The following is a 57,268-nucleotide window of genomic DNA, read 5'->3' on the forward strand; positions in this document are numbered from 1 at the left end:
CCAAAATAATAATTATAAGAAAAAGTATAGAATGAGGTTGTTTTAGATGATGGAAGTTTTAGCTTCAATATTGTTAGCAGCATTTTTTTATGTTGTCATCTTAGTTTGCTATAAAATAATGGGTAAAAGAGAACTAAACCAACTAGGTGCGGTCGATGTTGTTATTAATATCTTAATTGCTAATATAGCAGCTTCGGGTATCGTTGAAGAATCTTTTTGGGTTGATGCCTTTGGCGGCGTTGTCATGATTGTAACACTCCAAGTTCTAATGTCAAAAATTCAGTTACATAAAACAAAGGTACGTGACATTGTAGATGGAGAACCCTCACTTATTATAAAAAACGGTAGAATCGATTACTCTGAGCTTGGGAAAATACGCATTGATTTAGATGACTTTATCATGCTACTTCGCACTCAAGGTGTAGTTAATCCAGAAGATGTTCAGTATGCCATTATTGAAAAGAATGGTAAACTCATTGTGTTTGAAAAAAAATTACCAACAAAAGTTTTCCCTCTTCCCCTTATTGTATCAGGCTCAATTAAAGAAAAAGCCCTTCAAAGTTTTGGACAATCAAAACAATGGTTAAAAGATACATTGCGTAAACATGAAGTAACCAATCTAAATGAAATTGATTATTTATTTTATGAAGAACATAAGTTTATCATTTATACTCGTCAGGGAATGAATAAAATAAAAATCAATGAGCTATAAAAAAAGTGCAGTGATATTCACTGCACTTTTAAGCTTCTTTATCAGAAATGTCATCAAATAATGAAACACGATCTCCATTTGATAAAGCATTTAACATATTTTGTTTTGCCATTGGATAATCACGATACAATTTCTTTAACAACTGTTTAACATCCTCGCGCTTCGTATGCTTATCCATAGGACAAGTACTCGGCACAATCGGAACATGACGATTTGCCGCAGAAATAATATCATCCTCATAACAATAAACTAATGGACGAATAAAAGTAACATCAGTACGATCTAAATACATTTTTGGCTTAAATGTTGCCATGTATCCATTATACATCGTATTCATCACTAATGTTTCAACTGCATCATCAGCATGATGCGCCATTGAAATCTTATTACATCCAAGTTCAACACCTTTCTTAATTAAAATAGCTTTCTTGAACTTAGAACATAAAGAACATGGAATTTTTCCATTTTCGTCTGCATTTAATTGTAATATCTCATAAACTTGTGTATCTACTAAATGATATTCAATACCGTGTTCTTTACAGAATTCGACAACAGGATTGAAATCCATTCCTGGAAATCCAAGCTTTAATGTAATTCCTACTAATTCAAACTTCACAGGAGCAAATTTTTGATATAAATGAAGAGCATATAATAATGCCATACTATCTTTTCCACCACTAACACCGACAGCGACTCTGTCACCTTCTTGTATTAATGAAAAGTCTTGATCTGCTTTACGAATGCATCCTAGTACTTTTTTCATACGGGCTCACCAACCTTTTTAGCATACTCGGATGTCATTATATCGAATAAAAAATAAAAATACAATCATTTAAGCTCTAACATTTACATGACAATCGTCCGTTATTGGTAATAATATGATAAAATAGAAATATTAACAATTAAAAAGGGAGAATAATAATGAATAAAAAAATAATTATGGGTATTATCATTTTCATTCTTTTATTAACCCCCGTTGGATACTTCATTACGAAAACGGGATGGTATGAAAACTATCGACAGGCTCAATTCTTAGCAGCTGTTATTAATAATACTAAGAATCTGGAAACGTATCATGTTAGTTTGAATGTTAATTACGATATATTAGGATATCAAATGGAATTAAGCAGTGAAGGAGATGTTTCACAATCTGATTCAACGGTGTCGCATCTTAATTATTTGATTAGAATGAATGGCTATGGGGTTTCACCAATGACGGTTGAATTAGAGCAATATGCACAATGGTCGGCCCAGAATAAAATTTTATATATGAATTTAAATAGAGGGCAATGGTTTAAAGAAATAGATCCAACTTCAGATAAATATTATCAATATTTTGTTGATTTTAATAATCTTGATTATTTAAATCAAATTTATAAAGAAACAGTGAAAAATGAAAATGCAAATGATTTTGTGATATTAGAAGATAATAATGAACAACAAGTTATTTCAGTTTATGTTGATTTTTTAAAGGCTGATCAAATGATTCAAATTCTAATTGGGGAATTATTAAATGTATCACCTGATATTGATATTAACGCTATTTATCAATTAGCACCAAAGGTAAATTATATTTTTACAATCGATAAAGAAACAGAACGAGTTTTAGAGTATGAGCTATCTTATAAAGATGGAATTCAAGAAATCATTAAGCAACTTCAAACAGCATATTCTTCTTTTTTTGCAACAATCAGTGAAGATCGATTAGCAACTATGTATTTTGATTTGAAAGTTAAAATTAGTGACGGAAATAAAGGAAATAAAATTGAAATTCCATCTAATGTAGTTAATTCAGCTATATCAGTTTCAGATATAAGATAATCAATTTAAACTGCCGACTTAATAATCGGTAGTTTTTTTTATAAAAAAAACGTAAATGAATGTATTAATTTGTCGAAACGACACATATTAAGATTGTCAGGAGGTGAATGACATGCCAAATCAAACAAATAAATTAGTAGTACCTGGAGCACAAGCTGCAATCGATAACATGAAAGCAGAGATTGCAAGTGAATTAGGTGTAACTCTTGGAGCAGATACATCTGCTCGTCAAAACGGTTCAGTTGGTGGAGAAATTACTAAACGATTAGTAAAAATGGCTCAACAACAATTAGGATCAACAAAATAAATGTAAAAAATTTGTCGGAATCTTAAGTATTAAATATTAATATTAGAAGGTGACTAAAATGGCAAATAAATCAAATAAATTAGTAGTACCTGGAGCACAAGCTGCAATTGATAACATGAAAGCAGAGATTGCAAGTGAATTAGGTGTAACTCTTGGAGCAGATACATCTGCTCGTCAAAACGGTTCAGTTGGTGGAGAAATTACTAAACGATTAGTAAAAATGGCTCAACAACAATTAGGATCAACAAAATAAGTGTAAAAAATTTGTCGGAATCTTAAGTATTAAATATTAATATTAGAAGGTGACTAAAATGGCAAATAAATCAAATAAATTAGTAGTACCTGGAGCGCAAGCTGCAATTGATAACATGAAAGCAGAGATTGCAAGTGAATTAGGTGTAACTCTTGGAGCAGATACATCTGCTCGTCAAAACGGTTCAGTTGGTGGAGAAATTACTAAACGATTAGTAAAAATGGCTCAACAACAATTAGGATCAACAAATCAAAAATAACATTTAAAACCTTAAAAATATCAACACGACTACAAACTACAAAAAAAACGATCACTAGTGATCGTTTTTTTTTGTTCTAAAAGTTTATACAACTGACATATAATCATATTTTGGGTATAATCATAAAAAAGGAGGAAAAAATATGAATATCTTAATTTATCCAAAGTGTAGTACCTGCAAAAAGGCAATTAAATGGTTAAACGATGAAGGTGTAAATCATACAGTTAGACATATTGTAGAGGAGCCCTTAAGTATAGAAGAAATTAAATCAATTCACGAGAAATCTGGTGAAAATATTAAAAAGTTTTTTAATACAAGCGGAATGAAGTATCGCGAGTTAAATTTAAAAGATAAATTATCGCAGATGACTTTAGAAGAATGTTATGCATTACTTGCTAGTGATGGCATGTTAGTGAAACGCCCATTAGCATATAATGAGAAGGATGTAACTTTAGGGTTTAAAGAAGATACATACAAAGATGTATGGAGTAAGTAATGAATTCTTTAAAGGAAGTTAATTACCCAGATTTAAAGGAATTATATAAAATTAATTCTGTTGTTGTGGCTTTAGCTCATACCCCAACTTGTGGAACCTGTGTTCTAGCAAAAAAAATGTTGTTCATAGTTAGTGAAATTTTAAAGTCATTACCTATTGTACAAATTAATTTGAATTATAATTCTGATTTAGCGATGAAAGAAGAAATTTTTTCTGTTCCATGTATCTTAATATTTAAAGATTGTAATTGTGTGGAAAAAATCTACGCTATAGAATCAGTTCCGAATTTATATAAAAAGATATCTTCTTATCTTTAATATCCAACTCATTATCATTGTATGGTAAAATAATACATGTATTAGGGAAATGTAATGATAGGGAAAGAAGGGATGAGAGGTGCATTCTCCAGAGATAGGGCAACATGTAGAAATTCATAGTTATAAGCATAATGGAAATATACATCGTATTTGGCACGAGACAACTATTTTAGACGCCTCTGATCAAGTATTAATTGGAGCTAACAATAAAACATTGGTCATGGAATCAGATGGAAGAACTTGGTACACAAGAGAACCGGCCGTTTGTTATTATTATACTGAATATTGGTTTAATGTTTTATGTATGCTAAGGAAGGATGGCGTATATTTTTACTGTAATATAAGCTCACCTTTTGTTTATGATCAGAAAGCTATTAAATATATTGATTATGATTTAGATGTAAAAGTATTCCCGGATTTTACCTATAAAATTTTGGATGAAGATGAATATAGAAAGCATAAGAGTGAAATGGATTATCCAGAGGAAATTCAATCAATTATTTATCAACAATTAGATATATTAATAGATATGATTGAAAATAGGCGTGGTCCTTTTGCACCTGGTTTTGCAGAGCATTGGTATTATGTATATAAAAATCGATTTATAAAAAGGTGAGTGAAAAAATGCGTGATCCAAGATTACAAAAGTTAGCAAAATCTTTATTGGAGTATTCAAATAAGATACAAGCAGGACAACATGTATTGATTAAGGGGAATTATTGTGCAAAGCCATTGATTAAAGAGCTTATTAAGGAGACATATCGACTTGGTGCTTTCCCACATACAGAAATTCTTGATGATGAAATTGGAAGAGAATTGTCACTGGGTAATACTGAAGAGCGTATGGAGAAGGTAACAGAGTGGCAGTTAGATAAATATAAAAATATTGATGCTTTTGTTTCAGTATTTGCAGATGAAAATGATTCTGAATATAGTGATGTGCCAACTGAGATTAAAGTCATGCAGGCACGCGTTGCGAAACCGGTTTCAAATTTAATTGTAAATGAAAAGCAATGGGTATTATTGAATTATCCAACTCCTGCATTGGCTCAAAAAGCGAAGATGAGTTTAGAGGCATTTGAGGACTTTTTATTAGATGTGTGTTTAGTGGATTATTCAAAAATGAATAAAGCAATGCAAAACTTGAAAAACTTAATGGAAAAAACAGATCAAGTTCATATTGTTGGACCAGGGACTGATTTGACATTCTCTATTAAAGGTATACCTGCGGTGCCATGCGCTGGAGAATGTAATATTCCTGATGGAGAGGTTTTTACTGCACCGGTTCGTGAAAGTGTAAACGGAACAATTCAATATAATACCCCTAGTCCCTATCAAGGAACTGTTTTTAATAATGTCAAACTAGAGTTTAAAGATGGAAAGATAGTTAATGCGACAGCGGATAATGATATCGAAAAACTCAATGAAATTTTTAATACTGATGAAGGGGCTAAATTTATTGGAGAGTTTGCCATAGGAGTTAATCCACTAATTAAACACCCAATGGGAGATATTTTATTTGATGAGAAAATTGATGGAAGTTTTCATTTCACACCAGGTCAAGCCTATGAAGGAGAAGCAGATAACGGAAATCGATCGGCAATTCATTGGGATTTAGTCTTGATTCAACGCCCTGAATACGGAGGAGGATCAATTTACTTTGATGATGTATTGATTCGTGAAAATGGACGTTTTGTTATTAAAGAGCTGGAATGTTTAAACCCTGAAAATTTAATATAGTAACAAAACACCCTTGGAGATATTATTTCAAAGGGTGTTTTCATTAGTAGGAGAATTTTTTTAAAAAAAATAAAAAAAATGATTGACAGTTTTCGACAGAATGAGTATTATATAAAGGTGTTGAAAAACAATACCGTTCAAAATATAGTTTCAAAAAAATATTCTAAAAAATATTGACAGAAATTATGGTGTGTGATAAGATAATCAAGTCGTCGAAAGAAGACAAAAAAAAGAAATCGAAAGATTTTAAAAAAACTTCAAAAAAGTGTTTGACAGAAAGAGTTAAACATGATAAGATAATCAAGTCGCTGAAACAAGTGACAAAGAAGTTCTTTGAAAACTAAACAGAACGTCAACAAACATTACTTTAAGAAAATAAGTTTCTTAAAAGAAGCTTAGGATATAAACAAACTATTATGGAGAGTTTGATCCTGGCTCAGGATGAACGCTGGCGGCGTGCCTAATACATGCAAGTCGAGCGAACCACTTCGGTGGTGAGCGGCGAACGGGTGAGTAACACGTAGGTTATCTGCCCATCAGACGGGGACAACGATTGGAAACGATCGCTAATACCGGATAGGACGAAAGTTTAAAGGTGCTTCGGCACCACTGATGGATGAGCCTGCGGCGCATTAGCTAGTTGGTAGGGTAAAGGCCTACCAAGGCGACGATGCGTAGCCGACCTGAGAGGGTGAACGGCCACACTGGGACTGAGACACGGCCCAGACTCCTACGGGAGGCAGCAGTAGGGAATCTTCGGCAATGGGCGAAAGCCTGACCGAGCAACGCCGCGTGAATGATGAAGGCCTTCGGGTTGTAAAATTCTGTTATAAGGGAAGAATGGCTCTAGTAGGAAATGGCTAGAGTGTGACGGTACCTTATGAGAAAGCCACGGCTAACTACGTGCCAGCAGCCGCGGTAATACGTAGGTGGCGAGCGTTATCCGGAATTATTGGGCGTAAAGAGCGCGCAGGTGGTTGATTAAGTCTGATGTGAAAGCCCACGGCTTAACCGTGGAGGGTCATTGGAAACTGGTCAACTTGAGTGCAGAAGAGGGAAGTGGAATTCCATGTGTAGCGGTGAAATGCGTAGAGATATGGAGGAACACCAGTGGCGAAGGCGGCTTCCTGGTCTGTAACTGACACTGAGGCGCGAAAGCGTGGGGAGCAAACAGGATTAGATACCCTGGTAGTCCACGCCGTAAACGATGAGTGCTAAGTGTTGGGGGTCGAACCTCAGTGCTGAAGTTAACGCATTAAGCACTCCGCCTGGGGAGTACGGTCGCAAGACTGAAACTCAAAGGAATTGACGGGGACCCGCACAAGCGGTGGAGCATGTGGTTTAATTCGAAGCAACGCGAAGAACCTTACCAGGTCTTGACATACCAGTGACCGTCCTAGAGATAGGATTTTCCCTTCGGGGACAATGGATACAGGTGGTGCATGGTTGTCGTCAGCTCGTGTCGTGAGATGTTGGGTTAAGTCCCGCAACGAGCGCAACCCCTGTCGTTAGTTGCCAGCATTCAGTTGGGGACTCTAACGAGACTGCCAGTGACAAACTGGAGGAAGGTGGGGATGACGTCAAATCATCATGCCCCTTATGACCTGGGCTACACACGTGCTACAATGGTTGGTACAAAGAGAAGCGAAGCGGTGACGTGGAGCAAACCTCATAAAGCCAATCTCAGTTCGGATTGTAGGCTGCAACTCGCCTACATGAAGTTGGAATCGCTAGTAATCGCGAATCAGCATGTCGCGGTGAATACGTTCCCGGGTCTTGTACACACCGCCCGTCACACCACGAGAGTTTACAACACCCGAAGTCAGTGGCCTAACCGCAAGGAGGGAGCTGCCTAAGGTGGGGTAGATGATTGGGGTGAAGTCGTAACAAGGTATCCCTACCGGAAGGTGGGGATGGATCACCTCCTTTCTATGGAGAAAGAGACGTTCTGTTTAGTTTTGGAAGAATTTCTTCCAAAAGTTGATCTTTGAAAACTAGATATCTTCAAACAGAAGAAAAAAATAAAGAATTATTTTTTATAGGTTAAGTGAATAAGGGCGCACGGAGGATGCCTTGGCACTAGGAGTCGAAGAAGGACGCGACAAACGGCGAAACGCCTCGGGGAGCTGTAAGTGAGCTTTGATCCGGGGATATCCGAATGGGGAAACCCGCTAGTGGTTATACGCTAGCACCATATGGTGAATACATAGCCATATAGGAGACAGACCCAGGGAACTGAAACATCTAAGTACCTGGAGGAAAAGAAAGAAAAATCGATTCCCGTAGTAGCGGCGAGCGAAGTGGGAAGAGCCCAAACCGGCACTAGCCGGGGTTGTAGGACCTTCATAATTGACAAATCATGATAGCCGAGTGGTCTGGGAAGGCCAACCGGAGAGGGTGAGAGTCCCGTAGGTGAAATTGTGAAATGCATGGAAGGAATCCTGAGTACGGCGGGACACGTGGAATCCCGTCGGAATCAACGAGGACCATCTCGTAAGGCTAAATACTACCTAGTGACCGATAGTGAACCAGTACCGTGAGGGAAAGGTGAAAAGAACCCCGGAAGGGGAGTGAAAGAGAACCTGAAACCGTGTGCCTACAAATAGTCAGAGCCCGTTAATGGGTGATGGCGTGCCTTTTGTAGAATGAACCGGCGAGTTACGATATCGTGCGAGGTTAAGCAGAAGATGCGGAGCCGTAGCGAAAGCGAGTCTGAATAGGGCGAAGAGTACGATGTTGTAGACCCGAAACCGTGTGAGCTAGCCATGAGCAGGCTGAAGGTCAGGTAACACTGACTGGAGGGCCGAACCAGGGCACGTTGAAAAGTGCTTGGATGACTTGTGGCTAGGGGTGAAATTCCAATCGAACACGGATATAGCTGGTTCTCTCCGAAATAGCTTTAGGGCTAGCCTCGATGGCAAGTCTACTGGAGGTAGAGCACTGAATGGGTGATGGCCCCACCTCGGGGTACTGATCTCAATCAAACTCCGAATGCCAGATAGATATCATCGGGAGTCAGACTGTGGGTGATAAGGTCCATGGTCAAAAGGGAAAGAGCCCAGACCGCCAGCTAAGGCCCCCAAGTGTCCGTTAAGTGGAAAAGGATGTGGAGATGCACAGACAACTAGGAGGTTGGCTTAGAAGCAGCCATCCTTTAAAGAGTGCGTAATAGCTCACTAGTCGAGTGACTCTGCGCCGAAAATGTACCGGGGCTAAACGGACCGCCGAAGCTGCGGATTGACACTTAGGTGTCAGTGGTAGGAGAGCGTTCTAACAGCGGAGAAGCAGTACCGGAAGGAGCTGTGGAGCGGTTAGAAGTGAGAATGCCGGTGTGAGTAGCGAAAGATAGGTGAGAATCCTATCCATCGAAAGCCTAAGGTTTCCAGGGGAAGGCTCGTCCGCCCTGGGTAAGTCGGGACCTAAGGTGAGGCCGAAAGGCGTAGCCGATGGACAACAGGTTGATATTCCTGTACCACTTATTAAACTGATGGAGTGACGGAGAAGGCTAAGTTGAGCGTGTTAATGGATTCACGTGTAAGCAGTGAGGTGGTCATGTAGGCAAATCCGCATGGCATAACATTGAGCTGTGATGCCGAAGCCGTATGGCGAAGTCAACTGATGTCACGCTTCCAAGAAAAGCTTCTAGGGTTAATTTAGTAAGTGCCCGTACCGATAACCGACACAGGTAGGCGAGGAGAGAATCCTAAGATGAGCGAGAGAACTCTTGTTAAGGAACTCGGCAAAATGACCCCGTAACTTCGGGAGAAGGGGTGCTTGTGAAAGCAAGCCGCAGTGAATAGGCCCAGGCGACTGTTTATCAAAAACACAGGTCTCTGCTAAACCGCAAGGTGATGTATAGGGGCTGACGCCTGCCCGGTGCTGGAAGGTTAAGAGGAGAGGTTAGCGCAAGCGAAGCTTTGAATTGAAGCCCCAGTAAACGGCGGCCGTAACTATAACGGTCCTAAGGTAGCGAAATTCCTTGTCGGGTAAGTTCCGACCCGCACGAAAGGCGTAACGATCTGGGCGCTGTCTCAACAAGAGACTCGGTGAAATCATAGTACCTGTGAAGATGCAGGTTACCCGCGACAGGACGGAAAGACCCCGTGGAGCTTTACTGTAGCTTGATATTGAGCACTGGTGACACATGTACAGGATAGGTAGGAGACGAAGAAGCCAGGACGCCAGTCTTGGTGGAGTCGCTGTTGGGATACTACCCTTGTGTTACTGGGGTTCTAACCCGTGGCCATGATCTGGTCAGGGAACAGTGTCAGGTGGGCAGTTTGACTGGGGCGGTCGCCTCCCAAAGAGTAACGGAGGCGCCCAAAGGTTCCCTCAGAATGGTTGGAAATCATTCGAAGAGTGTAAAGGCAGAAGGGAGCTTGACTGCGAGACCTACAAGTCGAGCAGGGACGAAAGTCGGGCTTAGTGATCCGGCGGTACCGAATGGAAGGGCCGTCGCTCAACGGATAAAAGCTACCCCGGGGATAACAGGCTGATCTCCCCCAAGAGTTCACATCGACGGGGAGGTTTGGCACCTCGATGTCGGCTCATCGCATCCTGGGGCTGTAGTCGGTCCCAAGGGTTGGGCTGTTCGCCCATTAAAGCGGTACGCGAGCTGGGTTCAGAACGTCGTGAGACAGTTCGGTCCCTATCCGTCGTGGGCGTAGGAAATTTGAGAGGAGCTGTCCTTAGTACGAGAGGACCGGGATGGACACACCGCTGGTGTACCAGTTGTTCTGCCAGGAGCATAGCTGGGTAGCTACGTGTGGACGGGATAAACGCTGAAAGCATCTAAGCGTGAAGCCCCCCTCAAGATGAGATTTCCCATTCGAAAGAAGTAAGATCCCTTGAAGACGACAAGGTAGATAGGTCAGAAGTGGAAGTGTGGTGACACATGGAGCGGACTGATACTAATCGATCGAGGACTTAACCAAAGAAACTGAAGAAGATATCTAGTTTTGGAAGATTAACGAAAGAATCTCCAAAAGGTCTAGTGACGATGGCAAGGAGGGCACACCTGTTCCCATACCGAACACAGAAGTTAAGCTCCTTAGCGCCGAGGGTAGTACGCAAGTGCGAGAGTAGGACGTTGCTGGGCCACCATAAACCAGCCTCAATAGCTCAGTTGGTTAGAGCACTTGACTGTTAATCAAGGGGTCCTAGGTTCGAGTCCTAGTTGGGGCGCCATTATAATAATGGCCCGTTGGTGAAGCGGTTTAACACACATGCCTTTCACGCATGCATACACGGGTTCGAATCCCGTACGGGTCACCATTTAAAATTAGATAGAAATATCTGCATGGAGGATTAGCTCAGCTGGGAGAGCATCTGCCTTACAAGCAGAGGGTCGGCGGTTCGAGCCCGTCATCCTCCACCATAATTAAATAAAAAAGATGCCGAAATAGCTCAATTGGTAGAGCAACTGACTTGTAATCAGTAGGTTGCGGGTTCAAGTCCTGCTTTCGGCACCATTCATGGCGATTGTGGCGAAGTGGTTAACGCACCGGATTGTGGCTCCGGCATTCGTGGGTTCGATTCCCATCAGTCGCCCCATCTAAAAATTGCGGGTGTAGTTTAATGGTAGAACTTCAGCCTTCCAAGCTGACTGTGAGAGTTCGATTCTCTTCACCCGCTCCATAAAAAAAGGGCGCCATAGCCAAGTGGTAAGGCGTGGGACTGCAACTCCCTGATCATCGGTTCAAATCCGATTGGCGCCTCCAATTAAATTAATAATGATGTGCCTGGGTGGCGGAACTGGTAGACGCACAGGACTTAAAATCCTGCGGGTGGTGACACCCGTGCCGGTTCGATTCCGGCCCTAGGCACCAATTTATGACAATTTAGAGTAGAGATGCTCTTTTTTTAATGAGATATGCTATAAAAGGCCGAAATAGCTCAATTGGTAGAGCAACTGACTTGTAATCAGTAGGTTGCGGGTTCAAGTCCTGCTTTCGGCACCATATAATTAAGTAGGGGTGTAGTTTAACGGTAGAACAGCGGTCTCCAAAACCGTTAGTGTGGGTTCGATTCCTGCCACCCCTGCCATGGCGATTGTGGCGAAGTGGTTAACGCACCGGATTGTGGCTCCGGCATTCGTGGGTTCGATTCCCATCAGTCGCCCCATCTAAAAATTGCGGGTGTAGTTTAATGGTAGAACTTCAGCCTTCCAAGCTGACTGTGAGAGTTCGATTCTCTTCACCCGCTCCATAAAAAAAGGGCGCCATAGCCAAGTGGTAAGGCGTGGGACTGCAACTCCCTGATCATCGGTTCAAATCCGATTGGCGCCTCCAATTAAATTAATAATGATGTGCCTGGGTGGCGGAACTGGTAGACGCACAGGACTTAAAATCCTGCGGGTGGTGACACCCGTGCCGGTTCGATTCCGGCCCTAGGCACCAATTTATGACGATTAAGAGTAGGGTTACTCTTTTTTATTTTTCTTAAAACTTCTTAGGATATATCTTAAGAAGTTTTTTTTATATCAATTATAATAACGGTTACATATAGTTGTTATGATGTTTAGTTGCTATAATTATCTATAAACACATGAGGGGGATAATAATGAAAAAAAACATTCTATTATTAATGATTATATTTTTATTAGTTGGATGTAGTAATAGTACCGATGAGAGGGCGGAAGTTTCAAGTGACAATGGTGTTTTTTATGAAATATTTGTACGTTCATTTTCAGATAGTGATGGTGATGGTATTGGTGATTTTAATGGAATTACTGAGAATTTGGACTATCTTGTAGATTTAGGAGTTAAAGGAATTTGGTTATTACCTATTTATCCATCTCCAAGTTACCATGGGTATGATGTAACAGATTACTATAATGTTAATTCTGAGTATGGAACGTTAGATGATTTTAAAAAATTAGTTTCAGAAGCCCATAATAAAGGAATAAAAGTTGTATTAGATATGGTTTTAAATCATGCGAGTAGTGAGCATCCATGGTTTATAGATAGTAAGGAAAATATTGATAGTGATTATGCTGATTACTTTATTTGGGTTGATGCGAATGATTCATCATATGATTTTTCAGCTTCTCCTATTGATGGAAAAGCGTGGTCTAAGTATGAAAATCGTATGTATTTTGGTGCATTTTGGAGTGGAATGCCTGATTGGGATGCTTCAAATAATAAAGTAAGAGAAGAGTTTATTAATATTGGACAGTATTGGATTGATTTAGGTGTTGATGGATTTAGATTAGATGCAGCAAAGTATTTGTACGCACAAGGTGAATATAATACTGATTTAAATTTACTACAAGAAAATTTAGATTTTTGGAAAGAGATAACAGATGGATGGCGTGACGCTAAAGATGATTTATATATTGTTGCAGAGGTATGGTCAGGATCTTCATCAGTTGCCCCATATTACAGTAATTTTGATGCAAATTTCAATTTTGATTTAGCTGATGCAATTGTATCTGTTGTTCGTCGTGAAAGAGATCTTAGTGGATTTGGATTAATGAAAAATTTAACAAGAATGCATGAGTCTTTTGAAAAATATGCTGGAGATAGAGGATATAGTGATGCTATATTTTTAACGAATCATGATCAAGATCGTGTCATGTCTGTATTAAATAACGATATGGATTTAATGAAATTGGCAGCAGATATTTATTTAATGTTACCAGGGAACCCATATATTTATTATGGAGAGGAAATTGGAATGTTAGGGAGAAAACCTGATGAAGATATTAGATTCCCTCTTAAATGGGGAAATGATTATGAGACTGAATGGCGTAAGGATACTTTAAATATGGATTTAGATAGTATAGAGGTACAATTAGAGGATAAAGATTCGTTATTAAATCATTATAAGTCTTTAATTGCAGTGCGTAATAGTAGTGATGCACTATCTAGTGGAGAGATGGTCGCCCTTAGTATGAGTAAGTCTCTAGTAATCGGACAAATTCGTTATACTGAGACAGAAGCGGTTTTCATTTTACATAATATCAGTGAACGCGATTGTGAAGTTGGATTTAGTACTGATGATGAAAACCTTATTTATTCGACAAAAACAGGTTATACTTTAAAGTCAGATTCTGTTATAATTCCAAGTAAGGGTACTATGTTATTTAGTATTCCAGTAGAAGAGGTTAGCTTGTATGAGGAGCTAGAGATTGAAATAGGATAGGTGGAGCAAGAATGAAAAAGTTAAAGTTAATGTTAAAATCAGGGTACTCAATAGATTCAATTTTTGAATTGAGAAAAACACCCATTATTATTAGTTTAATTTTTGGTATTTTTTTATCAATGATGCAAATGACGCCGTTCGCCTTTTCTTTATTAAAAGATGAAGCTTATAGATGGGATGAAAAGATTTGGATGTTATCTGATGATGAGAAGGCAATGATAGTCGAATCATTACCAGATTATAAAATTGAAAATGGGGCTTTAAGTAATAATGAGTTTTACGAAATCAAGGTTAATAGTGATGTTAAAATTTTATTTAACGGTGATGCGAATTTGGTGACGAATGGTTTAGTTTTTAATCATGATCACTTAATTTTTGTGGAACAAGGTAGACAGTATGATTTATCTTACGGTGAATATGAAGGAACTAATTTTGGTCAACTTCGACAAATGGATGTAGCATCTGGGTATGAAGGTGTATTTGCTCCTTTTGCAAAGTCTTTAAAACCTTTATTGATTGTTCCATTCATTATGGGAAATTATCAGACAGGAATTTTAACTTTCTTTATTTATACATTTGTTGTAGCGGCGTTATCGATGTTATTTAAGTTTGGACATACAAGTTTTATTAGTTATAAAGAAGTATTAAATATTATGATTTATTCTGGGACAATTCCTTCAATCATTTCATTAATTATAGGATTAATTATTTCTCCTGCTTTCACAACGATTATTTTTAATTTTGGAACACCACTAATTGCTTTCGTCGTTTATCGTAAGAAAGTTATTCCGAGTTTAATTTAATGAAAAAAAGCGAGATTCTATGTGAGAATCTCGCTTTTTTGTATATTTAAACATATTTTTGTAACCGATTCCACATTAAATGTCGGATATTGCATTTCGGTTTTGTAAGTGCTATACTTAATATGTAAGCAATTTCAAAAACAAATTGTTTTAGACAATTGGGAGGTATAAGGATGAAGAAATTATTATCACTAGGATTAGTTGCATCGTTATCGTTAACAGGATTAGTAGCTTGTGGTGGAAATGACGCTGAAACACCAGCAGAAACACCATCTAATGGATCTGCTGAGACTACTGAGAAACCAGCAACTTCAGGGGAAAAAGTAGAGATTAAATTATGGTTAGACGATGATGATTATGCAGCAGCAATTGAACCAGCAATTGAAGCAGCTTATCCAAACATTGATGTTGTATATGAAAAAGTTGGAGCAGTAGATGCTCGTACTAAATTAGAGTTAGATGGTCCTGCGGGATTAGGTGGGGATGTATTCATTCAACCTCATGATGGAATGAGTGAATCAATCTTATCAAATATCTTATTACCTTTAGGATCAGATTTAGGAAATATGATCGAAGAACGTATGTTAGAAGGGGCTGTTGGTACTGTTAAAGTTGATAACACATATTATGGTATCCCATTAGCAACTGAATCATTAGCTTTATTCTATAACAAAACTTTATTAGAGGAAAATGGATTTGAAGTTGCAACTTCATTTGAACAAATTAAAGAACAAGCAGCACAATACAATGATGCTGCAACAAATAAATTCTTATTACGTTTCCAACCAGGGAACTCATATGACATGCACTTCTTCTTAACAGGGGCAGGATTCCAATTATATGGTGAAAATCACGATGATGCTTCTCAAGTTAACTTAAATACACCAGAAGTAGTAGCAGGTTTAGAATTCTTCAAATCAATGAAAGAATATTTACCAGTACCATATGCTGACTTAAATTGGGATACAGTACACGGTGAATTTATTAAAGGAAATGTTCCTTATATGATTTCGGGACCTTGGTCAATTGCTGAAGCGAAACAAGGTGCGATTGATAATGAATTTGAATGGGGAGTAACGACTATTCCAACAATTAATGGTGTTCAACCTGAAACATTCTCAGGAAATATCATTGCTTGTGTAAGTGCATACACACAACATCCAACTGAGGCGAAACAAGTTGCTGAATTCTTAGCATCTGAAGAAGGATTACAAATTATGTATGATGTACAAGGAAAAATCCCTGCATTAAAAGATGCATCTGTTATCGAAGGGGTAACTGAAGATCCATATGTAGCTGGTATTTTAGCTCAAGCTGAATATGCACAACCAATGCCAATCTTACCAGAAATGTCAAAATACTGGGGTGCAGCTGAAACAATGTACCGTTCAGTATGGGAAGGTTTAGCAACTCCTGAAGAAGCAGCTGCTAAAGCTTTAGACGATTACAATACTGCATTACAAATGACTGAGTAGTATCTTTAAAACCATAATGACTTAAATTGAAATCCTAGTAGTTAAGCTACTAGGATTTTTTTGTATAGATAGATTGTAATATTAAGTGCGACACAAAAAAAAACTCATAAATAGGATCTTTGTTATAGAATGAAGTTACCACACAAAATTCTTAACAAGGAGATCTATTTATGAGTTATAAACATCTTAACACATTTGAGCGCACACGTATAGAAGTTCTTTCAAAAATGGGCTATTCAACGAGACAAATCGCTCAACAACTAAATCGCCATCATTCAACGATTGCTCGTGAACTGAAACGAAATACTCAAAAGACGTATCAGGCTGAGTTAGCAGAAGAATTAGCTGGACAACGTCGATTAAGTTGTCGTTGTCCAGAGAAGAAATCTGAACAAGTCATTCAGACCATCCAACATTATTTAAAGTTAACCTGGTCGCCTGAACAAATTTCTAATACCGTTTTAAAGGGTGTTCTTTCATTTAAAACCATTTATCGTTGGATTTATGATGAAACCATTTTGTTAGGAGATTTAAGTTGTTTAAGACAAAAAGGAAAGCGACGAAAACCACGAGAAACACGCGGACGATTTAACATTGGAACGTCGATTCATCAACGTCCCAAAGAAGTAAAAAGACGTGAAACGTTTGGGCACTGGGAATTAGATACGGTTGTTTCAAGTCGTGGAAAGAGTAAAGGTTGCTTGGCGACCTTTGTTGAACGTCAAACACGTTTTTATGTGGCCATTAAAATAGAAAATCGCTCAGCAACAGAAATGTACCGAGCGATTAGTGAGTTATATAAACTCTTTCCTAAAGACACCTTTAAAACTTATACGGTTGATCGAGGAAAAGAGTTTGCTTGTTATTCCAAAGTAGAAGCTGATTTAAAGGTTCCTGTTTACTTCGCAGATGCCTATTCGTCTTGGCAAAGAGGAAGTAATGAAAATGCCAATGGTCTTCTTCGAGAGTTTTTCCCGAAGAAGACAGATTTAGCACGAGTCAGTGACGAAGAGATTAATGAGGCACTCTGCCTCATTAATCATCGACCACGAAAATGTTTAGGGTGGAAAACTTCATTCGAGCTATTTCATGAGAAACTGTCGCATTTGTATTGACAATTCGTCTATAAGATAAAAATAGAGGAGTTAATGAACAATTAGTGGAGGAAGAATCAGTTAGATAGTAGGTCATAGTTAGTTTATTTTAGATAGAAAGAGAATGATTTTTAAAAGTTGGAAAGGGGGAATTAGGAGATATCTTATTTTAAGTAAGTGATTTGTTCTTTATTTAAGGTATGAAGATTAAATTCCGATTGTGATCTTAAGGTGCCATGAATTTAGGTGATAAACCTAGAAGGTAGTTTAAGCTATATATGACATTTTAAAAATAGCTACGGGTAAGATTTGAATTTTGACATAGAGGTTATCTATGCTTCTTTTAACGCCCTAAATGGACAGGAAAAACCCCTTAATTGAATAGATAGAATGACGCAATTTTTAATATACGTTAGTAGATCGCCTGAAATCAGTCTGGAAGAGTTTAAATAGGTATCATTCCCTCAGTATGGTTATTATAAAAGATAAACAACTTTAATAGGTGAATATAGTTGATAGAATATGGATTAGCGATTAAAATTTTTTGTTTTAATTGTTCTTTTAGTCATTAATAAGGTAACAGAAAAGAGGTTAAATGTCTTTTGGGGGCATGATAAAAGATGTTCTCTCTTCACTAAAATCACATACTAAAAGGGAGATAAATTAAAGTGATTGTTAAGTATGTAATAAATATGGTATACCGTCATTTTTTTAAAAATTTTTATTAATTTTCATCCAACAATTTTTCTTTTTCTTTTATTGAAATAAAAGAAAAAAAGACACATTATGCGAAAATACGAGATATTTAGATATGGAAAAATGATGGTTTCAATAGTAATCAGGTATAATTTTCAAAAAAAATATTATGTAATTGGTTACACGGTTTCATTTAGTAAAATAAAACGTTATCATATAGCTATAGCACCGAGGGGGAAGCAAATTACGTTCATTTACTTCCCAATAGTTTATTTGTCTTTTAAAGTTGATTGTAAATAAATTATTGGGAGTAAGTGAAGAGGGGTAAGGCTAATACCGCGGGTGTAAAGCAAATATCATCGTAGGCAGGTGGAGAGAATGAAAAAGCCAAAATTGGCAGCATTATTATCAGTTTTTGTATGGGGGGCAGGCCAAGCATACAATAAACAATGGTTAAAAGCAGTTTTATTCTTTGTTTTCCAAGCATTTTTAGTTGGAGCAGAATTGCTAACAGGAAATTATTTTACTGGAGCCTTTTCATTCCGTGAAAGTACAGGTTTCTTCGGAAAAGGACTTTGGGGTTTAATTACATTAGGTACACAAACTTCAATGTTAACTGAGAGCGGGTTAACGCCCGGGGATCACTCAGTTATGTTATTAATTCAAGGTATTATTGCAGCAATCATCTTAGTTGTATTTACAGTGATTTATGTTGTAAATATTCGAGATGCATACAAATCAGCAGAATTAATTAATGAGACAGGCGAAGTAATGTCGAGTAAAGAATGGTTAATTCAAACATGGGAACATGCATTTGAATATATTGTAATCGTTCCTTCAACATTAATGTTATTAATGTTCTCATTCATGCCAATCATCTTTGCATTCTTAGTAGCATTTACAAACTACAATAGTGCGCATTTACCACCAACTAAACTAGTTGACTGGGTTGGATTAGCAAACTTTAAATTCTTATTTACAATTGGCGAAACCGCTTCTTCTACTGCTGACGGTGGGAATATTTGGTTCTACACTTTCTGGAATGTATTCTTATGGACAATTATTTTCGCAGTGATTTCGACTGCAGCACCATTCTTCTTAGGATTATTCCAAGCGGTAATTTTAAATAATAAACGCGTTGTAGGTAAAAAAATCTGGCGTAGTATTTTAATTTTACCATGGGCAGTACCAGCCTTAATTTCGCAGTTAAACTTCCAACAATTATTTAATGGACAATTTGGTCCTATCAATAAATATTTAATGCAAGCAGGAATCATAGATTCTCCAATTTATTGGTTAACAGATTCTTCAAATCCTTGGATTCCACGTTTAACAATTTTAGGTATTGGATTATGGTTAGGATTCCCATATTTCATGGCTTTAATGTCAGGTATTATGACGTCAATTTCAAAAGAAATTTATGAAGCAGCTGAGGTAGATGGAGCGAATGAACGTCAGCAGTTCTGGAAAATTACATTACCTTTAGTACTTGCTTCGACAGCTCCTTTATTAGTTATGTCATTTGCGGGTAACTTTAATAACTTCGGATTAATTTACTTCTTAACTCAAGGGGGACCTGTTAATCCAAACTTTATCTACGCAGGACATACAGATATCTTAATTTCATGGATTTATAAATTAACGCTCGATTATCGTATGTATAACATGGCATCAGTAATGTCGATTATTATTTTCTTAATCATCGGTACTTTCTCTGCATGGAACTTCACGAGAACGGCTGCGTTTAAGGAGGACTAGGAAATGGCGTCTAAAGCATCTTCAAAAATAAATACAATGAGTAAAATTAAAGAGATTTCTTATACAATCTTAATTTATTTAGAATTAATTTTCATGTGTATTATAGTTTTATTCCCGATCGTTTGGATTGTTGGTTCATCATTTAACCAAGGTTCATCTCTTGCAACTGCAACACCATTCCCTGAAAATCCAACGATTGAACATTATTTCCGATTATTTAAGGAAACTAACTTTGCACAATGGTATTTAAATACATTAAAAATTGCTGTTATTAACATGATTTTATCTGTTGCTTTATCAACTAGTATGGGATATATCTTTGCACGTTTCCGTTTCAAAGGTAAAAAACCAGCGTTAATTTCAGTATTAGTACTTCAAATGTTCCCTTCATTCATGGGGATGACAGCTCTTTACATTTTATTCTTAACTTTCAACATGTTAGATAACCACTGGGCATTAATCTTATGTTATGCTGCTGGACAAATTCCAATGAATACATGGTTAATCAAAGGGTATTTAGGTTCAATTCCAAAAGAGTTAGATGAGTCGGCAATGATTGACGGTGCAACGAAAGCTCAAATCTTCTTCAAGATTATTTTCCCTCTTGCACAACCTATCATTTCATTCGTTGCTGTCACTCAGTTCATGGCACCTTGGATGGACTTCATCTTCCCTCGTATGATCATTTCAACAAACTCTAAGTTAACGTTAGCAGTTGGTTTATATGATATGATTAACGGACAAAATCAAAATAACTTTACGATGTTCGCGGCAGGATGTGTACTTGTTGCCGTTCCAATTACAATTCTTTATGTGTCAATGCAACGATTCCTTATCGAAGGTATTACAGCAGGGGCAAACAAAGGATAAAAATTTTAAGAGATACCTTCGGGTATCTCTTTTTGTTTAGGAACTAAAGTTTTAGCTTATAATACGATAGATTTAATTAAGTTTTTCATAGCAAAAAAATTAGTTTAATATCGTTTGATTTTTTTTGACTTTATAGGTAAAGTAGAGGAGATAGATAGTAGGTGATTTAATGAAAGATAAGTTGATTGAATATAGTAAGTCAATTGGAATTGATGTGATTGGATTTTGTAGTGTCGATCCTTTTTTAGAGTTGGCTGATGAAATTAGAAGGCGTGATGAGCTTGGTTGGTCGTCTGGTCTAACTAAGGGGAGTATCCTAGAACGGACAAATCCTTTGTTATCAATGGAAAACGCTAAAACGTTTATTTCAATTGGTGTCAGTTATCCGAGAAATACTCAGTTTCCGGTGCAAGATAAAGAGGATCCTTATGTGCAGTTTTCGCGTTCGTCATGGGGTGTTGATTATCATGTCATTGTTGGGGAAAAGCTTCAGTTGCTTGAAGAGTGGCTGAAGAAAGAAATTCCTGGCATTGAGGTGATTGTGAGTGTTGATACGGGGGTTTTTAATGATCGAGCAGTTGCCTTACGTTCTGGAATTGGGTTTAGTGGGAAGAACAGTTCGATTATCAATGAGACGTTTGGGAGTTATCTTTATTTAGGAGAGTTATTAGTAAGTTATGAGTTTCCAAGTGATAATCCGATTGAGCGTCAGTGTGGAACGTGTGATCGCTGTGTAAGAGCCTGCCCGACGAAGGCGATTCAACCTGATGGAAGCTTGAATGAAAAGAGATGTTTATCTTATGTGACGCAGTCTAAGGAGTTCTTAGATCCAGAGTTGTATAAGAAGATTAGTAAAAATATTTATGGTTGTGATATTTGTCAAGAGGCTTGTCCGTATAATCGTGAAGTGGATTTTCATTTGCATGAGAAGATGGAGCCAACAGGTGTAGAGTTTCCAAAGATTGATGAAATTTTGAAGATGAGTAATAAAGAGTTTAAACAGAAGTATGGTCATTTAGCAGGCTCTTGGAGAGGTGTCTCGGTTTTGAAACGTAATGCGATGTTTAATGCTAGTTTTTATAAGTATAAAGAGGCTCTGCCAGAGATAGCAAAATTACGAGATGGACAAGCACCAGACTGGTTGAGAGAAGCGGCTATTGTAGCTTACGAAGAGTTAGAGAAGAAGTAAGGTTCCTTTCTAAATTTGGTTGTGATAAAATAAAATAGAGGTGAGGCAAATGGCAATTCATTTAGTACAATTTAATCCAGAGATTCCACAAAATACGGGTAATATTATGCGTACTTGTGCAGCGACGGATATTAAGTTACATTTAATTAAACCAATGGGATTCACACTTGATGAAAAAAGTATTAAACGTGCAGGTGCAAATTATGTAAATGAAGTGGATTATGTCGTTTACGAGAACTGGGACGAATTTGTTGAAAAAAATAAAGGTGGAAAGTTCTGTTTCTGTACGCGTTATGGTCAAAAGAATCATACGGAGATGGATTTTTCAAATCCTGAAGAAGATTATTACATTGTATTAGGAGCAGAGAGTTGCGGTATTCCGAAGGAGATTTTGCGTCCTTATTTTGAAAACTGTTTCCGTATTCCAATGACAAATAAAGTTCGTTCGTTAAATGTTTCAAATGTAGCGGCTATTTTAGCTTATGAGGCTTTACGTCAACAAAGTTTCTTAGATTTATGGACAGTTGAACCATTTAAAGGAGCAGACTGGGTTTTACGTGATGAAGAATAGAAAAAAGTGACGATTGTCACTTTTTTTATTTATGCAACTTTGAGTTGCGAGGTTTTCAAGGTTGAGATGGTAGCTTAGTGTAGGGAAATCTAGTATGGTTGTAAGTGAAAGAAAGGAGGGTTTGAGATGATGTTAGGTGAAAAAATTGTACAACTCCGTAAAGAGGAAAGGTTATCACAAGAGCAGTTGGCAATGAAACTCAATGTTTCAAGACAGGCAATTTCTAAATGGGAGCTAGGAGATGCCATTCCAGATACGGAGCATGTAATTAGGTTGGCAGAGGTTTTTAATGTTTCAATTGATTCCTTATTACGTGGTGATTTAAAATGTCAGCCGACTAATCAAGGAAAGTGTTTGCCTGTATTAATTGGTATGATGGTAATCGGTTTGGTTGTTTCTTTTATGATGTGGGTGACTTTTAAAAGTTTTATGTTAGTGACAATAGGGTGGGTTATTCAAATTGTGACGATTATATTATTTATAGTGATTCATGAAAAACTGACTTATAAGGAGATATATTGGATAAAAGTTTCAAGTGTTTGGCTTATCCCCCCTTTTATTGTGAAGTATTTAGTGGATCAGTTGATGATATTTTATCCTAAAGCTAGACCAGTGATTTTTGATTTGATAGTAGTAAGTATGGTGTACCTTGTGATTAGTGTAGGAGTAACAATTATTTTGAAGAAAAAAAGCACTGATTAGTCAGTGCTTTTGGAATATTTCCTCGGAAATTAGAAGTTTGGTAAGTTTGATAGGTTGTTATCTTTATCACCATCGACAACCCCGCGGATATAGGTACCACCACCTTTACCTTTGAAGGTTTGAGCATTTTCGATGAGTCCTTTTTCACAAAGTTCTTTGGCTGTTTCGTAATCGTATTCTTTTCCTGTGTTTGATTTGAAAGCTACAAGGTCGCCATCGTTGTTACGACGGACAGCGACAAATTTTTCTTTTGTCATAGATATGACCTCCTTTTTTGTAGTTTGCCCTATATTTGATAAAAAAATCGCATTTAGTAAAAATTATGATATAATAAAATAGCGATTTCATGATGTGAAATAATAGTTTAGATGAAGTAGGTGAGGGATAGAATGATTCAAATTCAGAATGAAAAATTATTAGTGGAAATTAGTACTCTTGGAGCCGAAGTAAAGCGAGTTTATCATTTAGGGCATGAGATTGATTATTTATGGGATTCAAATCCGTCGTTTTGGGCAAAATCATCGCCGATTTTATTTCCAATTGTGGGTAGACTAGCAAAGAATCAGTATTTATATGATGGAAAGTCGTATTCATTATCACAACACGGATTTGCCCGTGATTTAGAGTTTGAATTAGTAGAACAAGGATCTGATACTGTTTGGTTTGAACTAAAGGCAAATGATGTGACACGTGAGATGTATCCATTCAATTTTGTTTTACGTATTGGATATGTATTAGAGGATGAGACGTTAGCTGTAAAATGGCAGGTGTTGAATCATAACGAGGAAGTGATGCCATTTTCAATTGGAGCCCATCCTGCTTTTAGTACAAAGTTGGCGTCTGATGATGAATACAGTGATTATTATCTTCATTTTGAGACAAATGAAGGAATTTCGACGTATTTATTTGACAATGAAACTGGCCGTGTGTATGAAGAGAAGGAACAAATTATTGATAAATTAAAGTTATTACCGTTAAGTAAAGAGTTATTTGAAGAGTATCCGACGTTAATTATTGAAAATGAAGCGGCTATCACGCTTGGATGTTATAATCATGAACGTGAAGTGGTTGTACGTTTTGATGGATTCCCGTATGTTGGAATTTGGTCGCCAATTAATGCTTTAGGTGAGATTGCAGATTTTGTTTGTATCGAGCCTTGGTATGGAGTGGCGGATACGGTTGGTGAGCCACAAGAACTGATGAGTAAGAAGGGAATTCAAGTCATTGAACCTCATTCGATGTTTGAGGCGAGTTATTCGATGACTTTTAAGTAAGAAGTTTGTCGGTATTTTTAAAATAGTCTATATTATTTTTTGGTTATTATTATGATATAATAACTATCAGTTAAATTATGAATATGGAGGGTGAGCTATGTCTTTTGAAACAGAATTCAATAACTGGATGGGACAAGAAAATTTAGAGTCTTATTTAAAAGAACAATTAGAAAGCATGACAGAAGTAGAAAAAGAGGATGCTTTTTATCGTAACTTAGAGTTCGGTACAGGGGGAATGCGTGGGGTTGTTGGACCTGGTACAAACCGTATGAATATTTATACAATTCGTAAAGCAAATGAAGGATTTGCAAAGTATTTATTAGGTTTAGGTGAAGATGCTAAGGAACGTGGAGTGGTGATTGCTTATGATTGCCGTCATTTCTCACCAGAATTTGCAATGGAGTCAGCTAAAGTGATGGCTTCTCATGGAATCAAAGCGTATGTGTTTGAATCATTACGTCCAACTCCTGAGTTATCATTTGCTGTTCGTTATTTAAATGCGGTAGGAGGAATTGTGGTAACAGCTTCTCATAATCCGCCTGAGTATAATGGATATAAAATTTATGATGAAACAGGTTGTCAATTAGTTCCTGCTGAAGCAGATCAAGTGATTGCATTAGTGGATGCGATTGAGAATATGTTTGAGATTGAAGTAAAATCTGAAGAAGAATTAAAAGCGGCTGGATTAATTGAAATCATTGGTTCTGAAATTGATGATGTGTATACAGAGCGTGTTAAAGCATTAGAAATTAATCCAGATTGTAATAAAAAAGATTTAAAAATCGTGTTTACACCATTACATGGAACAGCGAATATTCCAGTTCGCCGTGTGTTAACTGAGTGTGGATATGACCAATTACATGTTGTAGAAGAACAATGTGTTCCAGATCCAAACTTCTCAACTGTAAAATCTCCAAACCCAGAGGAAGCATCTGCGTTTGAAATGGCGATTACTTTAGGGAATGAGATTGATGCAGATATTTTAATTGCAACGGATCCAGATGCAGACCGCGTAGGTTTAGCTGTTAAAAATCCTGAAGGGGAATATGTGTTATTAACAGGTAACCAAACAGGTGCTATTTTAATTCATTATATTTTATCTCAAAAGAAAGCTCATGGAACGTTACCAGTTAAAGGTAAAGTATTCAATACGATTGTAACATCTGATATGGGAGCGGCTATTGCACGTTCTTATGGATTTGAAGTGGTTTCAACGTTAACAGGATTCAAATTTATCGGTGAGCAAGCTCGTATGCTTGAAGATACTGATTATGAATATGTATTCGGGTATGAAGAGTCTTATGGTTATTTAATTGGAGATTTCGTACGCGATAAAGACTCTGTACAATCTGTTTTAATGTGTGCTGAGGCAGCAGCTTATTATAAACAAAATGGAAAAACATTATATGATGTTTTAATGGAGTTATATGAAACTTACGGATGCTACCGCGAAGCGTTAGTCAATATTACGTTAAAAGGTAAAGAAGGAGCAGATAAAATTCAATCGATTTTAGCTGAATTCCGTGAATTCACACCTTTAACAGTTGCAGGTAAAGATGTTGTGGCGGTAGAAGATTACAAAGAATCTATTCATACAGATTTAAAAAATGATACAACAACTGCAATTGACTTACCAAAATCAAATGTCTTAAAATATACATTAGAAGATGGTTCTTGGTTTGTTTTACGTCCATCTGGAACTGAGCCAAAAGCTAAAGTTTATATCGGTGTTGTTGCTGATGTATTAGAAAAAGCAGATGAGCAAGTAGCAAAAATTAAAGAAGATGTATTATCTCGCGTTAATGAAATTATCGCTTAATTAACTTAATCTATACACACACTTGAGTTTTTCGTGAATTTTATCACGGAGAACTCTTTTTTTATTTTCAATTATGTGGTAGTATTGATTTGTGAAAAAAATAACATATAAGGGGATGAAGATATGAAAGGACGAGTATCAATTGCAACCTATCAAACAAATAATCATGTTGCCAAGGCTTTAGTGAAGCCAACACAAGGAAAAGTGTTTTGTAAAGGGGAACGTTTAGTTGTAAGAAAACATGGGTTTAAAAATGAGGGATTAAATTTTGCTGGATTCAAAAATCGCAAGTATAATGAAACAGTAGAATTTGGATACGGACGTCGAGTTTGTAGTTAAGGGATAAGGGATTAAAACTTTCGAGTTTTAATCTTTTTTTTATTAATCTAAGACATTTTTGTTTTCAATATTGAGTCATAGAGCATTTTGATAATGAGCTTGCCATAGGTAGTTCTAGACCAATTAAAAGCTGTTTAAGCGTGAAAAAATAGATATATATAATAGAAAGTATATTTAGTAATTAATTTTTTTAAGGTTATAGATCTAGGATATGTTCTATATTTTGTGGCTTTCTAAAGTGAAATGTTGTAGAAGAATAAGAGCATTGGAATATAATAAAGGGATCAAGGAAAAAGTCGTGGCGTGGGAGGGGGATCTAATGAATATTTCGGTAAATCATCGTGCGATTAGAGATTTCAATGAGTTAGCTGAGTTAGTCACAGATGAGGTTGCCAATTTTTGTGTTCAATGGAAAAAAGGATTAGATGAATTATTAGATGAAAATGTGCGGTTGTTAATATATATGAGACGATACGGCTATGAAGTGAAGTATCACTTTGAGAATGGTCGATTAAATTGGTTATTTCAGTTAGAATTGTATTATCCAAATCAAAGTCCGCAATTTGAACGAAAAATTACATATATTAAAATTCATAAGTTTGCTACTTTACCTATGTATCAAGGGAATGGATCTAAAGTATTTGAGCATTTATTAAATTGTACTCAAGCATTTGGTGGGCTAAGTATGATTCGATTACGTTCTGTTCGAACTGCGGTGAGTTTTTGGAAGAAACAAGGATTTCAAGAGTTAGAGAAAACAGAAGAGTTAGCACTTAATCAAGACTGTGAAAAAATACCTCAGATGCTAAAAAATTATAAGTTTGTTTATGTTATCAAACCTTGTAATTGTAATTCATGTCAATCTTATCATTAAAAGCAAAGCACTATGCTTTGCTTTTTGTTTTATCTTCGTATTCGCTTTCATAAACTAAGTTTAGGGGTGATACGATGGAGAGGTTGAATTATTTATTGAGCTTTTAAAGCAAGAATCAGATGTGATTTATGATTTAGTATGGGATGAAACTGAGTATGGTTATTTTATAGAGGTGATGGGAAATAATAGAGGCTATTTATGGACGATGCAGTTACGAGTTTATTTTAATCAGGATCATGAATATTTATCTTATTTAATGATTCAGTTTTTTCAGGTTTCAATATCTCATCATGGTCATGGAGTTGATTTGTTTAATAGACTGTTACGTTGTAGTGAGGCTTTTAAATATTTAGTGATGATTAGACTTACAGCAGGAGATGAGGTAGGTAAAAAATTTTGGATTGAAAAGAATAATTTTCGACTTAAGGGCGATGTCTATGATAAGATTACGGGTGATAGCAAGTGGTTCGACATTGATTGCCTTAAAAAGCCCGCGCAGCTAAATCTTTATCAATATATTTATGATGTAAGGCGTTGTAGATGTGAGTCGTGCCAATCTTATTATAAAGAAAGTTAGGGAGAACCTAGCTTTTTTTATTTACCTTTACGACAATTTATGTATTATGTTCACCTTAATTTTATTGTATACTTGTAGGTATGATTATAAAGAGGTGAAAGAAATGGCGGTAAATGTTAAGAGTTGTTATTTATATTTGTTAGATAATGTTCATCAGATGTTCATGCCAACAGAGCGTCCGATTGATGATACAGTGGATGGGGCATACCACTTTTTAGAGAAAAATATTGAGAAGTGTATGAAAAATGCTGGGGGACGTCCTGCTGTGTTTAAGGAAGACAGTGAAGCGCGTCAGCTATTTTTAGATTATCGCAATCGTGCAATTGAGTTTTCAGAATTTGCAGAGAAAATTGCAGCGAAGCGATTTGATATTAAAGATCGTTACGAGATTTTTACATCAACTGATTTATTTTTATGCGAAGTAACCATTTCAGATCAAGACTATGTCGTAGGGCTTGAGCTAACGTGTAAAGAGGGGATGGTTCACCACGTTAATCAAAGTGAAACCGGAATTCAAAACAACCTAATTGTCCATCAAGCAATTATTCCAGCAGCTAGTTTAAGTAGCGCAAACTTCTTTGCGATTAGTTTAGATAAACTAACACTGACAATTTTAGAAAATATGACAGTAACAGTTGATGACGATACATTCCTTTATGCGGATAAAATCTTAGGATGTAAAACTGAAATCTCCGTAAAAGAAGCTGTAAAAAAAGCACGTATTGTGGCAGATGAAGTCATCAAAAATCATGATTTAGATAAATTAGAAGTCGTACCGGCCTTAGAACGTGTCATCAAAGAAACCATTAACGAAGGAAAAGACCTTGACCTAAAAGAAGTCGCAGAAGAAGTCTTCTACCAAGTTCCAGAAGCAAAACTAACATACGTGACACAAATCGAAGAAGATCACGGAATCAAAAAACCAGTACAAAACACAAACTGGGTCAAAATGCCACTGAAGAAAACACAAAAAATCAAAACAGACACAGGAATCGAAATCACCATCCCACTCGACTACTACAACAACAAAGACTACATCGAAGTCATCAACATGCCAGATGGAAGATTATCAATACAAATCAAAAACGTCGGGAACATCGAGAATAAGTAGGGACCCGCGCTACGTAGTGAGTGAATGTAATGAGCGAACTCGTAGCTATCTTCCGCTGGTGGGCGGGGGGAGTCCTCACGCTAAGTAGCTCAATTGTAAATTGAGCTCTTAGCATTCGTCCACTAGTGAGGGGTTCCCTGTCCTAGTGAGCTTAACAGAATAGCTGATTAATGAAAAAAATATATATTTAAGTTCACTAGGTTTCCTCCACTGATAGGGCAATGCCTGATTGCAGACTGGGTATTTGTTATATAGCAAAGACTAAGAAAAATTCAATTTTACTTAGTCTTTTTTCTATCCTCCACAAGTGGGGTGATACTGAGTTGCAGACTGGTGTTAATTTAAATGAAACCGTAAATTCAGATTAAATGATTGACTTAAGTTTGAAATTTACGAACTCGTAGCTATCTTCCGCTGGTGGGCGGGGGGATTCCTCACGCTAAGTAGCTCAATTGTAAATTGAGCTCTTAGCATTCGTCCACTAGTGAGGGGTTCCCTGTCCTAGTGAGCTTAACAGAATAGCTGATTAATGAAAAAAATATATATTTAAGTTCACTAGGTTTTCTCCACTGATAGGGTTATACCTTATTGTAGACTGGTGTTAATTTAAATGAAACCGTAAATTCATATTAAATGACTGACCTAGACTTGAAAATTACGAACTCGTAGATACTTATTATTGGTGGATGAAATATAAATTAAGTATTTGCGATATGACATTTAATAGAGTTTCATAGTATGAGACAAGAGAGAAATATTTCTCTCTTTTTAATTGGGAGGAAGTATGAAAAAAGAAGATAAATGGAATGGTATTTGTATTTCTGGAGCCTTTATTTTTATATTAGGTTTCTTGTATTTAAATCCAGATTACTTAGGAAACAGAGTAGTCAATGGGATGATTTCAACTCTATCTGGCATTATTGGTATTGTTGGTCTCACTGTTGAATTGAGTAAGTTAATGAAGAAGATAGATGGATTAATAGATTTAGGGAGTGGGTTTTTTTTTATAGTGATATGGTAGGTAATTTATGATAACTGGAATTATGCATTTTTAAATTTTTTGATTCTATTTTTCTTATTCTTTGGAGTTTATGGGATTTTAAATGGAGTAGCAAAAATAATTGAAAGCATTCGAAGTAGTTCTGCTACTTTTAGCTTCAAATCAATCGGAATTATGACTGCTAATTTAGCTGTTTTTTTATTAACTGTTTTACAGATTGTACAAATTGTGTTACCTCCTAGTTAAGAATGCATAATTCATTCTAGTAGATGAGTGTAGCTTTAACTTATGATACAATTATGTTGAACTATACTGATTGAATTTGAAGTTGGAAATGGCACCCAAAGCGCTACTTTAAAGTAGTAACTAGAGATGTAGGATACGCCGCCCTACCAAGTTTAATCAATGGAAAAGGGAAGAGAAATCTTCTCTTTTTTCTTTGTCCAAAGATCGATATAATGAGGATATTTGTGGATAAAGGAATGCTATGGATGGCTCAAGAAATGATGGATAAATGGATTGAGGAAATTCAGGAAGAGTTAAAGAATATAGATAAAATTAAGTTGGGTGAATGTAGTAAACTAATTCAAGAATTTGTTTCTCATTGTTTGATGAGTAAAAGTGGGATGCTTTTCTTAGAGAGTGATGCTTTTAAAAGTCGTGTAGCAGATGGAACTTTGACTCGACAGATGTGGGAAGAGCTTGAAGATGATTTAGTTAAGTAGGGTGATTTGCTAGATCGTTGTATTGAAGTTTATGGTGATTTTGATTCATTATTGGTAGACGATGATTTAGATTGTGCTATTATTTGTTATCTGGCATTCCCTTATTATTTTAACAATTGATAAAAGGGTCAACTTTTGTTTTGATAATAATCGTGTATATGGTAATATATTAAGATTAGATATTAGGACTTGGAGGTTACTGAAATGGCAAAAAATATTGTGATTAATGAGTTTTCGACTGCTCTGGTTCAGAAAAAGGGAGCAATTTTTATTGGAGCAGGCATTTCGGTTCCTTCTGGTTTTAAGAGTTGGGTTGAATTATTAAGGGAGATGCAGGAAGATATTGATTTAGAGATTGATGATCATTTAGATTTAACAGAGGTTGCTCAATTTATTGTTAATAATAATTTAAATAATAAGGGTCGTATTTTGAATAAGATTGTAGAGTGTTATACGACGACAGATGGGATTTATAGTAATAAGTATCATAAGGTGTTGGCGCAGATGAATGTGATGACGATTTGGACGACGAATTATGATACCCTTTTAGAGGAATCTTTTCGTCATGTTTCAACTGTGATTCGACGTTGTGATACGGATTTGTTACCGATTGTGGATATCGATCAGAAGATTGAAATTATTAAGATGCATGGTAGTGTCGATAGTCCATCGCCTGAGAATTTAGTTATTACGAAAGAGGATTATGAGGATTATTTTTACACGCATCCATTAACGACGGAACGTCTTAAAAATGATTTGTTGAATAAGTCGTTTTTATTTATTGGATATAGTTATCGTGATTCGAATATTCGCTCGATTATGACACAGATTCGACAACTTTGTAGTCGTGGGACGCGAACTCATTATATGGTGGTTGAAAAAGAGAAGAATGTGAATTCATATAAGCTTCAAAAGCTCTGGGCAAAGGATTTAGAGCGTTTTGGGATTAAAACGTATATTTATGAGAATGCGGATCAGAGTCATCGTGAGTTGCTTGAGATAATGGAGAGTATTGCTCAGAAGTCAAAGGGGAATACATTGTTTGTAACAGGGAGTCATACGGTAGAAGAAAGTGCGTTCCTCGAGGAACTTGGTGTTGAATTGGCTAGAATTAAGAATTTAACGTTAATTAATGGGCAGTCTAAAGGCGTCGCTAATATTGTGTTAAAAAGTTTTATTGACGAGTGTTTGAATTTAGGTCAATCTGTTCAAAATCGAATTGAGATTTATGCCAATCCTTGTGCTCATAATGAAGATTGGGAAACGAAAGAGGAGTATGGAGCATTGCTTGAAAGTTTTAAGTATCGTTTAGTTAGACAGACGCAGATTATGATTGTGCTTCCAGGTTCTTATGGAACGAAGGCTGAAATTGAGAAGGCAAAGCAGTTAGGAACAATCATTATTCCTATTATTACAGAAGATCGTAATGAGTTGATTGATGAGTTGTTAGAAAATATAAATATTGTTGAGAGACTGAAGATATTCTCTCCATCTCTATACCATAGCCTAAAAAATGAGCAGTTAACGACGGTTGATGAAGTTATTGAATGTGTGAAAAATATTTTAGCAGTTTAAAGGCAATGATATGAGAAGGCATATCAGGTGAAAATTTCGTTAAATGAGTTAGAGGTCTGGCGACGTGTCGTGTTTCCAGCAGATATTACGTTTTATGGGCTACATCGTGTGATTCAATATAGTATGGGATGGTTCGAAAGTCACTTGTATGAATTTGAGGTACAGTCAGAGAAGTTAGTTATTGTCGATAGTAAGGAGCAAGCAGAAGAGCTAGTTTTTTATAATTCACAGCCAGCTTATGATGGACGTATTAAGAAACCTAAGATATTTAGAACTAGTCGTGGTGTGAAAATGGATTGCTATTTAAATGAGTCATGTTCGATGTGTTTAGATGGAGATGCGGCTTGCCTACCTGAGATTAGTTGTGATGAGTGATTGTAATCATCCAGATTATGAAGAAATCATGGAGTGGTTAGAGGATGCTCAGTATGAAGATTTCAATTTAAAAAATACAAATCATTGAATGAAAGAGTTGAAGTTAAAGCGTGCGAAGAAAAGCTAGTTTATGAGTTAAACTAGCTTTTTTTGAGTGGTATAATTAATCTATTGATTAAGGATAAAGGGGAGTAGACGGATGAGGAGAGGTTTGAAGATAGTTGGATTATTACCATTTGGGGTACATTTAATTTTTTGTATAGGGATAGGGTTCTTGGGTTCGCTTATTTGGAGTGTGGCCATACCTTTGTTAATTACGTTGTTTGTAGCAGGTCATGGTTTATGTAGTCCAGATAAAAAGTGGCGTGTAGCGGGATGGAGTTCACTGATTTTACTAACGCTAATGCTTTGTTATTTAGGGTTTAACAATGATTATTTTTATTTGTCAGAGGTTTATATAGCCGGTTTTTATTTTATTTACTTCTCAGTTGTTTATGGACTGAATATGCTGCAAAGAAAAAGACCGTGAATGGATTTCACGGTCTTTAATTTTTATTTTTTCTAAAGATTAGGTTGTAGCAATTTTGGAGTCTTGTTGATTGTGTATTGTTGGTTGTCATTTTGACGAATTGCCATCCGTCTTTTTTTTGTTTTTCAATGGTATGTTCAATTTCGTGTGTCATGTCTTGGAAGGAGTCCTTTTGTTTTAGAAATGGAACGGTAATCAGTTTGTATTCAATCAATAGTATAGCCCCCTATTTTTTAGAGTCTTTAATATATATGCGATTTGATATTTTTTTAGAACGTTAGCGCTATTTTGCAAAATATTAGTGTAATTTCGACTCATATATTAATTTTAAGTTCGAAAAATGATATAATTTTTGATAACGCTTATAAATGGGGGATATAACGTATGATGACTTTAATTAAAGATGTTAGTTTAGATTCTAGGGTAGAGAGTTTATTAGCATATGCGACGGATTCTAATAAGGTAACATCTGCATATGAAAGATATTTGGCGGATGAATGTTGTCTGCTTTATGGTTATGAAGTTGAGGGTGAGCTTGTTGGGGTTGTCGGAGTGCAGTTAACAGATCCTTATGAGGCTGAGATTTTGCAGATTGCAGTCGATCCGGATCATCGTGGATGTGGAATTGGGAAGCATATGCTTTCCTATTTGGCGAAGTGGCATGAGTTGACGAAGGTAATCGCCAAAACCGATGCACAGGCTGTTGAATTTTATCGCACGCTTGGATTTACGGCACAGAGTTTAGGTGAGATGTATCCAGCTTGTGAACGTTTTTGTTGTGAATTTGATTTTGATAAAAGATAGTGTTTGGAAGCTATCTTTTTTTTATTGGCTTTAATAATTAAGGAGGTCAGTTAATATAATGAATGGATATCAAAATGTTTGTAACGGGGGAGAGGTTATGGGGAAAGCAAAGATTATTTCGGTGATTAATTATAAGGGCGGCGTTGGTAAGACGGTTAGTGCATTTAATATTGCAGCGGGATTAAATTTTTTGAATCATCATTCAGTCTTATTAATTGATTTAGATCCACAATGTTCGTTGAGCCGCATTTGTTTGCGAGCGTATAGCAATACTACTAGGAAACAAATAGGATTGAGTAAATTAAGTGAAGAGGAGACTATCAATTATGTTTTTAAAACATATTTAAATCAAGATATTTTAGATTTTGAAACAAAAATTGATTTAGAAAAACTCATTAAAAAAGATTTTTATACAGGAGGAAAGTATCGATTAAATCATTTCGACTTTATTCCGTGTTCAATGTTTATGGCAGACTCTAGTTCCTATATTCGTGGACTTGATGATCTTGAAGGGGATATTAAACGAAAGTATAGTCAGGGATTAAATACGACACTTCAACAAGTTACCCTTTTAGCAAAATTTTTAAGAGACTATAAATTAGATGAAAAATATGATTTTATCATTTTTGATTGTCCTCCAGCTAATAATATGATTACACAAAATGCTTTAGTGGTCTCTGATTATTACCTAATTCCTATCATGATGGATGATATGGGAGTACAAGGCGTTCATCATGTTTATAATATTGTTGAAAAGACATTTATTAGAGAAATAATAAATGAATATCAAATCATTATTAAGTCAAGCCCAACGACATCCTATTTTAAATTTTTTAAGGACGGGACTCCGAAGTTATTAGGTGTATTCGAAACGTTAAAGAAAACAGGAAGTAATACAGAGCAGCCTAGGATAACCCTTAAAAGGGAGATACCTAACATATTTTTATTCGATTCGATTATCTATCATCAGATTGAAATGTCACATTTAATTGATGAAGGGGATTGTTGTTTTATAAAAAGTAAGAGTAAAGTAAAAACTCCATTAAATGAAGCGTATGGAAATTTGGTGTTTGAAATTCTCGAAAGATTACATGTTCCTAAAAAGCCAAATGCGCGAAAGGTAACAGATGTTTTATAGAGGAGATTAGTAATGAAAGATATTATAAAGGCATTAAAAGTTTACCAAGAAATATATAAATTAATGACAGGTCAGCAATGTGAAAAAGTTAGAGTTTTTATCGAGTTTCTTAAACCGTATGAGCGAAAAAGCTTTGAGGAATTTCAATTTAATTTATCAAAAGATATTGAGTCTAAAAAAAGTAGGAAGGTTGTTAAAGTTGATGTAGTACAGTTAGGAAAAGATTTTTATGAGATGAAGCAGCATCACTCTACTAATTCAGAGGTTACAGATTATATTGAATTAGCTGAGAATGTTAAAATCAAGGAAGTTTTAACTAGGAATTTAAGTGAGGCATATGCCGCCATAGAAGGATGGGATTTGAAGACTATAAATATGAGTCAATTGAACTTTTTAGGCTATGCTCTTTTAAATAGTGAGTTACGAGGAAAGACGAAGAAAGATAGAAAGAAAAATTTACTTCAGTTATTATGGAAAGTCATTGAGACTGAAAAAATGAATGAAATTTACGAAAATAACCTATTATAAAGTGTAGTAAAAATTCCTGTTAGGGGGATTGATGATGAAAGCTTTATGGTTAATTGTTTTTTGTTTGTTGGTCGGGTGTTCACCTGCTAAATCCCATGCTGTGATGGAGTATGATGTGAGTAAGTTACCGAGTGATTTTGGTGGTGATGAGGTTTATTCGATTGGATTGAATAGTCAAGGGATGCCTGTTTTTATTGATCCGGAGAAAGCATTTGAGCAAGCCTTGATTGATTATAAGGATGGCTTTAAGGCAATCCAACGTGAGTTTTATTTGTTACCGGTTAGTCACTTTACGTGGAAAGATTATAAGGCGTATGGATGGCAATTGACTCATGAAGATGATCAGATTGTTGAACAGGGATATGAGATTTCACGATTTTTTGATATTTATGAAAATAGTTTTTGCTCAGACTGATAAGGTTTGAGCTTTTTTTAGTATAATATACGAAAAGGAGGCGATTATCATGAAAGAAAGAATTTTTTTGTGAGCGTGGGACCCAAGAGTTAAGAGAGAAAAGTTTGCGTGCTTCCAAATTAGTGCGACAATTAAATCAGTTATCATTTGATGAAATAGATTCTCAAGAGGGATTACTTAAGGAGTTATTTGGAAGTGTTGGAGAAAACCCATGTGTTGAAGATAATTTCCATTGTGATTTAGGTTATAATATTCATGTAGGTAATCATTTTTATGCGGGATTTAACTGTACAATGCTTGATATGGCTGAAATTCGCATTGGAGACAATTGCATGATTGGTCCAAATGTTGGGCTCTATACGGCAGGGCATCGTATTTCTCCCAAAAATCGTAATAAGGACGGTTATGCAATTCCGATTACAATTGGCAGTGATGTTTGGATTGGTGGGAGTTGTGTTATTTTACCGGGAGTTACGATTGGTGATCATTCGATTGTAGCAGCAGGATCAGTTGTAACGAAGGATGTTCCTAAAAATACAATTGTAGCAGGAAATCCAGCTAAGATTTTACGAAATATTGAAGAAGTGTAGAACCTTGTGAAAGGTTCCTTTTTATTTTTTAGTTATATTAAAATAAGGTTGTGGTTGTATTCAAAATATATTATAATCAATTGAAAGAAAGCGTTATTTAATTTACTCGTAGGAATGTTAATGACTATTTTAGTTGATATAGATAAGTAATTATTTGGATTGCAGACAAAGTTAGCAGTTTATGTTTTAGAGGTGAATCAGCTTGGCTTGGTTCGATATGTGTATTGGGGCGAATGTTTGTAGTCTTTGGGGATGGATTCGATTCATGGAATTACGAGTAAGGAGCGCTTATTTTTTTGTTTGTGTTTTTGTCGAATTAAGGTAAAATATGAAGATACTATATCAAAAGGGGAGTTTGAGATGAAGAAATTGATGGAGAGTTGTCTTGAAGATATCGAGTTTGTGGAGCGCCAGTTAGTTGACTTTAACGAGTCACATGTTCCATTTGAATTGACGGTCCCTTTTAATCAGTTTAATCAGCATATTAAAGATGAATCGGGATGTATTATTGCTGGAATTAATTGTGTTTATTACGCGTGGCATTGTATTTATATTGATGCATTATGGGTGAGTGAGGAGCACCGTGGTATGGGGCTCGCCTCAGAGTTATTAACTAAAATTGAGCAACTAGGACGTGAGTATGGGTGCCATTTAATTCACTTAGATACATTTGATTTTCAAGCGAAAGATTTTTATTTGAAGCATGGATATGAGATTCATGGAGTGCTTGAGGATTGTCCAAAAGGTCATGAGCGTTATTATATGAAGAAGGTGCTAGTTTAGCACTTTTTTTGTTAGGTTTATGTAAAGACTTAGTCAAGTTTTAGCTTTAAACGTCACATTGCTCATATTTTGATGTCATATCGATATGTTTTATAGAGAGTGATAGGAGGGTCAGTATGAGCGGTCATTTTAAAGATCAGTGTCGTAAGATTCCGTTGATTTCTTCGAACTGGTTTTGGTATGTATTGGTTGTTTTTGGATTTTTATTTTTATTAAAGACGCCTGTTTTGGCAGGGAATCCATTTAGTGAGTTCTTTTTGATGTCTTATCATGGAGTCTTTTTGATTTTTTCAGTGACGATAGGTTTTAAAGAGATGGCACCACTTTATAATAAAGAGGGTGGAATATGGCGGATGCTTCTTCTAGCAGGGGCCATTTTGTTCTTTTCGGCATTGGTTGAAGGGGTTGTGGGGGGATTTTTAGCAGCAGATGATCCGCAACAGTTGGAGCAGTATAGTTTTGAGTTATCTAGAAAGTATGTAACTGTTAGTTTTGTACGCTATGCACTGGTCGGGATTGGGGAAGAATTGTTTAAGTATATGATTTTCTTGATTCTTTACTATCCGTTGTGTAAGTTGTTCAAAAGCTATTGGTTACCATTGTTGATTTCAACCTTTGTGACGTGCTTTTTCTTTGGATTTTTACATGCCAATTATAATCCAGATGAATGGTTAACCATAACGTTAATTATTGCTTCGGGCGCTGTGGTTTATTTTTATTTCTTGATCAAGTATCAGACGATTATCCCGCTGATGTTTGCCCACTTTTTCCAAGATTTTTTAGTATCGCTTGAGTTAACAGAGCAATTAGAAGGCATATATGGCTTAACTTTTTTACTCATTTATATGGTGGTACTGATTTATATTTTTGGAAAAATGATAAAAGAGCTATTTAAAGGAATTAAAGAGAAGTTTATTGATAAATAAGTCAAAAGGAACTCATCCAAAAAAAGTGGTGAGTTCCTATTTTATAAAGTTATAAAGTAATCGTGATGGTTAACCCATTTCCACGCGTACTAGAGGCCGAGATGATTCCCTTGTGAAGTTTCACGATATCGTAAGCAATCGCAAGTCCTAGGCCAGAACCAACGTTTGGTTTCTTTGTATTAGTTCCGCGATAATAACGTTTAAAAATATGTAGTAGGTCTTCTTCGCAAACTCCGACTCCATTGTCCTTTAGGGTGATGGTATGATCTTTGATATCGATTGAAATGAGGACAGATTCCTCGTTGTGAGTGATGGCATTCATCATTAAATTGGTGAAGACACGTCTCATCAGTAACTCATCGAGCATCAGGGGGATATATTCGTTATCGTAAGAGAACTGGATGTTATAGTTCTCGTATTTTGGGTCATTCATTATCTCAATGATAACGTGACGTAAAAGCGAAACAAGATTGACCTGCTTTTTATTAAGGATAAATTCTTTATTTTTAAGTCGTGTCGAAAGATTCAAATCATCTACAAGATTCTTGATATAGTCTGATTTTTCAATAATGGTTTGCGCTGACTTTTGGCGAGATATGAGATCCATTTCATAACTCATATCGGCCATGATTTCGGCATTTCCTCTGATGGAAGTTAGAGGAGTTTTAATATCGTGTGAGATGTTAGCAATCCATTCTTCTCGGACGGTATCCATTTGTTGACGCTCATACTGTGCAACTTGAAGTTGCTGTGATAAATCTGTAATTCTGTCTTCTACTTCACGATAAAGACTTGGTTTTTGATTTGGCTTTAGATAATGTCCTTTGGATAAGGAAACGATATTTTGAATGATGTCATTCAGTGGTTTAACAAGATAGCGCGTTGAGATATAGCTAATGAAGAGGGCGATTAGACAGTTAACGATTAACATTAATGGAATATTATGTGTCATCATCATCTCTTCAGTATTGTAGTGAAGGGTGTAACGTCTGACTAAATCGAGTGGAAAAAATAATAAATAGGTAAGATGTGATTCATTTAACTGAATATCATTTATAAAGATCGTGCTCGATTCATTAGTTTGATACAAATCAATGAGTTGTTTGTTTGTATAAACACTTGGAATGTTATCAGGCAATTGATAAGCATAAACTTCTTGTTTTTGTTCGTTAATTATTTGAAGACTGACGTGAGATTCGTCAAGAAGTTTCTTTCCTTCTTCAGTGATCGTTAAATCTTCGGTGATATAGTTCGCAAATTGCTCAACAAATTGGTTGATGTAATGTTCGCCATATTGATATTCATCTGAGTGTGCTTTAAAGTGATAGCTTCTAAAGGTAACGAGACCGATATTGACAATGGCTAAGGTAATCAGGGCAATACATAGGGTTAGAAAGAAGTGTAAGGTTAATTTTTTCTTCATTAGTAATCCTCTTTGTAGACAAATTTATAACCAAGTCCGATGATGGTTGTGATGTGTTTGGGTTTAGAAGGATCGACTTCGATTTTTTTTCGAAGTCTTCGGATATGTACCGAGATGGTATTATCAAATTCAAAGTAGTCCTCTCCCCAGACTTCATGACAAATTTGTTCTTTGCTGACGATTTTATTCGCATGACGGACAAGGTACATGAGGAGTTTGTATTCCTTTGCTGTTAAGTCAAGAGGTTCATTATTTTTTGAAACGATGCCGTCTGTAATGGTAATGTTGCCAAATTGGATGGTTTTGGTTGTCGTTTTGAGACGAGCTTTGACACGGAAGGCGACTTCTTTGGCACTAAAGGGTTTGGTAATATAGTCATCAGCTCCGAGTGCAAAACCGAGTAGTCTATCGAATTCTTCTGTTTTAGCTGAGATGAAGAGAACGGGAATTTGACGATGTTGATGGATTTCTTTGATGAGTTGGTGCCCACTTAGATCGGGGAGCATGACGTCAAGTAGGACGAGGTCTGGATTTAAGGCTTTAAGCAGTGATAAGGCTTCAGTTCCAGTTGTGGCATGAAAGATGTGGGAAAATCCTTCATGTTTTAAGACGGTTTCTAGTAGTTCAATAATTTCAATTTCATCATCTACAATTAAAATTTTATTAGAAATCATAAGGTTTCTCCTTTAATTGGTCATTTTTTAGCTCATTATACCACAGAATTTAAAGAGTTAAGATGGATTTAAGATGGTGTTCATAAGGGTGTCAGGTGCGTGAGGTATGATAAGGTTGTCAATCAGATGTTGAAAGGGGAAATTTTGATGCAAGCTATTATGGAAACGGCTTTTGATGTCGTTTATTTATGTACGGTCATCACGCTTGGTATGACGATGGTTCGTAAAGGAAAGACAACGAATACGAAGTTATTTGGTTATATGGCCATTATTTTAGGATGCGGGGATGCATTCCACTTAGTCCCACGTTCTTATGCGTTGTTAACAACAGGACTTGAAGCCAATGCAGCAGCACTTGGATTTGGTAAATTTGTGACGTCGATTACGATGACTGTCTTTTATGTAGTACTTTATCATATTTGGCAAAAACGATATCGCGTCCAAAATACAAAAGGGTTAACACTTGCGATTTATGCATTAGCGATTGTACGTATTGTGTTATGTTTATTACCTCAAAATGAGTGGTTAAATTATAATGCCCCCGTTTCGTGGGGAGTTTATCGAAACATTCCGTTTGCGATTATGGGCTTAATGATTATCTATCTATTCTATAAAGAAGCAAAAGCGCATCAAGACTCAACGTTCAAATGGATGTGGCTGGCAATCGTTTTATCATTTGCCTTTTATATCCCGGTTGTCTTATGGGCCACCACATTCCGTTTAATTGGAATGTTAATGATTCCTAAAACACTTGCCTATGTGTGGGTTGTTTGGATGGGATATCAATCATTTAAGCAAGAAAGTAAATAATGTAAAAAGGAGTAACGGTCGTTACTCCTTTTTTATGGAAAAATTTAAAACATACATTTAGACATAGCAAGACAAACATTCAAACATATTAAAAACGTTTTCATTTAGTTATAATGAGAGTGTTATCAATCTTTTAGTGTAAGAGGAGAGTTTGTATGAAGAGACAGGTTGTTAAAGCAAGTGAGCAGGTTGTTATTGAATATAGTGAAGAATTAGTTCGTTTTATGGGGTTAAATTTAGCAAAGGATTTTTGGTGGATGAAGCCGTTTTATGGGACGAGCTTTGAACAGTTGCCATCACGCGTACAGTTTTTGATTGGGGAATATGAAAATGAGTTAGGGGAAAGTCGCTATTTAGTGGTGATTCCATGTGTGGATCAGGATCAATTGGGGGAGCTTGTTGTAGAGGTAAATCATTTGGTGATCCGCTCTGTTTTACCTTCAACGAATGATGAAGCTATCATTGGCGTGGCTATTTCTGATTGTTTAGAAATCGAGGATGGAATTAGGGAAGCTGTGACGATTTTAGCAAGTGAGATTGAAGGATTTAATTTGCGTGAAACAAAGTCGGTTCCAACGTATTATGATTATTTGGGTTGGTGTACATGGGATGTGTTTTATCGTGAGGTCAGTGAAGCGGGAGTTATGGAGGCGTTAGAGGTTTTTAAAGAACGTGGTGTGAAGCCTTATTATATGATTTTAGATGATGGATGGCAGGATGTTAAAGATGAGTTGTATCTGAATGATATTTATGAAAATGAAAAGTTTCCATCTGGTTTAAAAACGTTGGTTCAAAAGGCGAAAGAGGAGTATGGGATTTCTGTATTTGGGATTTGGCATGCGCTTCAAGGTTATTGGGGTGGGATTAATCCAGAGGGGCGCCTAGGTAAAAAATATACGCTAATTGAAAATAAGGATGTAAAAGAATCGGAGTTTGCGACATATTTCACGAATCATACGTATTATATTTGCAAGGATGATTGTGAAACCTTTTATGATGAATTCTATGCTTATTTAAAAATGTGTGGGATTGACTATGTAAAGGTCGATTCTCAAGGGAATTTATTGCATCTTTGTGAGCAGGAACAGAATCCAACGGCTGTGATGAGCAGTTATCAACGAGCGTTAAAAATAGCGGGAAATGAATATTTAAATGGAGATGTATTATACTGTATGTCAAATAGTACAGAGGTGATTTATAATACGTCTGAGTTTATTGGGTGGCGAAATTCTGATGATTTCTTCCCTAAAGAACCGATTGGTATTCAACTTGAACATTATTATATGAATACTTTAAATAATATTTTCACCTCGACATTTGTTTGCCCAGATTGGGATATGTTCCAAACGAATCACCCTCAAGGAGAGTTTCATGCGATGGTGCGTGCCATTTCAGGAGGTCCTATTTATATTTGTGATCATCCTAAAAATATGGACACAAATTTATTATCAAGATTAATGATTCGTGGTAATGAGTTGCTTCGTTTTAATCAACCAGCTCGACCGACAAGTGATTGCTATCTAAGCGATGCAAAGACTTCAACTATTTTACTTAAAACCCACAACTATGGAGAGTTCGGTTCCACGATATTTGCAGTGCATTTAAATAAGGACGCTAGAATCATTAAAGAAGTGGTGACGGGGGATATTTGTTTCACACCAGATTTAGGTGAAGTTGCGCTAGGGAAGTTAGAAATCGTACTAAACTACGGGGAGTATGCGTATGTGTCGCGAGCTGTTAGACGTGAGATGGTGACACCACTCGGATTAGTCCATAAATTCAATAGTTATTTAGCGATTGAGTCAGTGGTGGAAAGTGAAAATGAGATGATACTTAAGGTTAAGGGGGAAGGAGCATTTGCCTTTTATGCGGAGGAATCTTGCTTAATCACATTGCTGACTGTGAATGGAGAAACACGAGTTTTTGAGATAGACAATCATCTGTTACAGGTTGAACTAAGTGAGGCAACATCAGTTATTAAACTGAATTGGAAATAAAAAGGTGGATATCATGAAGGAATATGAGTTTTGACCTTAATGTTATGATGAGAAGATGATACAGGAAGAATCAGTTGAAGTAATAGCTGATTCACTTTGTCCTTGTTGCAATCAGTTAACGATACCGACTACTGGAGACGCACTAGCCTATATTTATCTCAATTGTTTATGGGAGATTGATTTGTTTATTTAAGCAGACGTTGAGCCAAGTGACTTAAATCGTAGACTAACATTAGCTCAGGGGAGAAAAAACTATAAAAAAATACGGATTTGAAAAGAAAAGACATCTAGGCCTTTAGACCTGGATGTCTTTTAAATTAAAATGAGATTTAGTTTGAGTCGATTAATTTTTGGATATAGTCGCTGTCTGCAAATGTTAGTTTAAGGAAGGGACCAGATTGATGTGAGGTGAAAATCCCCCCGTCATCTGTTAAAAGGGTGTTACCACTGACTAATGTTTCTTTGGTTTTTGTGTGATAAAGATGAAGTTCATAGTCTCTGTTTCCCCCGATAGAGACAGCATCTTCTAATTTTTGGTATTTGTAAAGATCGTAAGGATATCATCAATGATGCTTTCGGCTTTTTCAGTATCGTTTGTGATGAGTGATTCCAACTTGAAGTGGAAGTCTTTCATTTTTAATTGGGATTTTTTCAGAACGTAATCAAAGAAATTCGATTCCAATGACGATGATAAAAACAGTAATATAGAAAATGATTTTGTGTTTCATTCTCTTTCCTCTTAATAGGTATATGGGAAACAAAGTGAACTAATAAAGTATCCTATTAGTTGATTTATTCAAACAAAAGTTAATTTTGGCTCGATTGTTTTATGAGGAAAGAATACATATAATGAGAGTATCACAGACAAATTAAAGGAATAGCGAGGTGATGACATGAAGGAAATTAATGTTGGAAAAATGATTATTTTAAAGCGAAAAGAGAAGAAGATTACGCAAGATGAATTAGCGAAATATATTGGGGTTTCAAAGGCGGCTATTTCAAAATGGGAGACAGGCCAAAGTTATCCGGATATTACATTGTTACCGATTTTAGCGGCGTATTTTAATATGAGTATTGACGAGTTAATCGGATATGAGCCACAGATGGTGAAGGAAGATATTCAAAAATTGTATGTCAGGCTATGTGAAGATTTTGCGAAGAAACCATTCGAAGAGGTGATTTTGGAGTGTGAGGAGTTGATCAAGAAATATTATTCTTGTTTTCCACTGTTGCATCAAATGGGATTACTTTTAATTAATCACAGTATGTTAGCCCTCGATGTTTTAGAAACGACAAGATTAAATGAATTAGCTTGTTCTTTATTTGAGCGTGTTAAAGAAAAGGGAGATGACGTTGAACTTTCAAAGCAGGCACTGCATTTAGAGGCGTATTGTTATTTATTATTGAATCAACCGTCAGTTGCGTTAGAGTTACTTGAAGATACGAAGAAACCGAAAGTTTCAAGTGAAGTATTAATTGCACAAGCCCATCAGATGCTTGGGCAGATTGAAGAAGCAAAGTCTTCGATTCAAGTCGGTGTCTTTTCGCATCTGATGGAAATTTTTCAAACGTTACCGATGTTGCTAGGATTGAGTTTACCTGATCAAAAGCGATTTGAGGATATTATTCAAAAGATTGAAACGTTAGATGAATTATTTGAAATCAAAAAAGTGAATCCTTATCTCATTCTTCCGATTCAGTTAATGATTGCCCAGGGATATATGCAACTTGGGGAAGCGGGACTGGCGCTTGATTATTTAGACGCATATTCGAAATTAGCGACAGATAGTATTCAAAGAATTAAAATTCAAGGAAATGATTTCTTTGATTTAGTGGAGGACTGGTTTAAGGCATATGAAATTGGTCAACCGCCACGAAATGAAGCGATTATCAAGCAAAGTGCTTTAGATGGTGTTTTGAAAAATCCTGTTTTTATGCCGTTACATGAAGAAGAGCGATTTATTAATTTAGTGGCACGATTAAAATTTTATCTTTAAGAGTGAGCGTATGAGTTTAGAGAGTATTCAAGAGTATTTACCATTTTTAATTCCGCTGGTGATTGCAGAGTTTGCGCTTGCGATGACAGCACTTATTCATGTGTTAAAGCATCCGAACTATCGATTTGGAAATAAAGTGATGTGGATTGTGATTGTGTTATTGATTCAAATTATTGGACCTGTTGTTTATTTTTTAATTGGTCGAGGTGAAGAGTAGTGGACATGATTCGTTTAGAAGGTGTCAGTAAACAGTTTGGAAGTCACGAGGTGATTAAATCGTTAAATTTGAGGGTTCCAAGTCAGTGTGTCTTTGGTTTTTTAGGACAAAATGGGGCTGGAAAAACAACAACGATGAAGATGATTTTAGGGTTGTTAAATCCTAGCGAGGGACGTATTTTTGTCTGTGATGAAGAAGTCGTGTATGGTGAAACGAAAACAAATCGCTTCATTGGCTATTTACCGGATGTCCCAGAGTATTATTCTTATATGACACCCAGAGAGTATTTGAAATTGTGCGGTGAAATGACAGGCATGTCAAAAGCGCAAATTAAAGTGAAGTCAGATGAGTTATTGGCACTGGTTCGATTAGCTGATGTGAATCGTAAAATTGGAGGTTTTTCAAGGGGGATGAAGCAACGACTTGGTATTGCACAAGCTTTACTAAATGAACCGAAAATTTTAATTTGTGATGAACCAACGTCTGCGCTTGATCCGATTGGACGAAAAGAAATTTTGGATATTTTACATCAGGTAAAAGAGAAAACGACGGTTATTTTTTCAACGCATATTTTATCTGATGTGGAGCGTATTTGTGATCAAGTAGCTGTTTTACATGAAGGAGAGATTGTGTTAAGTGGAACACTCACAGACGTTAAAAATCAACATCGTCAAGATGCCATTCGATTAACATTTGAATCAGAAAAGGTTGCAAAACACTTGATGCAAGATTTTGAGAGGTTTAAGAAAGTTGAGTTAGAAGGAAATGAACTCACAATATATGTGGATAATTTAAAACAAGATTCCCAAGAAATATTAAAATGGATGACAGATCAAAATATATTATTACTAAAGTATGAAATCCTTGAACCAACGCTTGAAAGCTTGTTTATGGAGGTGGTTCGATGAGGGGATATTTAGCTTTTGTAAAGAAAGAACTGTTAGAGCAGGTTCGCACGTATAAGTTACTGATTTTACTCCTCATTTTCTTTATTTTTGGGATGCTAAGTCCTTTGATGGCAAAGTTAATGCCTGAAATACTGAGCCAGATGCCGATGGATGGGATTACAATTACGATTCCAGACCCCACGGCGATTGATTCATATAGCCAGTTTTTTAAGAATCTGACGCAGATGGGATTAATCGTCCTTGTTCTCCTATTCAGTGGAACCTTAACGACTGAATTATCAAAAGGGACGTTGATTAATGTATTGACAAAAGGGTTAACACGATATGCGGTCATTTTGGCAAAGTATACGGTGGCACTTGTTTTATGGAGTTTTGCCCTTTTGATGGCACTCGGTGTGACATACGGGTATACGGCATATTTTTTCTCACAAGATGAGATCCATCATTTATTGGCGTCAGTGGGTTGCTTATGGTTGTTTGGAGTCTTAATTTTATCGTTGTTGATGTGGGCACAGACGTTAGTTGGCAATCAGTATGGAAGTCTTTTAATGGTGGGAATTTTTGTCGCAGGATTATTTGTTTTAAATCTTTTTCCAATATTTCAGGATTATAATCCGATTGCGTTAGTGTCTGAGAATGTGGCGATGTTGAGTCGAGATTATGATATCAGTCAACTGATGTCTACTAGTTTAATTTCAGTTATACTAAGCATTGCTTTTTTAGCATTAGCTTTAACGACGTTTAAGAATAAGAGAATTTAAGAAAAGTAAAGGCCGATTATTTTTGAAGAAATTAACTTCAAGATAATCGGCCTTTATATGGCTTTAATTAGGAAGTATTGGTATTGTTTGAAAATCTTTGACCAACCCTAAAGAAATATGTCAAAATAGACAAGAAGGTATTAAATGATAGATTTGATGGAAATAGGTTTTGGAGGTACTTTGACATGATAAGATTTGAAAGTGATTATGCGGAAGGGGCGCATCCACGTATTTTAGAAAAATTAATTCTAACAAATGAGGAACAAACACCAGGATATGGGGTCGATATTTATTGTGATCGTGCACGACAATTAATTAAAAATTTATGTCAAAAAGACGATTGTGATGTTCATTTTTTAGTAGGGGGAACACAAACAAATTTAATTGTTATTTCATCTATTTTAAGACCTTATCAAGGCGTTATCTCAGCTATTTCAGGACATATTAATACGCATGAAACAGGGGCAATTGAAGCGACGGGGCATAAGGTATTAGCGGTTGAAAGTGAAGATGGTAAAATTACCGCCGCTCAAGTAAAAGCTGTTTGTGATCAACATCATCAGGATGCTGGCCGTGTTCATAAAGTTCAACCTGGAATGGTTTATATTTCACAACCAACTGAATATGGAACACTTTATTCATTAGAAGAATTAACAAACTTAAGTCGAGTTTGTAAAGAATATCATCTTCCATTATTCGTCGATGGAGCTCGTTTAGGATATGGGATGGTCAGTCAAATAAATGATGTTTGGATGTCAGATTTAGCAAATTTATGTGATGTCTTTTATATTGGTGGAACCAAGATTGGGGCATTATTTGGTGAAGCTGTCGTTATTTCAAATGATGCCTATAAGCAAGGGTTTAGATATAATATTAAGCAAAGAGGTGGACTTTTAGCTAAAGGAAGATTGTTAGGCCTTCAGTTTGAAACGTTATTTGAAGATAATTTATACTTTGAAATGTCGTTACATGCTGTTAAGTTATCGATGCAGCTTCGTCAGGCATTTACTGAAAAAGGATTTGAATTGCTATATGATTCATATACAAATCAGCAATTCCCAATTTTACCAAATGATGTTTTAGAAAAACTATCAAAAAAATATTCATTTACTTATTGGAAGGCAATTGATGAATTGCATTCTGCAGTCCGACTTTGTACAAGCTGGGCGACCAAAGAAGAGTATGTTGAACAATTGGTTGCAGATATTAAAGCGTTGTAAGGTGAAGATAAGCTTATAACAACGTGATATGGCCATAAGGTAGTCAAATCTATAAGATACGCGTTTAAAAAAGCGTTGTCTTATAGATTTTTTTGTAAAATGATTTAAATAAATTGGATAACAATTTACAGTCGATAAAGTCATGATGAATGGTTAGCTAGATACAATCTATTGTGAACAAATGCTTGGTAGTCAACTCACGTAAAAATTGATATAATAATGATATTAAAAGAGAATTTTTTTAAAGGTTGTGATGTTATTGTCAACAATTAAGGAGGTTGCTAAACGAGCAGGGGTATCTGTTGGAACTGTTTCAAAATTTATTAATAATATTGAAGTTAAACCAAAGACTAGAATGGCGATAGAGGCAGCGATTAAGGAATTAAATTATGAGCCTAACATTTATGCTCGTGGATTAAAGATGAATCGTACTAATACAATCGCCTTAATTTTACCAACTGTTTGGCATCCATTTTTCAGTGAATTAGCTTATAATATTGAAAAAAATTTAAGAGCTTTAAATTATAAAATGATTTTATGTAACTCAGAAGGAGATTACAAAATTGAATTAGATTATATTACAATGGCTAAACAGAATCAAGTTGATGGAATCATTGCCATTACGTATAGTGATATTGAGGCTTTTATTTCAAGCAATCTTCCAATGGTCAGCGTCGATCGCTTTTTTAATGAGGAAATTACATATGTCAGCAGTGATAACTTAATGGGGGGGGATTTAGCTGCTCAAAAGTTAATTGAATCCGGATGTCAATCGATTTGTTTTATTGGGGAGGGGTCGAAAAAAGATAATTCAACTCGTAATCGTAAAAAAGGATTTATAAATTATTGTGAAGAACATCGAATCGACTATCAGGTTTGTGAGATGATTGGGGATCATGACAAATTTGATGAAACATTAAAACAGTTTTTAATGGATAATTTAATCCAACAGAAAAAGATTGATGGGATTTTTACAGTAACTGATGCCTATGCTTATTTCATCATTGAAAAATTAAAAGAGTATCATCTTTCAGTGCCTGAAGATGTTCAAATCATCGGATTTGATGGGGCTAAGAGTTCGAAAAAATCAGTGATTGAAATTTCTACGATTCGTCAACCAATTGAGTTAATTGCAAAGCATACCGTTGAATCAATTGATGCTTTAATTAATAAACAAACGATAGAAAAAGAAATTATTTTACCAGTAGAGTTCCATCAAGGCAGTACAACAAAACACTAAAGGGATTATTTTAAGGAATAATCCTTTTTTAATACATAAAATTGATTATTTTTGAAAACGATAAAAAAATGTTGACGTTTTCAAAAAAGTGTTCTATTATAGTACTGTAGAAAATGAAACGTTTCATTTTTGAGGGGTTATCGTTTAATTATTTTTTTAACGCAAAAATGAAACGTTTCATAAATAAGGAGGAGTAAGAATGAGTAACAAAAAGTATCATACTATTGCTCAAAATATCTTATTGCACTTAGGTGGAGAAGAAAATATTATTAGTGCCGCAAGTTGTGCAACACGTTTAAGAGTTGTCGTTAAAGACGATCAAAAAATTAAAGTGGATGAAATTGAAAATATAGATTTGGTTAAGGGGAGTTTTAATAACGGTGGACAATTCCAAATTATTTTAGGAACAGGAATTGTAGATGAAGTTTACCGTGAATTTATGGGGATTGTTAACTTAGAAGAAGTGAGTAAAGCTGAATTAAAAGAAGCAGCAGGGAAAAAAATGAATGTTTTCCAACGCGTTTTAAAATCATTAGCTGATGTCTTTGTTCCAATTTTACCAGCATTAGTTGCAGCCGGATTATTAATGGGATTAAATAATGTGTTAACCGCACAAGGTTTATTTATTGAAGGGAAGTCTATCATCGAAGCTTACCCACAAATTGCTGATTTAGCTGATATGATTAATGTTTTCTCTAATGCAGCCTTTACCTTCTTACCTGTATTAATCGGGTTCTCAGCGACTAAGATTTTTGGTGGAACACCAGTTTTAGGGGCAGTTATTGGAGCCATCATGATCCACCCGGATTTATTAAATGGGTATAGTTATGGACAAGCTCTATTAGATGGAACGGTTCCAGCATGGAGTATTTTTGGATATCAAATTGCAAAAGTAGGTTACCAAGGAACAGTTTTACCCGTTATCGTTTCATCATTCGTATTAGCTAAAATTGAAAGAAAAACACGTAAAGTCGTTCCTCCAATGTTTGATAATATTATTACACCATTAGTGGCTGTCCTTGTAACGGCGGCTTTAACATTCGTTGTGATTGGACCTGCTATGCGTGTTGTAGGAGATGGGTTAACAGAAGCTGTTATGTGGTTATTCTTTAGCTTAGGCCCAGTTGGAGGAGCTATTTATGGGGTTGTTTATCCGTTATTAGTTATCACAGGAATGCATCACTCATTAGTCACAGCCGAGACGCAAATTCTTGCAAACATTGGAACACTTGGTGGGTCACCAACATTTGCTGTTGTTGCAGCATCTAACGTTGCACAAGGGGCAGCAGCTTTAGCTGTTATGATGATCATGAAGAAAAATGCAAAAATGAAGAGTTTAGCTTCAGCTGCTGGGGTTTCGGCTTTACTTGGAATTACAGAGCCAGCAGTATTCGGAGTTAACTTAAAATTAAAATATCCATTTGTTGCAGCCTTAATTGGTTCAGCTGTTGCATCAGCTTATTCAACATTTATGCAAGTTTTATCAGTTTCACCAGGACCTGCAGGATTACCAGGGGTTATTGTGATTCGTCCAGAATCAATGATTCAATATATGATTACATTAGCAATCGGATTTGCTATTACATTTGTCGTAACTTTTGTTTTAGCTAAAATCTGGGGAAATAAAGAGTAAAACTAAATACAACCTAAACTGCTTTAATTTCAATTGAGATTAAAGCAGTTTCTGTTAGGAAGAGAAAAATAAAACGATTACTTTAAAAGGAGAGTTGAAATTATGGAATGGCCACGTGAATTAAGATATAGAAGAATTGAAGAAGTAGCAGAATGTGAAATAACTGACTTAAAAAATAGAGTCGATGCTTGTTCTCATCGTCAAACGTTTCATATTCAACCTACAACAGGATTATTAAATGACCCAAATGGATTTAGTTTTTATAATGGTGAGTATCATTTATTTTATCAATGGTTCCCACTTGGACCTGTTCACGGAGTCAAGTATTGGTATCATACAGCCTCTAAAGATTTAGTGAACTGGGAGAATCGTGGGATTGCCCTGTCTCCAGATTGTGCACTTGATAGTCACGGGGTATTTTCAGGAACAGCGATTGAACATAATGGATTATTATATTTAATGTATACAGGAAATACGCGTGATGAAAATTGGATTCGTCATCCTTATCAATGCTTGGCTGTCATGAATGAAGCAGGAGAAATTAAAAAGTATCCAGAAGCAGTCATTAAAAATGTGCCAAAAGGAATCACTGATAATTTCCGTGATCCAAAAGTATTTAAAATCGAAGATAAATTCTATTGCATTGTTGGGGCAGAAAAAATGACTGACGAAGGAAATAAAGGAACAGTCGTTTATTACGAATCATCTAATTTAGAAGAGTGGACGTATAAAGGTGAAATCAACACAACATTTGAAAATAATAGTGGATTTATGTGGGAATGTCCAGACTATTTCACATTAGAAGGTCAGGGAATTATGCTGATGTCTCCACAAGGAATGGCACCAGAGGGAGATAAATATCAAAATGTCTTCCAATCAGGTTATTTAGTAGGAGAGCCTATTAATTTTGAAACCGGAATTTTTAATCATGGAGAGTTTACTGAACTTGATCGTGGATTTGAATTTTATGCACCTCAAACGATGGAAGATCCAAAAGGAAGACGTATCCTAGTAGGATGGCTTGGTCTACCAGAGCTAGATTGTGTCACAGATGAATCAGGTTGGGCACATTGTTTAACCTTACCACGTGAATTAACGGTAAAGAATAACAAGTTAATTCAAAAACCGATTGAGGAGTTAAAGAAATTACGTCATCATCGCGTAGAAGTGAAAACAACTTTAAATGCTGAATCTAAGAAATTTATGGGATTTGAAGGCATAACTTACGAATTACAATGTCGTTTTACGGACTTAACCCAAGGAAGAGTTGGAGTCAAATTACGCAAAAGTGAACAAGAAGAAACAGTGTTCTATTACGATATAGAAAATAAAAAATTAGTCTTAAATCGTGAAAAATCAGGTAGGATGTGTGGAGAGGAATACGGATCAATTCGTCAATGTCATTTTGAGGCTAATGAGTTAAGATTACAAATTTTTGTCGATCAGTCATCAGTTGAAATTTTTGTGAATGATGGAGAGGAAGTCTTCACAACACGTATCTTTACGAAAGAGGAGAGTCAAGGCATTGAATTCTTTGCTGATAGCTCTGTTGATTTAGAAGCCACTTTATGGGAAATCAAAAAATAAATAACGAAAAAACCATTCAATTACTGAATGGTTTTTTTGTTTTGTTGTGACAGGATAAACTTTTATGTTAAACTTATTTATTAAATAAGAGCTAGCTATTTTAATTCGGTAATGTGATAGAATGTTCATAAATAGCAAGGAGATGATAGTAAATGAGAGCCATTATTTTTGATGTGGATGATACGTTATATGATCAAGTAATTCCGTTTCAAAAAGCATATGATGAATTATTTAAAGGCTGTTATGAGATATCAGTTGAAGAGCTATATAAGAGAAGCCGCCATTTTAGTGATGAGGTTTTTGAAGCGACACAACGTGGTGAGATGTCGATGGAGAAGATGTATATATACCGAGTTCAAAAGGCATTTGAAAGTCTTGAGATTTTGGTAAGTGATGAGGAGGCACTAAAGTTCCAAGATTTGTACGCAACAAATCAAAAGAAGCTTGAGTTATCTAAAACAATGATTCGAATTATGAATCTGTGTCAAGAAAATCAAATTCGTCTAGGTATTATAACGAATGGCCCTTCTAATCATCAGTGGAATAAGGTTGAGGCACTAAGAGTGATGGAGTATATCCCGCGGGAGTTTGTTTTTGTATCGGGTGATATCGGGGTGGCGAAGCCGCATCTTGATTTATTTAATTATGTCAAGGAGAAGATGGATTTGATACCACAAGAGACGCTTTTAGTTGGGGATACGTTCGAGAGTGATATTGTGGGAGCGAATATGGCTGGTTGGCAGACGGTTTGGTTGAATCGTCGTCAAAGGGAGATGCCTGAGGGTGAGGTTGTGCCGAATTTTTGTGTACGTCATGAAGAAGAGTTATATGATGTGATTGTGAAATGGATTGAAGAGAACAAGGAGTGAGGTTGCGTGGATCATATGAATAAATTTACAGGTAAATCAAGTGCTTATACTTTGTCAAGACCGGGTTATGCAAAAGGATTATTTGAGTATTTGGTGTGTGATTTGGAAGTTAATAAACAGACGGTGATAGCCGATATTGGATCAGGGACAGGTAAGTTATCACAGGATCTTTTGAAGGTTGCAGGAATAGTCTATTGTGTTGAACCAAATGATGAGATGCGACAGGTGGCAGAGTCTTTACTTAGTAATCAAGAGGGATTCATTTCAGTGAAAGGAACTGCTGAACAAACTACTCTTATGGATAAAAGTGTTGATTTTATTTTGGTTGGGCAAGCCTTTCATTGGTTTGATGCGAATTCTTTTAAGTTAGAGTGCCAACGAATTTTAAAAGAGACGGGAAAAGTGATTTTAATTTGGAATTCGTGGATTAGAGACAGTGAGGTCATTATGAAATATCATGAGCTTTTCCAGATGTTTTGCCCTAGTTTTAAAGGATTCAGTGGTGGTTTAGAATCACGAAAGATTTGTGAATTTTTTGAAAATCAGTATGAAATTAAAAGGGTAGCCAATCATTTGGTATTTAATAAAGAAAGTTTTATTAATCGTGCACGATCAGCCTCTTATTCTTTAATAGAAGGTGATGAAAAATTTGAAGATTATATGGAAGCCTTAGAGAAATTTTTTGAGAAATATGCAGTTGATGGAATTTTAACGATGCCAAATGAAACGGTTTGGTATGTAGGGGAAGTTTAATAAAGAAGGAGTTAATGAATGATGAAGCATGAATGGCGAAAACACGAGAAAGAATTATATATGCCGAAGGCTAAGCCAACATTGGTCACCATTCCTAAGCAACCATTTATCACGATTAAAGGAAAGGGAAATCCAAATCAAGCGGATTTTAGTGATCGAATTAGAGTGCTTTATTCGATTGCGTACGCTATTAAAATGATGCCGAAAAAAGGATATACACCAGTTGGCTACATGGAATATACGGTATATCCATTAGAAGGAGTTTGGGATTTAACGGAGGAAGGTAGACAATCACAGGTACTTAATAAAGATGAATTGTTGTATACGATTATGATTCGCCAACCGGAGTTTGTGACAACGGAAGTTTTTGAAAAAGCATTGAATGAAGTGAAAAAGAAGAAGCCTCATCCACTGCTAGATGAGGTGGTATTTGAAGAGATAGAAGATGGATTATCGGTACAAATGCTACATGTTGGTCCATATGATGATGAACTGATCACCTTTGAAAAGATGAAGACATTTATTAATGAACAAAATCTAACTATTGTATCGTTAAAGCATCGAGAAATTTATTTATCCGATTTTAGAAAAGTAACACCAGATAAATTGAAAACAGTTTTAAGATATCGAGTTGAATAAAAGAGTGGAATTATTCCCATAACAAACTTATTTAAGGTGGTGATAATGGTGAATAATTCTTCTGCTGAGCGTGTTCAAAAACAGATGGTTTTGATAATGGCCGGCTGTTTTTTATGGATAACGTATTTTATTTTTCAAGATTTCTTCAAAGGAATTTATCATTATTTTGCTGTGATACCAAGTTGGTGGTTACTTGTGATTGGCCCCCTATTTGGAGTGGCTGTTTTATGGTCTATTCATCGAGATGAGTTAGCGATTAAGGAGGCTGAGGCACATTGGGTAGATAGTCAGCGGCGTTTTGCTGAAATCGAGCTTCAATTTAGATTAATTAAGTCTAATTTTTTTAAGATGTCTGCTGTCCAATTTGTGTATTATTGCGCGGATTTGTTAAGAGCACTTGGATATCAACGGGTAGAGTTAGTGAGTGAGGAGAATGTTTTGCAAGTAATCGATCCTTCAGGGCGGAGTATGTTAGTTTATTGTTTACATGGAAGTGAAGGAATTGAATATGATGAAACGGCGATTCAAACATTAAAGGAGAAGATGGCACGTTCTCACCTAGAGACGGGACTTTTTATGACTTGTGCGAATTTGACAGAGGTGGCCACTGAGATTGCGACACAACATAACATTAAATGCTATAATGGGACAGCGATTAGCAAGCTTGTCTGGCTAGTCATTGAAGAATCAAAAGAAAAGGCACAGTCGATATGATTGTGCCTTTTAGCCTTTAAATTGATGTTGATCTCGATATTTTTTTGGCGTCAGTCCGACGAATTGTTTAAAGACTTTTGTAAAATGACTTTGGTCATTGAAGTGCAACAGGACACTGATATCGAGTAAGGAGTGTTTAGAAACCATGAGTAGTCGCTTTGCTTCTTCTACTTTTTCCCGTAAAATAAATTCACCGATTGTCTCATTCATTTCCTTTTTAAATAAACGAGCTAAGTAACTTTTATTGAAGTGTAGTTCAGTCGCTACTTTTTCAAGTGAAACATTGTCATATAAATTTTTATGAATGAAAAAGATGGCATCAAGTACTGGTCGTGAGAAGGTTAAAGTATTAATTTGTTGAACACGCATCGTAAAATCGAGTAAGCTGGTTAGTTGAAGTTTTGCAAGTTCTTGCATATCAGAGGTGTTTTCAATTTTATCTAAATAAAAGACAGTCAGTTTATGAGCGACATCTGGGATTAAACCTGCTCTAATGGAAGCACGAGCACCTAAAATAATGAGAGTCATATAAAGAACTTTAGAAGAATGAAGGGGATCTTCTAGTAATTGGTTTAATAAAGGTTGTTGTCTACTTAGTTTTTCAACGGCGTTAATAAGTTGTTCAGGATCTCCATATTCAATGGCATTGATAATATGAGTTTCATAAGCTAGGGGAAAGAACGTTATGTTATCTTCCGCGATTTGTCGTAGTGTTGTAAAATCAGATTTTAATTTTTCTTCAATCGAATCAACGAGTGGTTGTTTGAAAAAATTATCTTTTAAGACTTCATTGAAATCAATGTGTTTTCGATAAAGTAAATAGTATAGCAGGCAACCTTGATGAATGACTTGTGTAAAAGAAGTCAGATGATAATTGAGAGGACCTATTAAGAAAGTCCCAATCAGAAGTTCTTCTTCATAATACGTTAAGCAAAGAAAGTGTCCATCGTTTTTCAGTGTTTTAAGTTTAGGAAGAGGTGCTCCTTCTTCAAAGTAAGGATCAGCAAATGAATCTGTTAAATGTAGCAGTAATGAACCTTCTGATTTCAGGATAATGTTTAATGAAGGATCGATAAAATAAATGGGAGCGTTTAAGCTTCCGGATAAAAGATTGATAAGGTTTTGAATATGTTTGTTGTTCATGATGATTACCTCTTAAGGTCAATATTTTTACAAAAAAATCAATATAATACAAAAATATAATATTGATTCATGATAATATGATTCAGGCTCAAA

General features: G+C 35.9%; 57 protein-coding genes, 14 tRNA genes, 3 rRNA genes and 1 pseudogene. 69 read left to right on the forward strand and 6 right to left on the reverse strand.

Going from position 1 to position 57,268, the window contains the following annotated elements; genetic code table 11:
• Positions 1-46 precede the first annotated feature (46 nt).
• On the forward strand, positions 47-712 hold the full coding sequence (locus tag HLK68_RS08270) for a DUF421 domain-containing protein (protein ID WP_055166230.1): 666 nt from the start codon (positions 47-49) through the stop codon (positions 710-712).
• Between the two features lie 28 nt (positions 713-740).
• On the opposite strand, the gene HLK68_RS08275 is transcribed toward HLK68_RS08270, so the two are convergent.
• Positions 741-1,475 carry a tRNA 2-thiocytidine(32) synthetase TtcA gene (locus HLK68_RS08275; protein WP_006785014.1) on the reverse strand — a complete coding sequence of 245 codons (735 nt, stop codon included), beginning with the start codon at positions 1,473-1,475 and terminating at the stop codon, positions 741-743.
• 158 nt (positions 1,476-1,633) lie between these two features.
• Here HLK68_RS08275 and HLK68_RS08280 point away from each other — a divergent pair, with 158 nt between their 5' ends.
• The 34 genes from HLK68_RS08280 (at position 1,634) to HLK68_RS08445 (ending at position 23,208) form a co-directional block, all read left to right on the forward strand.
• Positions 1,634-2,533, forward strand: coding sequence for a hypothetical protein (locus HLK68_RS08280; RefSeq protein WP_006785013.1), 900 nt, complete (start codon positions 1,634-1,636; stop codon positions 2,531-2,533).
• 112 nt (positions 2,534-2,645) lie between these two features.
• Entirely contained in the window at positions 2,646-2,840 is a 195-nt protein-coding gene (locus HLK68_RS08285; RefSeq protein ID WP_009606951.1) for an alpha/beta-type small acid-soluble spore protein, read from the forward strand.
• A 58-nt stretch (positions 2,841-2,898) separates the two neighbouring features.
• Positions 2,899-3,093, forward strand: coding sequence for an alpha/beta-type small acid-soluble spore protein (locus HLK68_RS08290; protein WP_055166227.1), 195 nt, complete (start codon positions 2,899-2,901; stop codon positions 3,091-3,093).
• A gap of 58 nt (positions 3,094-3,151) precedes the next feature.
• Positions 3,152-3,352: an alpha/beta-type small acid-soluble spore protein gene (locus HLK68_RS08295; protein ID WP_009606949.1), complete on the forward strand. Its 201-nt coding sequence runs from the start codon at positions 3,152-3,154 to the stop codon at positions 3,350-3,352.
• A gap of 142 nt (positions 3,353-3,494) precedes the next feature.
• Complete coding sequence (locus HLK68_RS08300; protein ID WP_006783172.1) at positions 3,495-3,848, forward strand: arsenate reductase family protein; 354 nt, start codon at positions 3,495-3,497, stop codon at positions 3,846-3,848.
• A complete protein-coding gene (locus HLK68_RS08305) occupies positions 3,848-4,165 on the forward strand; it encodes a thioredoxin family protein (RefSeq protein WP_006783173.1) in 318 nt (105 codons plus the stop codon). The genes HLK68_RS08300 and HLK68_RS08305 overlap by 1 nt, the downstream gene beginning before the upstream one ends.
• Before the next feature lie 79 nt (positions 4,166-4,244).
• Positions 4,245-4,781 carry a DUF402 domain-containing protein gene (locus tag HLK68_RS08310; protein ID WP_006783174.1) on the forward strand — a complete coding sequence of 179 codons (537 nt, stop codon included), beginning with the start codon at positions 4,245-4,247 and terminating at the stop codon, positions 4,779-4,781.
• Between the two features lie 8 nt (positions 4,782-4,789).
• The gene (locus HLK68_RS08315; protein ID WP_055166224.1) at positions 4,790-5,905 is read left to right on the forward strand and encodes an aminopeptidase; all 1,116 of its coding nucleotides are present in this window, start codon (positions 4,790-4,792) and stop codon (positions 5,903-5,905) included.
• A gap of 413 nt (positions 5,906-6,318) precedes the next feature.
• Positions 6,319-7,834: ribosomal RNA gene (locus HLK68_RS08320) — 16S ribosomal RNA — on the forward strand.
• 112 nt (positions 7,835-7,946) lie between these two features.
• Positions 7,947-10,839: ribosomal RNA gene (locus HLK68_RS08325) — 23S ribosomal RNA — on the forward strand.
• A gap of 55 nt (positions 10,840-10,894) precedes the next feature.
• Positions 10,895-11,003, forward strand: a 5S ribosomal RNA gene (gene rrf / locus HLK68_RS08330).
• The 16S, 23S and 5S rRNA genes sit together here with 14 tRNA genes alongside, the layout of an rRNA operon.
• A 12-nt stretch (positions 11,004-11,015) precedes the next feature.
• Positions 11,016-11,092, forward strand: a tRNA-Asn gene (locus HLK68_RS08335).
• Between the two features lie 10 nt (positions 11,093-11,102).
• Positions 11,103-11,179 (forward strand) — tRNA-Glu (locus HLK68_RS08340).
• 27 nt (positions 11,180-11,206) lie between these two features.
• Positions 11,207-11,282: transfer RNA gene (locus HLK68_RS08345), tRNA-Val, on the forward strand.
• 18 nt (positions 11,283-11,300) lie between these two features.
• Positions 11,301-11,376, forward strand: a tRNA-Thr gene (locus HLK68_RS08350).
• A gap of 6 nt (positions 11,377-11,382) precedes the next feature.
• Positions 11,383-11,458, forward strand: a tRNA-His gene (locus HLK68_RS08355).
• Between the two features lie 10 nt (positions 11,459-11,468).
• Positions 11,469-11,542: transfer RNA gene (locus HLK68_RS08360), tRNA-Gly, on the forward strand.
• 9 nt (positions 11,543-11,551) lie between these two features.
• Positions 11,552-11,625: transfer RNA gene (locus HLK68_RS08365), tRNA-Cys, on the forward strand.
• A 19-nt stretch (positions 11,626-11,644) separates the two neighbouring features.
• A tRNA-Leu gene (locus tag HLK68_RS08370) sits at positions 11,645-11,733 on the forward strand.
• Positions 11,734-11,789: 56 nt separating this feature from the next.
• Positions 11,790-11,865, forward strand: a tRNA-Thr gene (locus tag HLK68_RS08375).
• 11 nt (positions 11,866-11,876) lie between these two features.
• Positions 11,877-11,950 (forward strand) — tRNA-Trp (locus HLK68_RS08380).
• Between the two features lie 2 nt (positions 11,951-11,952).
• Positions 11,953-12,028: transfer RNA gene (locus HLK68_RS08385), tRNA-His, on the forward strand.
• A gap of 10 nt (positions 12,029-12,038) precedes the next feature.
• Positions 12,039-12,112, forward strand: a tRNA-Gly gene (locus HLK68_RS08390).
• A 9-nt stretch (positions 12,113-12,121) separates the two neighbouring features.
• Positions 12,122-12,195: transfer RNA gene (locus tag HLK68_RS08395), tRNA-Cys, on the forward strand.
• Positions 12,196-12,214: 19 nt separating this feature from the next.
• A tRNA-Leu gene (locus HLK68_RS08400) sits at positions 12,215-12,303 on the forward strand.
• Between the two features lie 163 nt (positions 12,304-12,466).
• Positions 12,467-14,050 carry an alpha-amylase family glycosyl hydrolase gene (locus tag HLK68_RS08405; protein ID WP_132943038.1) on the forward strand — a complete coding sequence of 528 codons (1,584 nt, stop codon included), beginning with the start codon at positions 12,467-12,469 and terminating at the stop codon, positions 14,048-14,050.
• Between the two features lie 11 nt (positions 14,051-14,061).
• Positions 14,062-14,853 (forward strand): DUF1189 family protein, encoded by a 792-nt coding sequence (locus HLK68_RS08410; RefSeq protein ID WP_006783251.1) that lies wholly within the window; start codon positions 14,062-14,064, stop codon positions 14,851-14,853.
• A 173-nt stretch (positions 14,854-15,026) separates the two neighbouring features.
• Complete coding sequence (locus HLK68_RS08415) at positions 15,027-16,328, forward strand: sugar ABC transporter substrate-binding protein (RefSeq protein WP_055165535.1); 1,302 nt, start codon at positions 15,027-15,029, stop codon at positions 16,326-16,328.
• A gap of 170 nt (positions 16,329-16,498) precedes the next feature.
• Positions 16,499-17,443 carry an IS30 family transposase gene (locus tag HLK68_RS08420; protein ID WP_055164393.1) on the forward strand — a complete coding sequence of 315 codons (945 nt, stop codon included), beginning with the start codon at positions 16,499-16,501 and terminating at the stop codon, positions 17,441-17,443.
• A 1,053-nt stretch (positions 17,444-18,496) separates the two neighbouring features.
• Entirely contained in the window at positions 18,497-19,876 is a 1,380-nt protein-coding gene (locus tag HLK68_RS08425) for a carbohydrate ABC transporter permease (protein ID WP_006783275.1), read from the forward strand.
• Between the two features lie 3 nt (positions 19,877-19,879).
• Positions 19,880-20,746, forward strand: a complete 867-nt coding sequence (locus tag HLK68_RS08430; protein ID WP_006783274.1) for a sugar ABC transporter permease — start codon at positions 19,880-19,882, stop codon at positions 20,744-20,746.
• 169 nt (positions 20,747-20,915) lie between these two features.
• On the forward strand, positions 20,916-21,935 hold the full coding sequence (gene queG, locus HLK68_RS08435) for a tRNA epoxyqueuosine(34) reductase QueG (protein WP_006783273.1): 1,020 nt from the start codon (positions 20,916-20,918) through the stop codon (positions 21,933-21,935).
• A 49-nt stretch (positions 21,936-21,984) separates the two neighbouring features.
• Complete coding sequence (locus HLK68_RS08440) at positions 21,985-22,506, forward strand: tRNA (cytidine(34)-2'-O)-methyltransferase (RefSeq protein ID WP_006783272.1); 522 nt, start codon at positions 21,985-21,987, stop codon at positions 22,504-22,506.
• A gap of 126 nt (positions 22,507-22,632) precedes the next feature.
• Positions 22,633-23,208: a helix-turn-helix domain-containing protein gene (locus tag HLK68_RS08445; protein ID WP_129821219.1), complete on the forward strand. Its 576-nt coding sequence runs from the start codon at positions 22,633-22,635 to the stop codon at positions 23,206-23,208.
• Between the two features lie 29 nt (positions 23,209-23,237).
• Here the strand turns inward: HLK68_RS08445 and HLK68_RS08450 are convergent, their stop codons facing one another.
• Entirely contained in the window at positions 23,238-23,465 is a 228-nt protein-coding gene (locus HLK68_RS08450; protein ID WP_006783270.1) for a DUF3892 domain-containing protein, read from the reverse strand.
• 132 nt (positions 23,466-23,597) lie between these two features.
• Between HLK68_RS08450 and HLK68_RS08455 the strand changes: the two genes are divergently transcribed.
• From HLK68_RS08455 to HLK68_RS08510, 12 genes are all read left to right on the forward strand, one after another.
• On the forward strand, positions 23,598-24,482 hold the full coding sequence (locus HLK68_RS08455; protein ID WP_055165529.1) for an aldose 1-epimerase family protein: 885 nt from the start codon (positions 23,598-23,600) through the stop codon (positions 24,480-24,482).
• Positions 24,483-24,579: 97 nt separating this feature from the next.
• Positions 24,580-26,301 (forward strand): phospho-sugar mutase, encoded by a 1,722-nt coding sequence (locus HLK68_RS08460; RefSeq protein ID WP_132942768.1) that lies wholly within the window; start codon positions 24,580-24,582, stop codon positions 26,299-26,301.
• A gap of 123 nt (positions 26,302-26,424) precedes the next feature.
• Complete coding sequence (locus HLK68_RS08465) at positions 26,425-26,640, forward strand: hypothetical protein (RefSeq protein WP_006783267.1); 216 nt, start codon at positions 26,425-26,427, stop codon at positions 26,638-26,640.
• Between the two features lie 319 nt (positions 26,641-26,959).
• Positions 26,960-27,514, forward strand: coding sequence for a GNAT family N-acetyltransferase (locus HLK68_RS08470; RefSeq protein ID WP_006783266.1), 555 nt, complete (start codon positions 26,960-26,962; stop codon positions 27,512-27,514).
• 121 nt (positions 27,515-27,635) lie between these two features.
• The gene (locus HLK68_RS08475) at positions 27,636-28,091 is read left to right on the forward strand and encodes a hypothetical protein (RefSeq protein ID WP_132942767.1); all 456 of its coding nucleotides are present in this window, start codon (positions 27,636-27,638) and stop codon (positions 28,089-28,091) included.
• A 103-nt stretch (positions 28,092-28,194) separates the two neighbouring features.
• A complete protein-coding gene (locus tag HLK68_RS08480; RefSeq protein WP_006783265.1) occupies positions 28,195-29,202 on the forward strand; it encodes a nucleoid-associated protein in 1,008 nt (335 codons plus the stop codon).
• Positions 29,203-29,986: 784 nt separating this feature from the next.
• Positions 29,987-30,223, forward strand: coding sequence for a hypothetical protein (locus HLK68_RS08485; protein ID WP_132942766.1), 237 nt, complete (start codon positions 29,987-29,989; stop codon positions 30,221-30,223).
• Positions 30,224-30,262: 39 nt separating this feature from the next.
• Positions 30,263-30,448: a hypothetical protein gene (locus tag HLK68_RS08490; protein WP_006783263.1), complete on the forward strand. Its 186-nt coding sequence runs from the start codon at positions 30,263-30,265 to the stop codon at positions 30,446-30,448.
• Between the two features lie 224 nt (positions 30,449-30,672).
• Complete coding sequence (locus HLK68_RS08495) at positions 30,673-30,927, forward strand: hypothetical protein (RefSeq protein ID WP_009607486.1); 255 nt, start codon at positions 30,673-30,675, stop codon at positions 30,925-30,927.
• 204 nt (positions 30,928-31,131) lie between these two features.
• On the forward strand, positions 31,132-32,502 hold the full coding sequence (locus tag HLK68_RS08500; protein WP_132942765.1) for an SIR2 family protein: 1,371 nt from the start codon (positions 31,132-31,134) through the stop codon (positions 32,500-32,502).
• A 27-nt stretch (positions 32,503-32,529) separates the two neighbouring features.
• Complete coding sequence (locus HLK68_RS08505) at positions 32,530-32,877, forward strand: IS1096 element passenger TnpR family protein (protein WP_132942764.1); 348 nt, start codon at positions 32,530-32,532, stop codon at positions 32,875-32,877.
• A gap of 199 nt (positions 32,878-33,076) precedes the next feature.
• Positions 33,077-33,406, forward strand: coding sequence for a hypothetical protein (locus tag HLK68_RS08510; protein WP_039931041.1), 330 nt, complete (start codon positions 33,077-33,079; stop codon positions 33,404-33,406).
• 16 nt (positions 33,407-33,422) lie between these two features.
• On the opposite strand, the gene HLK68_RS14820 is transcribed toward HLK68_RS08510, so the two are convergent.
• Positions 33,423-33,620, reverse strand: coding sequence for a DUF4177 domain-containing protein (locus tag HLK68_RS14820; protein WP_009607488.1), 198 nt, complete (start codon positions 33,618-33,620; stop codon positions 33,423-33,425).
• Between the two features lie 170 nt (positions 33,621-33,790).
• Here HLK68_RS14820 and HLK68_RS08520 point away from each other — a divergent pair, with 170 nt between their 5' ends.
• The 8 genes and pseudogenes from HLK68_RS08520 (at position 33,791) to HLK68_RS08550 (ending at position 38,590) form a co-directional block, all read left to right on the forward strand.
• On the forward strand, positions 33,791-34,210 hold the full coding sequence (locus HLK68_RS08520; protein ID WP_009607484.1) for a GNAT family N-acetyltransferase: 420 nt from the start codon (positions 33,791-33,793) through the stop codon (positions 34,208-34,210).
• A gap of 58 nt (positions 34,211-34,268) precedes the next feature.
• On the forward strand, positions 34,269-35,348 hold the full coding sequence (locus tag HLK68_RS08525) for a ParA family protein (RefSeq protein WP_238843570.1): 1,080 nt from the start codon (positions 34,269-34,271) through the stop codon (positions 35,346-35,348).
• Positions 35,349-35,360: 12 nt separating this feature from the next.
• Complete coding sequence (locus tag HLK68_RS08530) at positions 35,361-35,876, forward strand: hypothetical protein (RefSeq protein WP_132942763.1); 516 nt, start codon at positions 35,361-35,363, stop codon at positions 35,874-35,876.
• A 34-nt stretch (positions 35,877-35,910) separates the two neighbouring features.
• Positions 35,911-36,291, forward strand: a complete 381-nt coding sequence (locus HLK68_RS08535) for a hypothetical protein (protein WP_006783254.1) — start codon at positions 35,911-35,913, stop codon at positions 36,289-36,291.
• 92 nt (positions 36,292-36,383) lie between these two features.
• Positions 36,384-36,644: pseudogene (locus HLK68_RS14715) on the forward strand (maltose acetyltransferase domain-containing protein); the annotation flags it as partial.
• Positions 36,624-36,881, forward strand: coding sequence for a DapH/DapD/GlmU-related protein (locus tag HLK68_RS14720; RefSeq protein WP_262942009.1), 258 nt, complete (start codon positions 36,624-36,626; stop codon positions 36,879-36,881). The pseudogene HLK68_RS14715 and the gene HLK68_RS14720, both read left to right, overlap by 21 nt.
• Before the next feature lie 360 nt (positions 36,882-37,241).
• Complete coding sequence (locus tag HLK68_RS08545; RefSeq protein ID WP_006784397.1) at positions 37,242-37,664, forward strand: GNAT family N-acetyltransferase; 423 nt, start codon at positions 37,242-37,244, stop codon at positions 37,662-37,664.
• A 116-nt stretch (positions 37,665-37,780) separates the two neighbouring features.
• Positions 37,781-38,590: a CPBP family glutamic-type intramembrane protease gene (locus tag HLK68_RS08550; RefSeq protein ID WP_009607483.1), complete on the forward strand. Its 810-nt coding sequence runs from the start codon at positions 37,781-37,783 to the stop codon at positions 38,588-38,590.
• A 49-nt stretch (positions 38,591-38,639) separates the two neighbouring features.
• On the opposite strand, the gene HLK68_RS08555 is transcribed toward HLK68_RS08550, so the two are convergent.
• Positions 38,640-40,013 carry a sensor histidine kinase gene (locus tag HLK68_RS08555; RefSeq protein ID WP_132942762.1) on the reverse strand — a complete coding sequence of 458 codons (1,374 nt, stop codon included), beginning with the start codon at positions 40,011-40,013 and terminating at the stop codon, positions 38,640-38,642.
• Positions 40,013-40,687 (reverse strand): response regulator transcription factor, encoded by a 675-nt coding sequence (locus HLK68_RS08560; RefSeq protein WP_006784394.1) that lies wholly within the window; start codon positions 40,685-40,687, stop codon positions 40,013-40,015. Before HLK68_RS08560 ends, HLK68_RS08555 begins: the two co-directional genes overlap by 1 nt.
• A gap of 99 nt (positions 40,688-40,786) precedes the next feature.
• Between HLK68_RS08560 and HLK68_RS08565 the strand changes: the two genes are divergently transcribed.
• The 14 genes from HLK68_RS08565 to HLK68_RS08630 all read left to right on the forward strand — a co-directional run bounded on the left by HLK68_RS08565 (position 40,787) and on the right by HLK68_RS08630 (position 56,032).
• The gene (locus HLK68_RS08565; RefSeq protein ID WP_442805913.1) at positions 40,787-41,497 is read left to right on the forward strand and encodes a hypothetical protein; all 711 of its coding nucleotides are present in this window, start codon (positions 40,787-40,789) and stop codon (positions 41,495-41,497) included.
• Between the two features lie 155 nt (positions 41,498-41,652).
• Positions 41,653-43,494, forward strand: coding sequence for a Sip1-related alpha-galactosidase (locus HLK68_RS08570; protein ID WP_129821212.1), 1,842 nt, complete (start codon positions 41,653-41,655; stop codon positions 43,492-43,494).
• 893 nt (positions 43,495-44,387) lie between these two features.
• Positions 44,388-45,491, forward strand: a complete 1,104-nt coding sequence (locus tag HLK68_RS08575) for a helix-turn-helix domain-containing protein (RefSeq protein ID WP_132942761.1) — start codon at positions 44,388-44,390, stop codon at positions 45,489-45,491.
• Positions 45,492-45,501: 10 nt separating this feature from the next.
• Positions 45,502-45,708: a PLDc N-terminal domain-containing protein gene (locus HLK68_RS08580; protein ID WP_006784390.1), complete on the forward strand. Its 207-nt coding sequence runs from the start codon at positions 45,502-45,504 to the stop codon at positions 45,706-45,708.
• A 5-nt stretch (positions 45,709-45,713) separates the two neighbouring features.
• A complete protein-coding gene (locus tag HLK68_RS08585) occupies positions 45,714-46,616 on the forward strand; it encodes an ABC transporter ATP-binding protein (RefSeq protein ID WP_155234810.1) in 903 nt (300 codons plus the stop codon).
• Complete coding sequence (locus HLK68_RS08590) at positions 46,613-47,377, forward strand: ABC transporter permease (protein WP_132942759.1); 765 nt, start codon at positions 46,613-46,615, stop codon at positions 47,375-47,377. The genes HLK68_RS08585 and HLK68_RS08590 overlap by 4 nt, the downstream gene beginning before the upstream one ends.
• A gap of 185 nt (positions 47,378-47,562) precedes the next feature.
• Entirely contained in the window at positions 47,563-48,597 is a 1,035-nt protein-coding gene (locus tag HLK68_RS08595; protein ID WP_006784387.1) for a threonine aldolase family protein, read from the forward strand.
• A 253-nt stretch (positions 48,598-48,850) separates the two neighbouring features.
• Positions 48,851-49,837 carry a LacI family DNA-binding transcriptional regulator gene (locus HLK68_RS08600; protein WP_009606979.1) on the forward strand — a complete coding sequence of 329 codons (987 nt, stop codon included), beginning with the start codon at positions 48,851-48,853 and terminating at the stop codon, positions 49,835-49,837.
• 199 nt (positions 49,838-50,036) lie between these two features.
• Positions 50,037-51,470, forward strand: coding sequence for a sucrose-specific PTS transporter subunit IIBC (locus tag HLK68_RS08605; RefSeq protein ID WP_006784385.1), 1,434 nt, complete (start codon positions 50,037-50,039; stop codon positions 51,468-51,470).
• Between the two features lie 102 nt (positions 51,471-51,572).
• The gene (locus HLK68_RS08610) at positions 51,573-53,057 is read left to right on the forward strand and encodes a glycoside hydrolase family 32 protein (protein WP_009606994.1); all 1,485 of its coding nucleotides are present in this window, start codon (positions 51,573-51,575) and stop codon (positions 53,055-53,057) included.
• A 152-nt stretch (positions 53,058-53,209) separates the two neighbouring features.
• The gene (locus HLK68_RS08615) at positions 53,210-53,926 is read left to right on the forward strand and encodes an HAD family hydrolase (protein WP_006784383.1); all 717 of its coding nucleotides are present in this window, start codon (positions 53,210-53,212) and stop codon (positions 53,924-53,926) included.
• 15 nt (positions 53,927-53,941) lie between these two features.
• A complete protein-coding gene (locus HLK68_RS08620) occupies positions 53,942-54,679 on the forward strand; it encodes a class I SAM-dependent methyltransferase (RefSeq protein ID WP_155222896.1) in 738 nt (245 codons plus the stop codon).
• A 21-nt stretch (positions 54,680-54,700) separates the two neighbouring features.
• Positions 54,701-55,318 (forward strand): GyrI-like domain-containing protein, encoded by a 618-nt coding sequence (locus HLK68_RS08625; protein WP_039930896.1) that lies wholly within the window; start codon positions 54,701-54,703, stop codon positions 55,316-55,318.
• 45 nt (positions 55,319-55,363) lie between these two features.
• The gene (locus HLK68_RS08630) at positions 55,364-56,032 is read left to right on the forward strand and encodes a restriction endonuclease (RefSeq protein WP_055165483.1); all 669 of its coding nucleotides are present in this window, start codon (positions 55,364-55,366) and stop codon (positions 56,030-56,032) included.
• 9 nt (positions 56,033-56,041) lie between these two features.
• Here HLK68_RS08630 and HLK68_RS08635 read toward each other — a convergent pair whose 3' ends face one another.
• The gene (locus HLK68_RS08635; RefSeq protein ID WP_009607007.1) at positions 56,042-57,175 is read right to left on the reverse strand and encodes a helix-turn-helix domain-containing protein; all 1,134 of its coding nucleotides are present in this window, start codon (positions 57,173-57,175) and stop codon (positions 56,042-56,044) included.
• Between the last annotated feature and the right edge of the window lie 93 nt (positions 57,176-57,268).

Source organism: Turicibacter sanguinis (genome assembly GCF_013046825.1).
Taxonomy (GTDB): domain Bacteria; phylum Bacillota_I; class Bacilli_A; order MOL361; family Turicibacteraceae; genus Turicibacter; species Turicibacter sanguinis.

What these genes read in the sequence shown, in the direction of transcription:
- HLK68_RS08270 (WP_055166230.1), top strand. Translation starts at nt 47, where the DNA reads ATGATGGAAGTTTTAGCTTCAATATTGTTAGCAGCATTTTTTTATGTT.
- HLK68_RS08275 (WP_006785014.1), bottom strand. Translation starts at nt 1,475, where the DNA reads ATGAAAAAAGTACTAGGATGCATTCGTAAAGCAGATCAAGACTTTTCA.
- HLK68_RS08280 (WP_006785013.1), top strand. Translation starts at nt 1,634, where the DNA reads ATGAATAAAAAAATAATTATGGGTATTATCATTTTCATTCTTTTATTA.
- HLK68_RS08285 (WP_009606951.1), top strand. Translation starts at nt 2,646, where the DNA reads ATGCCAAATCAAACAAATAAATTAGTAGTACCTGGAGCACAAGCTGCA.
- HLK68_RS08290 (WP_055166227.1), top strand. Translation starts at nt 2,899, where the DNA reads ATGGCAAATAAATCAAATAAATTAGTAGTACCTGGAGCACAAGCTGCA.
- HLK68_RS08295 (WP_009606949.1), top strand. Translation starts at nt 3,152, where the DNA reads ATGGCAAATAAATCAAATAAATTAGTAGTACCTGGAGCGCAAGCTGCA.
- HLK68_RS08300 (WP_006783172.1), top strand. Translation starts at nt 3,495, where the DNA reads ATGAATATCTTAATTTATCCAAAGTGTAGTACCTGCAAAAAGGCAATT.
- HLK68_RS08305 (WP_006783173.1), top strand. Translation starts at nt 3,848, where the DNA reads ATGAATTCTTTAAAGGAAGTTAATTACCCAGATTTAAAGGAATTATAT.
- HLK68_RS08315 (WP_055166224.1), top strand. Translation starts at nt 4,790, where the DNA reads ATGCGTGATCCAAGATTACAAAAGTTAGCAAAATCTTTATTGGAGTAT.
- HLK68_RS08405 (WP_132943038.1), top strand. Translation starts at nt 12,467, where the DNA reads ATGAAAAAAAACATTCTATTATTAATGATTATATTTTTATTAGTTGGA.
- HLK68_RS08410 (WP_006783251.1), top strand. Translation starts at nt 14,062, where the DNA reads ATGAAAAAGTTAAAGTTAATGTTAAAATCAGGGTACTCAATAGATTCA.
- HLK68_RS08415 (WP_055165535.1), top strand. Translation starts at nt 15,027, where the DNA reads ATGAAGAAATTATTATCACTAGGATTAGTTGCATCGTTATCGTTAACA.
- HLK68_RS08420 (WP_055164393.1), top strand. Translation starts at nt 16,499, where the DNA reads ATGAGTTATAAACATCTTAACACATTTGAGCGCACACGTATAGAAGTT.
- HLK68_RS08425 (WP_006783275.1), top strand. Translation starts at nt 18,497, where the DNA reads ATGAAAAAGCCAAAATTGGCAGCATTATTATCAGTTTTTGTATGGGGG.
- HLK68_RS08430 (WP_006783274.1), top strand. Translation starts at nt 19,880, where the DNA reads ATGGCGTCTAAAGCATCTTCAAAAATAAATACAATGAGTAAAATTAAA.
- queG (WP_006783273.1), top strand. Translation starts at nt 20,916, where the DNA reads ATGAAAGATAAGTTGATTGAATATAGTAAGTCAATTGGAATTGATGTG.
- HLK68_RS08440 (WP_006783272.1), top strand. Translation starts at nt 21,985, where the DNA reads ATGGCAATTCATTTAGTACAATTTAATCCAGAGATTCCACAAAATACG.
- HLK68_RS08445 (WP_129821219.1), top strand. Translation starts at nt 22,633, where the DNA reads ATGATGTTAGGTGAAAAAATTGTACAACTCCGTAAAGAGGAAAGGTTA.
- HLK68_RS08450 (WP_006783270.1), bottom strand. Translation starts at nt 23,465, where the DNA reads ATGACAAAAGAAAAATTTGTCGCTGTCCGTCGTAACAACGATGGCGAC.
- HLK68_RS08455 (WP_055165529.1), top strand. Translation starts at nt 23,598, where the DNA reads ATGATTCAAATTCAGAATGAAAAATTATTAGTGGAAATTAGTACTCTT.
- HLK68_RS08460 (WP_132942768.1), top strand. Translation starts at nt 24,580, where the DNA reads ATGTCTTTTGAAACAGAATTCAATAACTGGATGGGACAAGAAAATTTA.
- HLK68_RS08465 (WP_006783267.1), top strand. Translation starts at nt 26,425, where the DNA reads ATGAAAGGACGAGTATCAATTGCAACCTATCAAACAAATAATCATGTT.
- HLK68_RS08470 (WP_006783266.1), top strand. Translation starts at nt 26,960, where the DNA reads ATGAATATTTCGGTAAATCATCGTGCGATTAGAGATTTCAATGAGTTA.
- HLK68_RS08480 (WP_006783265.1), top strand. Translation starts at nt 28,195, where the DNA reads ATGGCGGTAAATGTTAAGAGTTGTTATTTATATTTGTTAGATAATGTT.
- HLK68_RS08485 (WP_132942766.1), top strand. Translation starts at nt 29,987, where the DNA reads ATGAAAAAAGAAGATAAATGGAATGGTATTTGTATTTCTGGAGCCTTT.
- HLK68_RS08500 (WP_132942765.1), top strand. Translation starts at nt 31,132, where the DNA reads ATGGCAAAAAATATTGTGATTAATGAGTTTTCGACTGCTCTGGTTCAG.
- HLK68_RS08510 (WP_039931041.1), top strand. Translation starts at nt 33,077, where the DNA reads ATGAGGAGAGGTTTGAAGATAGTTGGATTATTACCATTTGGGGTACAT.
- HLK68_RS08520 (WP_009607484.1), top strand. Translation starts at nt 33,791, where the DNA reads ATGATGACTTTAATTAAAGATGTTAGTTTAGATTCTAGGGTAGAGAGT.
- HLK68_RS08525 (WP_238843570.1), top strand. Translation starts at nt 34,269, where the DNA reads ATGAATGGATATCAAAATGTTTGTAACGGGGGAGAGGTTATGGGGAAA.
- HLK68_RS08530 (WP_132942763.1), top strand. Translation starts at nt 35,361, where the DNA reads ATGAAAGATATTATAAAGGCATTAAAAGTTTACCAAGAAATATATAAA.
- HLK68_RS08535 (WP_006783254.1), top strand. Translation starts at nt 35,911, where the DNA reads ATGAAAGCTTTATGGTTAATTGTTTTTTGTTTGTTGGTCGGGTGTTCA.
- HLK68_RS14720 (WP_262942009.1), top strand. Translation starts at nt 36,624, where the DNA reads ATGATTGGTCCAAATGTTGGGCTCTATACGGCAGGGCATCGTATTTCT.
- HLK68_RS08545 (WP_006784397.1), top strand. Translation starts at nt 37,242, where the DNA reads ATGAAGAAATTGATGGAGAGTTGTCTTGAAGATATCGAGTTTGTGGAG.
- HLK68_RS08550 (WP_009607483.1), top strand. Translation starts at nt 37,781, where the DNA reads ATGAGCGGTCATTTTAAAGATCAGTGTCGTAAGATTCCGTTGATTTCT.
- HLK68_RS08555 (WP_132942762.1), bottom strand. Translation starts at nt 40,013, where the DNA reads ATGAAGAAAAAATTAACCTTACACTTCTTTCTAACCCTATGTATTGCC.
- HLK68_RS08560 (WP_006784394.1), bottom strand. Translation starts at nt 40,687, where the DNA reads ATGATTTCTAATAAAATTTTAATTGTAGATGATGAAATTGAAATTATT.
- HLK68_RS08570 (WP_129821212.1), top strand. Translation starts at nt 41,653, where the DNA reads ATGAAGAGACAGGTTGTTAAAGCAAGTGAGCAGGTTGTTATTGAATAT.
- HLK68_RS08575 (WP_132942761.1), top strand. Translation starts at nt 44,388, where the DNA reads ATGAAGGAAATTAATGTTGGAAAAATGATTATTTTAAAGCGAAAAGAG.
- HLK68_RS08580 (WP_006784390.1), top strand. Translation starts at nt 45,502, where the DNA reads ATGAGTTTAGAGAGTATTCAAGAGTATTTACCATTTTTAATTCCGCTG.
- HLK68_RS08585 (WP_155234810.1), top strand. Translation starts at nt 45,714, where the DNA reads ATGATTCGTTTAGAAGGTGTCAGTAAACAGTTTGGAAGTCACGAGGTG.
- HLK68_RS08590 (WP_132942759.1), top strand. Translation starts at nt 46,613, where the DNA reads ATGAGGGGATATTTAGCTTTTGTAAAGAAAGAACTGTTAGAGCAGGTT.
- HLK68_RS08595 (WP_006784387.1), top strand. Translation starts at nt 47,563, where the DNA reads ATGATAAGATTTGAAAGTGATTATGCGGAAGGGGCGCATCCACGTATT.
- HLK68_RS08600 (WP_009606979.1), top strand. Translation starts at nt 48,851, where the DNA reads ATGTTATTGTCAACAATTAAGGAGGTTGCTAAACGAGCAGGGGTATCT.
- HLK68_RS08605 (WP_006784385.1), top strand. Translation starts at nt 50,037, where the DNA reads ATGAGTAACAAAAAGTATCATACTATTGCTCAAAATATCTTATTGCAC.
- HLK68_RS08610 (WP_009606994.1), top strand. Translation starts at nt 51,573, where the DNA reads ATGGAATGGCCACGTGAATTAAGATATAGAAGAATTGAAGAAGTAGCA.
- HLK68_RS08615 (WP_006784383.1), top strand. Translation starts at nt 53,210, where the DNA reads ATGAGAGCCATTATTTTTGATGTGGATGATACGTTATATGATCAAGTA.
- HLK68_RS08620 (WP_155222896.1), top strand. Translation starts at nt 53,942, where the DNA reads ATGAATAAATTTACAGGTAAATCAAGTGCTTATACTTTGTCAAGACCG.
- HLK68_RS08625 (WP_039930896.1), top strand. Translation starts at nt 54,701, where the DNA reads ATGAAGCATGAATGGCGAAAACACGAGAAAGAATTATATATGCCGAAG.
- HLK68_RS08630 (WP_055165483.1), top strand. Translation starts at nt 55,364, where the DNA reads ATGGTGAATAATTCTTCTGCTGAGCGTGTTCAAAAACAGATGGTTTTG.
- HLK68_RS08635 (WP_009607007.1), bottom strand. Translation starts at nt 57,175, where the DNA reads ATGAACAACAAACATATTCAAAACCTTATCAATCTTTTATCCGGAAGC.